This window comes from Pseudodesulfovibrio alkaliphilus (assembly GCF_009729555.1).
GTDB lineage: Bacteria > Desulfobacterota > Desulfovibrionia > Desulfovibrionales > Desulfovibrionaceae > Pseudodesulfovibrio > Pseudodesulfovibrio alkaliphilus.
The window spans coordinates 1-41,540 of sequence record NZ_WODC01000012.1 but is presented as its reverse complement, the minus strand read 5'-3'; the positions used below and the strand labels follow the sequence as shown (position 1 = coordinate 41,540).

The 41,540-nt window shown below is 62.9% G+C and carries 46 protein-coding genes, 3 tRNA genes and 1 riboswitch; of the genes, 38 read left to right on the top strand and 11 right to left on the bottom strand.

The features are described 5' to 3' along the window. Nucleotides 1-469: 469 nt before the first annotated feature. From GKC30_RS14215 to GKC30_RS14200, 4 genes are all read right to left on the bottom strand, one after another. On the bottom strand, nt 470-757 hold the full coding sequence (locus GKC30_RS14215) for a type II toxin-antitoxin system RelE/ParE family toxin (protein ID WP_155935635.1): 288 nt from the start codon (nt 755-757) through the stop codon (nt 470-472). After that, a complete protein-coding gene (locus GKC30_RS14210) occupies nt 758-988 on the bottom strand; it encodes a type II toxin-antitoxin system ParD family antitoxin (protein ID WP_155935634.1) in 231 nt (76 codons plus the stop codon). A 61-nt stretch (nt 989-1,049) separates the two neighbouring features. Then, nucleotides 1,050-1,862: a hypothetical protein gene (locus GKC30_RS14205; protein WP_155935633.1), complete on the bottom strand. Its 813-nt coding sequence runs from the start codon at nt 1,860-1,862 to the stop codon at nt 1,050-1,052. A 352-nt stretch (nt 1,863-2,214) separates the two neighbouring features. Further along, nucleotides 2,215-2,290: transfer RNA gene (locus GKC30_RS14200), tRNA-Ala, on the bottom strand. A 143-nt stretch (nt 2,291-2,433) separates the two neighbouring features. On the opposite strand from GKC30_RS14200, the gene GKC30_RS14195 reads away from it, so the two are divergent. The 9 genes from GKC30_RS14195 (at nt 2,434) to GKC30_RS14155 (ending at nt 11,081) form a co-directional block, all read left to right on the top strand. Next, nucleotides 2,434-3,432 carry an ABC transporter permease gene (locus tag GKC30_RS14195; RefSeq protein ID WP_155935632.1) on the top strand — a complete coding sequence of 333 codons (999 nt, stop codon included), beginning with the start codon at nt 2,434-2,436 and terminating at the stop codon, nt 3,430-3,432. Beyond that, nucleotides 3,432-4,292 carry an ABC transporter permease gene (locus GKC30_RS14190; RefSeq protein WP_155935643.1) on the top strand — a complete coding sequence of 287 codons (861 nt, stop codon included), beginning with the start codon at nt 3,432-3,434 and terminating at the stop codon, nt 4,290-4,292. The genes GKC30_RS14195 and GKC30_RS14190 overlap by 1 nt, the downstream gene beginning before the upstream one ends. Then, a complete protein-coding gene (locus GKC30_RS14185) occupies nt 4,289-4,780 on the top strand; it encodes a GNAT family N-acetyltransferase (RefSeq protein ID WP_155935631.1) in 492 nt (163 codons plus the stop codon). Before GKC30_RS14190 ends, GKC30_RS14185 begins: the two co-directional genes overlap by 4 nt. Beyond that, entirely contained in the window at nt 4,777-5,919 is a 1,143-nt protein-coding gene (locus GKC30_RS14180) for an alginate lyase family protein (protein ID WP_155935630.1), read from the top strand. Before GKC30_RS14185 ends, GKC30_RS14180 begins: the two co-directional genes overlap by 4 nt. Nucleotides 5,920-6,083: 164 nt before the next feature. Then, entirely contained in the window at nt 6,084-7,700 is a 1,617-nt protein-coding gene (locus tag GKC30_RS14175; RefSeq protein WP_155935629.1) for a DNA repair protein RecN, read from the top strand. Between the two features lie 174 nt (nt 7,701-7,874). Beyond that, nucleotides 7,875-8,642, top strand: coding sequence for a substrate-binding periplasmic protein (locus GKC30_RS14170; protein ID WP_367614154.1), 768 nt, complete (start codon nt 7,875-7,877; stop codon nt 8,640-8,642). Nucleotides 8,643-8,776: 134 nt separating this feature from the next. Next, on the top strand, nt 8,777-9,370 hold the full coding sequence (locus GKC30_RS14165; protein WP_155935628.1) for a MarC family protein: 594 nt from the start codon (nt 8,777-8,779) through the stop codon (nt 9,368-9,370). Between the two features lie 88 nt (nt 9,371-9,458). Then, on the top strand, nt 9,459-10,238 hold the full coding sequence (locus GKC30_RS14160) for a substrate-binding periplasmic protein (RefSeq protein WP_196772908.1): 780 nt from the start codon (nt 9,459-9,461) through the stop codon (nt 10,236-10,238). 54 nt (nt 10,239-10,292) lie between these two features. After that, nucleotides 10,293-11,081: an acyl-[acyl-carrier-protein] thioesterase gene (locus tag GKC30_RS14155; protein WP_155935626.1), complete on the top strand. Its 789-nt coding sequence runs from the start codon at nt 10,293-10,295 to the stop codon at nt 11,079-11,081. 53 nt (nt 11,082-11,134) lie between these two features. On the opposite strand, the gene GKC30_RS14150 is transcribed toward GKC30_RS14155, so the two are convergent. After that, nucleotides 11,135-12,199: an HD-GYP domain-containing protein gene (locus GKC30_RS14150; RefSeq protein ID WP_155935625.1), complete on the bottom strand. Its 1,065-nt coding sequence runs from the start codon at nt 12,197-12,199 to the stop codon at nt 11,135-11,137. 160 nt (nt 12,200-12,359) lie between these two features. Between GKC30_RS14150 and GKC30_RS14145 the strand changes: the two genes are divergently transcribed. The 13 genes from GKC30_RS14145 (at nt 12,360) to GKC30_RS14090 (ending at nt 21,465) form a co-directional block, all read left to right on the top strand. Further along, complete coding sequence (locus GKC30_RS14145; protein WP_155935624.1) at nt 12,360-12,881, top strand: nitroreductase family protein; 522 nt, start codon at nt 12,360-12,362, stop codon at nt 12,879-12,881. Beyond that, complete coding sequence (locus GKC30_RS14140) at nt 12,878-13,501, top strand: MBL fold metallo-hydrolase (protein ID WP_155935623.1); 624 nt, start codon at nt 12,878-12,880, stop codon at nt 13,499-13,501. Before GKC30_RS14145 ends, GKC30_RS14140 begins: the two co-directional genes overlap by 4 nt. Before the next feature lie 46 nt (nt 13,502-13,547). Further along, nucleotides 13,548-13,772 carry a hypothetical protein gene (locus GKC30_RS14135; RefSeq protein WP_367614153.1) on the top strand — a complete coding sequence of 75 codons (225 nt, stop codon included), beginning with the start codon at nt 13,548-13,550 and terminating at the stop codon, nt 13,770-13,772. Beyond that, nucleotides 13,769-14,374: a flavodoxin family protein gene (locus GKC30_RS14130; protein WP_155935622.1), complete on the top strand. Its 606-nt coding sequence runs from the start codon at nt 13,769-13,771 to the stop codon at nt 14,372-14,374. The genes GKC30_RS14135 and GKC30_RS14130 overlap by 4 nt, the downstream gene beginning before the upstream one ends. Before the next feature lie 6 nt (nt 14,375-14,380). Next, nucleotides 14,381-15,160 (top strand): ComFC family protein, encoded by a 780-nt coding sequence (locus GKC30_RS14125; RefSeq protein ID WP_155935621.1) that lies wholly within the window; start codon nt 14,381-14,383, stop codon nt 15,158-15,160. 124 nt (nt 15,161-15,284) lie between these two features. Next, nucleotides 15,285-15,596, top strand: a complete 312-nt coding sequence (rplU, locus tag GKC30_RS14120; protein WP_155935620.1) for a 50S ribosomal protein L21 — start codon at nt 15,285-15,287, stop codon at nt 15,594-15,596. Nucleotides 15,597-15,615: 19 nt separating this feature from the next. After that, the gene (gene rpmA, locus GKC30_RS14115) at nt 15,616-15,885 is read left to right on the top strand and encodes a 50S ribosomal protein L27 (protein ID WP_155935619.1); all 270 of its coding nucleotides are present in this window, start codon (nt 15,616-15,618) and stop codon (nt 15,883-15,885) included. A gap of 121 nt (nt 15,886-16,006) precedes the next feature. Beyond that, the gene (gene obgE / locus GKC30_RS14110) at nt 16,007-17,074 is read left to right on the top strand and encodes a GTPase ObgE (protein ID WP_155935618.1); all 1,068 of its coding nucleotides are present in this window, start codon (nt 16,007-16,009) and stop codon (nt 17,072-17,074) included. A gap of 98 nt (nt 17,075-17,172) precedes the next feature. Further along, on the top strand, nt 17,173-18,336 hold the full coding sequence (gene proB, locus GKC30_RS14105; RefSeq protein ID WP_155935617.1) for a glutamate 5-kinase: 1,164 nt from the start codon (nt 17,173-17,175) through the stop codon (nt 18,334-18,336). Nucleotides 18,337-18,347: 11 nt separating this feature from the next. Further along, nucleotides 18,348-19,505: an MFS transporter gene (locus GKC30_RS14100; protein ID WP_196772907.1), complete on the top strand. Its 1,158-nt coding sequence runs from the start codon at nt 18,348-18,350 to the stop codon at nt 19,503-19,505. 9 nt (nt 19,506-19,514) lie between these two features. Then, a complete protein-coding gene (locus tag GKC30_RS14095; protein WP_155935616.1) occupies nt 19,515-20,465 on the top strand; it encodes an Lcl C-terminal domain-containing protein in 951 nt (316 codons plus the stop codon). Between the two features lie 181 nt (nt 20,466-20,646). Next, entirely contained in the window at nt 20,647-20,790 is a 144-nt protein-coding gene (locus tag GKC30_RS14925) for a hypothetical protein (RefSeq protein ID WP_196772906.1), read from the top strand. Between the two features lie 393 nt (nt 20,791-21,183). Next, the gene (locus GKC30_RS14090) at nt 21,184-21,465 is read left to right on the top strand and encodes a hypothetical protein (protein WP_155935615.1); all 282 of its coding nucleotides are present in this window, start codon (nt 21,184-21,186) and stop codon (nt 21,463-21,465) included. A 211-nt stretch (nt 21,466-21,676) separates the two neighbouring features. Here the strand turns inward: GKC30_RS14090 and ribB are convergent, their stop codons facing one another. Next, a complete protein-coding gene (ribB, locus tag GKC30_RS14085) occupies nt 21,677-22,330 on the bottom strand; it encodes a 3,4-dihydroxy-2-butanone-4-phosphate synthase (RefSeq protein WP_155935614.1) in 654 nt (217 codons plus the stop codon). A gap of 118 nt (nt 22,331-22,448) precedes the next feature. Beyond that, nucleotides 22,449-22,597: riboswitch (FMN riboswitch) on the bottom strand. A 43-nt stretch (nt 22,598-22,640) separates the two neighbouring features. Beyond that, nucleotides 22,641-24,530, bottom strand: a complete 1,890-nt coding sequence (locus GKC30_RS14080; protein WP_155935613.1) for a sensor histidine kinase — start codon at nt 24,528-24,530, stop codon at nt 22,641-22,643. A gap of 213 nt (nt 24,531-24,743) precedes the next feature. Here GKC30_RS14080 and GKC30_RS14075 point away from each other — a divergent pair, with 213 nt between their 5' ends. The 8 genes from GKC30_RS14075 (at nt 24,744) to GKC30_RS14920 (ending at nt 30,873) form a co-directional block, all read left to right on the top strand. Continuing rightward, the gene (locus GKC30_RS14075; protein WP_155935639.1) at nt 24,744-25,088 is read left to right on the top strand and encodes a hydrogenase maturation nickel metallochaperone HypA; all 345 of its coding nucleotides are present in this window, start codon (nt 24,744-24,746) and stop codon (nt 25,086-25,088) included. A gap of 55 nt (nt 25,089-25,143) precedes the next feature. Further along, entirely contained in the window at nt 25,144-25,812 is a 669-nt protein-coding gene (hypB, locus tag GKC30_RS14070; RefSeq protein WP_155935612.1) for a hydrogenase nickel incorporation protein HypB, read from the top strand. A gap of 122 nt (nt 25,813-25,934) precedes the next feature. Next, nucleotides 25,935-27,260, top strand: a complete 1,326-nt coding sequence (locus GKC30_RS14065) for a sigma-54 interaction domain-containing protein (RefSeq protein WP_155935611.1) — start codon at nt 25,935-25,937, stop codon at nt 27,258-27,260. Nucleotides 27,261-27,567: 307 nt separating this feature from the next. Next, the gene (locus tag GKC30_RS15060; RefSeq protein ID WP_231117208.1) at nt 27,568-27,795 is read left to right on the top strand and encodes a NifB/NifX family molybdenum-iron cluster-binding protein; all 228 of its coding nucleotides are present in this window, start codon (nt 27,568-27,570) and stop codon (nt 27,793-27,795) included. A 102-nt stretch (nt 27,796-27,897) separates the two neighbouring features. After that, nucleotides 27,898-28,758 carry an Mrp/NBP35 family ATP-binding protein gene (locus tag GKC30_RS14055; protein ID WP_155935609.1) on the top strand — a complete coding sequence of 287 codons (861 nt, stop codon included), beginning with the start codon at nt 27,898-27,900 and terminating at the stop codon, nt 28,756-28,758. A gap of 83 nt (nt 28,759-28,841) precedes the next feature. Then, nucleotides 28,842-30,068 carry a DUF697 domain-containing protein gene (locus GKC30_RS14050; RefSeq protein ID WP_231117207.1) on the top strand — a complete coding sequence of 409 codons (1,227 nt, stop codon included), beginning with the start codon at nt 28,842-28,844 and terminating at the stop codon, nt 30,066-30,068. A gap of 272 nt (nt 30,069-30,340) precedes the next feature. Then, on the top strand, nt 30,341-30,604 hold the full coding sequence (gene rbp, locus GKC30_RS14045) for an RNA-binding regulator (RefSeq protein WP_155935608.1): 264 nt from the start codon (nt 30,341-30,343) through the stop codon (nt 30,602-30,604). A gap of 95 nt (nt 30,605-30,699) precedes the next feature. Next, nucleotides 30,700-30,873: a hypothetical protein gene (locus GKC30_RS14920; RefSeq protein WP_196772905.1), complete on the top strand. Its 174-nt coding sequence runs from the start codon at nt 30,700-30,702 to the stop codon at nt 30,871-30,873. Nucleotides 30,874-31,319: 446 nt separating this feature from the next. On the opposite strand, the gene GKC30_RS14040 is transcribed toward GKC30_RS14920, so the two are convergent. Next, nucleotides 31,320-32,510 carry a pyridoxal phosphate-dependent aminotransferase gene (locus GKC30_RS14040; protein WP_155935607.1) on the bottom strand — a complete coding sequence of 397 codons (1,191 nt, stop codon included), beginning with the start codon at nt 32,508-32,510 and terminating at the stop codon, nt 31,320-31,322. A 205-nt stretch (nt 32,511-32,715) separates the two neighbouring features. Here GKC30_RS14040 and argB point away from each other — a divergent pair, with 205 nt between their 5' ends. The 3 genes from argB to GKC30_RS14025 all read left to right on the top strand — a co-directional run bounded on the left by argB (nt 32,716) and on the right by GKC30_RS14025 (nt 35,338). Beyond that, a complete protein-coding gene (gene argB, locus GKC30_RS14035; RefSeq protein WP_155935637.1) occupies nt 32,716-33,591 on the top strand; it encodes an acetylglutamate kinase in 876 nt (291 codons plus the stop codon). A gap of 13 nt (nt 33,592-33,604) precedes the next feature. Beyond that, a complete protein-coding gene (locus GKC30_RS14030; RefSeq protein ID WP_155935606.1) occupies nt 33,605-34,006 on the top strand; it encodes a bacteriohemerythrin in 402 nt (133 codons plus the stop codon). A gap of 69 nt (nt 34,007-34,075) precedes the next feature. Further along, nucleotides 34,076-35,338: a molybdopterin molybdotransferase MoeA gene (locus tag GKC30_RS14025; RefSeq protein WP_231117206.1), complete on the top strand. Its 1,263-nt coding sequence runs from the start codon at nt 34,076-34,078 to the stop codon at nt 35,336-35,338. A 24-nt stretch (nt 35,339-35,362) separates the two neighbouring features. On the opposite strand, the gene GKC30_RS14020 is transcribed toward GKC30_RS14025, so the two are convergent. The 3 genes from GKC30_RS14020 to GKC30_RS14010 form a co-directional block, all read right to left on the bottom strand. Continuing rightward, complete coding sequence (locus tag GKC30_RS14020) at nt 35,363-36,340, bottom strand: NADase-type glycan-binding domain-containing protein (protein WP_155935605.1); 978 nt, start codon at nt 36,338-36,340, stop codon at nt 35,363-35,365. 105 nt (nt 36,341-36,445) lie between these two features. Continuing rightward, a complete protein-coding gene (gene ahcY / locus GKC30_RS14015) occupies nt 36,446-37,876 on the bottom strand; it encodes an adenosylhomocysteinase (protein WP_155935604.1) in 1,431 nt (476 codons plus the stop codon). Nucleotides 37,877-37,901: 25 nt separating this feature from the next. Further along, on the bottom strand, nt 37,902-38,813 hold the full coding sequence (locus GKC30_RS14010) for an ArsR/SmtB family transcription factor (protein WP_155935603.1): 912 nt from the start codon (nt 38,811-38,813) through the stop codon (nt 37,902-37,904). 346 nt (nt 38,814-39,159) lie between these two features. On the opposite strand from GKC30_RS14010, the gene GKC30_RS14005 reads away from it, so the two are divergent. The 5 genes from GKC30_RS14005 to GKC30_RS13985 all read left to right on the top strand — a co-directional run bounded on the left by GKC30_RS14005 (nt 39,160) and on the right by GKC30_RS13985 (nt 41,172). After that, nucleotides 39,160-40,050, top strand: a complete 891-nt coding sequence (locus tag GKC30_RS14005) for a universal stress protein (RefSeq protein WP_155935602.1) — start codon at nt 39,160-39,162, stop codon at nt 40,048-40,050. A gap of 29 nt (nt 40,051-40,079) precedes the next feature. Next, nucleotides 40,080-40,565: a DciA family protein gene (locus GKC30_RS14000; RefSeq protein WP_155935601.1), complete on the top strand. Its 486-nt coding sequence runs from the start codon at nt 40,080-40,082 to the stop codon at nt 40,563-40,565. A gap of 36 nt (nt 40,566-40,601) precedes the next feature. Next, entirely contained in the window at nt 40,602-40,952 is a 351-nt protein-coding gene (locus GKC30_RS13995) for a hypothetical protein (RefSeq protein ID WP_155935600.1), read from the top strand. Between the two features lie 60 nt (nt 40,953-41,012). Next, nucleotides 41,013-41,087: transfer RNA gene (locus GKC30_RS13990), tRNA-Gln, on the top strand. A gap of 7 nt (nt 41,088-41,094) precedes the next feature. Next, nucleotides 41,095-41,172: transfer RNA gene (locus tag GKC30_RS13985), tRNA-Glu, on the top strand. The last annotated feature ends 368 nt before the right edge of the window (nt 41,173-41,540 follow it).

Genomic DNA, 41,540 nt, shown 5'->3' with positions numbered 1-41,540 from the left:
ATAATCACCCAACCGAGGTCCTTTCTGCCGAATAGCCATGCCTTCCTCCTTTGAATGAAGAAAGAATAGCATAATAAATCAAATACTTAAAGAGAAAAAGTGTGGTTGTTGCCGTGCAGAGGTCTCGAAAATGAGCCACGCAGGTTTTCTCAACTTACGTGGCTCATTTTCTCAAGTTAGGTGTCAGCTTACAAACAGCTCGTCGGAAGCGGCGGACACATAGCGGACATATTCCTGAAATCAGCCAAAAACCACGAAAAAAGGTTCCAAGTATTTACTTGAAACCCTTAACTTTCTTGTGGTGAAGCTGGAGGGAATCGAACCCACGACCTCTTGAATGCCACACATGAAGACAGGCGCGTAAGCATTGAAATATCTTGACTTTTTATTTTGAAATCAACAGAAAATCGGTGATTTGAGGGTGGTGTTAAAGGGGTTTGGTTGACCGGATGGTTGACCAAATTTTGGGTTAGCATTGCCGTTCCACATCCATACTCTGGTGCAGGATTCTGACGATGGTCACTATCTCGTCTTCAACGCGATAGAAGACCAGATGCTTTCCAACCGGATGACTGAAATATCCTTCTCTGATGTGATCGCAATTCCTGCCGATGCCGATATTCTCTGCGATCACATGGAAAGATTGATCCAGCCGCGATAGATATTCCTTCCGCTGCTCGATACCCCAAGTCGTTTGCGTGTACCTGGCGATATTCTTGAGATCGGCATACGCCTTATTGGTAAGCTGAAATCGCATCTAGCCGTCCAACTCGGCAGACAGCTTTTCCAATGAATAGTCGGCAATACCACTCTTCTCGCCTTCGCTGAGTGCGAGTTGCAGTGCTTTGACTCTGGCTTCGCGCTCCTCAAGAAGACGTAACCCAGCGCGAATAGCTTCGCTGGCGGAGTTAAATCTCCCTTCTTTGACTTGGTTGCTGATAAAGTTTTCAAAATGCGGTCCGAGCGTGACGCTGGTGTTTTTTTGCATTTGGTCCTCCCATTGCGACTTAAGAGGATTATAATATTTATTGGTACCAGAGACAAGAGGATTAGATGTTCAGCTTGTAAGAGAGTTCAATCTGCATATTTTGCAAATCAATAATGTCGTGCAGTTCCAGAATTTTATTAAATTTTGATTGATATTCCTTCCTCTCTTTGATCGGAAGAGCTAACAAATGAGAATAATAAACTATTTTCTCATGTCCATTAAATGCAGCGAGAAAAAGAGATAAGAGGCAAGCGACCCTAGTACTACCATACGTTTGAGCATATTCCTCGGGACTTGGGCCAGTATAGAATATAGCTCCATTTGTGTTCCAGCATTTCGAAAAGGCTAACACATTAGTATCAAAAATATTTTCCCAATACCTTTGGATAATATGCAAATCTGTATATTCTCCGAACTCTATTCTCAGTCTTTCCTTGATTTGAGTTGAGAAAGTATCAAGTAGTTCAATCAATTCTATTGCATCGTCTCTGTTAAAAACATATCGGCCATCGACATATTCTACTTTTACATTCCCGAGCGTTTCATACCTGCATAAATCATGATGCACTAAACTGTTTCTCAATTTTCTGTAGTCATTAATCCTTTCAAGCATACTTTTAATTTCACCTTTGCAATCTATCTCAAGAGGTCGCAAAAGGGCTTTAATTTTCTCATCCAACGGCTTGTTTTTCAACTCTTCTATATAAGTATATTTCAAAAACTCTGTTACGAAAAAATCATTAAACTCAGTACCTCGTAAATATGAAGGAAGGACTTTTTTTCTAAATAGTTTTTGTTGGCAAATATTCCCGAAATCAAAAGAGACAAGTTCAACAAGAGTATCTACGACTGCAGTTTCAAACGCTGCGAACACATAAGGCAGTAGGACCTCCGGGTAGACTTCCCTACATTGGTCTATGCGCTTTTCGAGACAATCCCAATGCCGCACCAACGCGCGCAAAAATTTTGGTTCCATATTTACCTCATACTTTTAGAACATTCTCAATTCTATACCACGTTGCCAATTCAAGTTCAAAACCTCATTGTCAAAACTCTCTAGAATATGGCGTTCCGCTCTCTCACCTCAACCACAGTTCATACACGTCTTTAATCAGCGATCTCAAACACTTAGTCAACAAAATGGTTGACCACCTGATTGACCAACCATAGAAAAAGGACCATCCAGCCTAAGCAGCTAAACGGTCCTTTTACTTAAGAAAAATGTGTGGTGGAGCTGGAGGGAATCGAACCCACGACCTCTTGAATGCCATTCAAGCGCTCTCCCAACTGAGCTACAGCCCCACGGCGTTGGGTAATTAGCCAAGAGGCCGGGCGATGTCAACCGATAAAGAGCGGAAGGGGTACGGATTTTTGTGGTCGGTGTTCATTGATTCGCCCTTCGTCTTGCAGTACACAAGGGACACCGGGGGGAACAAGGACATCCAATGGCCCAGATACTCAAACGAATCCTCTTGAAACTCATATGGGTGGCCGTGGTCTTTCTTGGCATCACGGTCATCAGCTTCTGGGTCATACACCTCGCGCCCGGCTCGCCAACGGACCTGCAAACCACCCTCAACCCCGAGGCGGGCATGGAGGCCCGGGCCCAGCTCGAAAAGCTCTACGGCCTGGACCGGCCCCTGCACATTCAATACGCCAGCTGGCTTTCGCGGCTGGTCCGGCTCGACTTCGGCCAGTCCATGTCCGGCGACCACCGCCCCGTGTGGGACAAGATAAAGGAACGGCTTCCCCTGACCTTCGGCATGAACGTGGCCTCCCTGGTCCTGACCCTGCTGATCGCCGTGCCCATCGGCGTGGCCTCGGCGTGGTGGCGGGGCGGCGCTTTTGACCGGGTTTCCACGGTGGTGGTCTTCATCGGCTTTGCCATGCCCGGCTTCTGGCTGGCACTGCTGCTCATGCTCTGGCTCGGCATCGCCTGGCCCATCCTGCCCATCTCCGGGCTCACCTCCCTTGGTCATGAGCACATGACCGGACCGCAAAAGGTCTGGGACGTGGTCAGGCATCTCATTCTGCCGGTGTTCATTTACACCTCGGGCTCCTGGGCAGGCATGTCCCGCTTCATGCGTTCCTCCATGCTCGAGGTGCTGCACCAGGACTACATCATGACCGCCCGGGCCAAGGGGCTGCCCAGCCGCGTGGTGCTCTTCAAGCACGCGCTCAGGAACGCGCTCATGCCGGTGATCACCATCCTCGGCCTGTCGGTGCCCGCGCTGATCGGCGGCTCGGTGATCATCGAGTCCATCTTCGCGCTGCCGGGGCTGGGCCAGCTCTTCTATCAGGCGGTCATGGCCCGCGACTATCCGCTGATCATGGGCAGCCTCGTGCTGGGCGCGGTGCTGACCCTGGCGGGCAACCTCCTGGCCGACGTGGGCTACAGCCTGGCCGACCCGCGTGTTCGCCTCGGCGGAGGGCGCGAGCGATGATGTGGTTTGGCCGAAAAAAAATACGACGCCCCCTCAGACGCCCATCGCCCTGGTCGCGCCACGCCCTGCTTGCCGCAGGCAGTCTCATCGTGGGATTGATGTCGATCGGCGCCCTGCTGGCCCCGTGGCTGGCGCCTTACGACCCGAACCTGATCAATGTGGACGCCCTGCTCAGGGCTCCCTGCGCCGAACACCTGATGGGCACCGACGCCCTGGGCCGCGACGTGTTCTCGCGCATTCTCTTCGGCGGACGGGTCTCGCTGTGGGTGGGCTTCGTGGCCGTTGGCATCGCCACCTCCATTGGGCTCGTCCTCGGCCTGATGGCCGGATATTTCGGACGGCTGGCCGATGAGATCATCATGCGCGGGGTGGATGTCATGCTCTGCTTCCCGTCGTTTTTCCTGATCCTGGCGGTCATCGCCTTTCTGGAACCGAGCCTGACCAACATCATGGTGGTCATCGGCCTGACGGGATGGATGGGCGTGGCCAGACTGGTACGGGCCGAGACCCTGAGCATCCGCGAGCGCGACTACGTTCTGGCTGCCCGCGCTGCCGGGGCCGGGTCGGGCCGCATCATCGCCCGCCACATCCTGCCCAATGCCCTGGCCCCGGTGCTGGTCTCGGCCACACTGGGCGTGGCCGGGGCCATTCTGACGGAATCCTCCCTCTCCTTTCTCGGCCTGGGCGTCCAGCCGCCCGACGCCTCCTGGGGCAACATGCTCCTCGAGGGCAAAGAGGTGCTGGGCATCGCGTGGTGGCTGTCGGTCTTTCCCGGTCTGGCCATCCTCGTCACGGTCCTGGGCTACAACCTGCTTGGCGAATCCCTGCGGGATTTGCTTGACCCGAGGCTGAAACAATGAGCATCACCCCGCACACCCGCGCCGCGACCCAGGACGATGTCTTCGCCATGGAGCAGATCATGCGCGACGCCTTTGCACAAAGCTACGCCACCTTCATGCCCGAGCAGTACGTGCGCGAATGGTACGACGCCAACACGGCCTCGCGCACGGTGCGTATCGGCCTGAGCCGGGCCGGGGTGGCCGAGATCATGGGCCGCATTGTCGGCTTTGTCATGTACACGGACAACACCATCACCGAGCTTTGGGTGGACCCGGCCTATCAGGGCCAGGGGGCGGGCCGCGCCCTGATCCATTGGATCGAGGAGGCGTTCCGGGCCATGGGATTCCCCACCATCACCCTCTACTGCTACGAGGCCAACGGCCCGGCGCTGGAATTCTATGCCCGGATGCGCTTTCGCCGGGCATCGAGCTTCGACTCGCGCGATGTGCCCGGCGGGCCGGTCAGGGTCTATACCATGCTCAAGATGGTCTCCCGCCTCAAGAGATGAAAGGAAATGGGGCGAAACGGGCCGCGACCGGCCGGTTGACTGGGCTGGTCTTTCTGGTCGTAATCCTGGCAGCGATCCTGGCCGTCCCTGACCCGGCGCGGGCGAATGGCCCGTCCGCCGGGGGTCTTCCCGCGGCCCTGGTCTTCTCGCCCCAGGTGCTGGACCGGACCTCGGCCCGGCTCGCGGCTGACGACCCCGCGCTGGCCTCTGCCCTGGACGGTCTGATCCGCGAGGCGGACGCGGCCATGGCCGCCCCGGCGGATTCCGTGGTTCTCAAACCCGAACCGCCGCCGGGCGGCGGGCTGCACGATTACTGGTCCCTTGACCCCGGATTCGCCGACATGGCCGACCCGTGCGCCGAGACCTTCGACAGGATGCGGATGCGCCGCATGGCCCGCCACGTCCTGACCCTGGCCCTGGCCTGGAAGTTGACCGGCAACGCGGAATACGCAGGCAAGGGTACGGCCCTGCTGTGGGCCTGGTGCTGCGACTCCCAGACCCGCGCCCGGCCGCACCTCGACCGCGCCCGGACCCGGCCCGGCTCGATTATTGGCACCCCTGCCGGCATCATGGAAGGCCGGGACTTGATCGCCGCCGCCGAGGCCGCCTGTCTGCTGGCCACATCACCGGCCTGGAGCGGGCCGGTAGACAGGGAGGTCAGGGGCTGGTTCGCCGACTATCTCCACTGGCTGCGCCGCAGCGAATCAGGACGACTGGCGGCGGCTGACCAGGGTGACCTTGGCCTGTGGCACGCGGCCCAGGTGACCGCCTTCGCCCGCTTGACCGGCAACGACGCTCTGGCCAGGGCCACGGCAGAGGCAATGCGCGGCCGCATGGCGCCACCACTCCGAAGCGGCATGGAATTGCGGGCCATGCTCATCCTGGCCGCCGTGGCCGAGGGAACAGGCGTTGACCTGTGGCACACCAGCGGACTGCGCGGCATCCTGGAAGCCCTGACCGCCGGACCAACGGCCACCCCGGACGGCGACACGGACTGCGTCCCGGACTGTGCCGACCGGCTGCTTCCCCCTGACGATGCCCCCCTTTTCCACCGGGCCGCGCTGGTGTACAAGGAGCCCCGGTATCTTGATCTGGCCGGAGCCGGGGCCGACCACGTCCGGGCCGCACTGGCCCATTGAGAACGCCCAGCCAAGACGGCGTGGGCCGCAGGAGAAGACTTCGGGCCGCATTTTGCCCGGGACTTTTCGGCGAACTATGATACCATGCGTCATGACGCGGCCGTCAGCCAGCCCCTCGGCGCGGCGTCGGTCAAGGGACTGCGACTTGCCGGAGGCACAGCATCATGCTCGAATTGCTACGCATCAAGGATCTGGCGCTCATCGAGGACATGGAGCTCGAATTCTCGCCCGGACTCAACACCCTTACCGGCGAGACCGGCGCGGGCAAGTCGTTCATCATGCGCGCCGTGGATTTTCTTCTGGGAGAGCGCATGGACGCCGCCCTGGTCCGGCCGGGCAAGGAAAAGGCATCGGTGGAGGCCCTCTTCGTCCTGCCCGAGGGCGAGACGGTCATCCGGCGCGAACTCTCGGCAGAGACCGGCCGCAGCAGGGTCTACATCAACGACCAGCTCTCGTCCCAACCCACCATCCGCGACATGCGCCAATCCCTGGTCATCCATACCAGCCAGCACGGCCAGCAAAAGCTGCTTTCCCCGGCATACCAGGCCGAGGTGCTCGACTCCTTCCTGCCCGACCCCTCGCTGCTCACTGCGCGCAATGACGCCCTGGCGGTGCTCAACGACGTGCTCGAACGCAAGGCCCGGCTCATGGCCCGCTACGAGACTGTCGAAAAACAACGCGAATTCCTTGAATTTCAGAAAAAGGAAATCGACAGGGTCAAACCCCGCCCCGGCGAGGAGGACGACCTTGAGGAACGCAAGAAAATCCTCAAGGACCGCGAGCGGGCGGGCGAGTGTCTGCAAAACGCCCTGAACATCCTCCACGGCGAAGTGGGTCTGCTCGACGCCATGACCCTGCTCACCCGCGAAATGGAGATCATCGCCCGGCTCTTCCCCGGCTTTGAGGACGACCGCGAGGCCATTGAAGAGCTGCGCATGATGCTGCACGATCTCGACTCGCGGCTGAGGCGCGGCCCCGAGGGCCAGGACCTGGACGACGACCACATGAGCCTTGACGATATCGAGGCGCGATTGTTCGAACTGGCCCGGCTCAAGCGCAAGCTCAAACGGGGTCTGAACGAGATCGTGGACCTGAAGAGCGAGATCGACGAGAACCTCTCCTTTCTTGATGCTTGCGCCCTCGACCTCAAGGCCCTCAAGGCCGAAGAGGACGCGGCCGCCAAGGCCCTCAAGGCAACCCTGACCACACTGGGCCGGGCGCGGCAGAAGGCCGCTGGCTCGCTGTGCCAGCGCATTGTGACGGAACTCAAGGACCTGGGCTTCTCGGAGCATGTCAAGGTCCACTACGAATTTGATGCCCGCGAAATATACCCTGGCTGCGAGGATCTGCGCGGCAGACTCATGTGGGTGCCCAACCCCGGCCAGCCGGCCCAACCCCTGGACAAGATCGCCTCGGGGGGCGAGCTGTCGCGCTTCCTGCTCGCCCTGGTGACCATGAACGGCGAGAACGCCAACGACCACGACGCGCTGCCCACTCTCATCTTCGACGAAGTGGACGCAGGCATCGGCGGCCTGACCCTCAACGCTGTCGGAGCACGGCTGCGCACTCTGGCCGACAGGCAGCAAACCCTGCTCATCACCCACTGGCCCCAACTGGCAGGCAGGGCTGACCGACACTTCCTCATCCAAAAAGATGTGGTGGACGGCGCCACCTACACCCGCTGCGACCGCCTCGACGGCCAGCGCATCCGGGCAGAGCTCTCGCGTATGGCGGGCGGCGGCGAGCAGGGCGACGCCCTGGCCGAAAAGCTCTGCCGGTGAAAGATTGCTGCATATTCATACATTCAATTAATATAGACACCTGTGAGCACGTGGCGGCCCATCAGCCCGCCAAGGAAGCCGACCGCCGCGCTGACACGCCGATTCCACTGGACTTTTCCACACCGGCTACCATACTATCAACACACTTGTAACGGTTTCCTCCAGGAGAATGCCGTGGACAGACTTTCCCCCGCCCAGGTCTGCCGGGGTACCCATCTATGCTTTGCCCTGGTCTGCCTCTGGTTGGCCCTGCCGGTCGCGGCAGCGGCTGGACAGGTGAAGATGCAGGCCATTGTCTACCCGCCGCTGGTCTATGCCAACGGCGACAGACTGTGGGGCGTGGTGCCCGAGGTCGTCCGTGAGATCCAGCACCTCGCGGGCGACGACAGCGAGCTTGAGGAGGTGCCCTGGCTGCGGGCCTTCGAGCGGGCAAAGACCGAGCCCATGCACGCCCTTTTCGCCATTGTCCGCATCCCGGAGCGGGAGCCGCTGTTCAAGTGGGTCGGTCCGGTATTCGAGGAGGGGGACTATTTCTTCAAGCGCAAGGGAAGCCCTCTTGAAATCAAGACCCTTGAGGATGCCATGGCCGTGGAGCGCATCGCGGCCCGCAAGGACGGCTACACCCACAAGGCCATGGCGGCCAGGGGGTTCACCAACCTCGACATCGGCCCGAGCTATGATTCGAGCTACCTCAAGCTGCACCAGGGCCGCGTGGACCTCGTGCTCATGGGCGAGCGCACCTACCGCTACATGGTCAGTCATGCGGGCCTCGACCCCGACGACTTCGAGCGCACCGAGTATCTCTTCAACGAGTCGAGCGCCTGGCTCGCCTTCTCCCTTGATGTCCCCGATGAAATGGTGGCGCAATGGCAGCAGGCCCTTGACACCATCAAGGCCAACGGCGTGTACGACGCCATCATGGAACGCAATTTCGCCCACTAGCCAAGTCCGCCCCGGACGAGTACACTCGTTGCGGAGCAGAGAAGGAGCGGGCCCCCCGCCCCAACCCCGATCCGGCCGGGCGCACGAGTTGCCCGAGCCGCAAACCGATTTGTTGCGCGTGGCGCGGAGTATTCATGGGTAACCTTTTTGTTTCGCTCTATATCAAACTCTTCTTTTTGCTGACACCGTTTTTCGTGCTCACGGTCTTTCTGTCGCTGACCGAAGGCATGGAGAAAATGCAGCAGCGCAGTGTGGCGATCAGAACATCCGTGGCCGTGCTGATCATCTCCCTGATCCTGTATTTCGCGGGCAATCCCATCTTCTCCACCCTGGGCATCACCATGGACGGATTCCGCGTGGGCGCAGGCAGTCTGCTTTTCCTTTCGGCCGTGTCCCTGGTCTCGGGCAAGCGTACGCGGCCCGAGCCGGAAGAGAACACGGACATGGCCGTGGTGCCTCTGGCCATACCCATCACCGTGGGTCCGGCCACCATCGGCACCCTGCTCATCCTCGGCGCCGAGCTGGGCGGTCCCACGGAACAGGCATTGGGCGCGGCCGCCCTGGTCTGCGCCTGTCTGACCGTGACCGCACTCCTCTTCTCGGCCACGGCCATCCATCGGCTCATCGGCCCCATGGGGCTGGCCGTGCTCACACGCATTACCGGGCTGGTCCTCTCGGCCATGGCCGCCCAGATCGTATTCACCGGGATCAGGAACTTCCTGACCTGACCCGTGAGCCTTTCGGCCCGCGCCGGTTGCAATGCAGGACGCCACCCCCTATAGTGCGTCAAACCGCCACATCCAAGACAGGTGCCCCATGAGCAAGATTACCCGCAGACAAGCCCTGGCCCTGCTCGGCTCCACCGCAGCCGCCGTCGCCCTGACCCCCTCGCTGGCCCTCGCCGACCGCCAGGGACTGACCTGCTGCTGGGACCGGCACTTCCCACCCTTTTCCATGGAACTCGACGGGACCATGACCGGCATCCTTGTGGACTGCATGGACAAGCTGCTGGGCGAGCGCATGGGCTATGCCCTCACGCATAGCGGCCTGGACTGGCCCTCGGCCCAGGCCATGGTCGAACGCGGCCAAGGCGATGTCCTGTGCACAAACCCCACCCCCCAGCGCCAGGGATATGTCCTGTTCGCCGAGACCCCCGTGGTGGAGAGCCTGCCCTCCATCTTCTGCTCCGCAGACAACCCCCGGCTGGCCGAAATCAACGCCGTCGCGGACCTTGATGGGTTACGCCCCTTCCGGCAGGTGGATTACGCGGGTAACGGATGGGCGACCCGGACCTTTCCGCCGGACCACCCGATCGACTATGTGGACTCCCTGTCCACGGCCCTGTCCATGGTCGCCTCCGGCGAGGCGGACATCTTTGTGGGCAACAGTCTGGCCGCGCTGCACACCCTGCGCGAAGCCGGGCTCAAGGCAAAGGTGCGCGTCCGGCAACTGCCGGTTGGCGAACCGTCGAGCTTCCATTTCGGCCTCAGAGCCGCCCACCCGGACGCCCCGGCCATTCTCGAGCGGTTCTCGGCCGTCCAGGACCAAGCCATGGACGAGGGCGTCATCCGCGAAATAATTCTCGGCTACCTCTGATATACGCCGAACACGGCATAACCCGTCCGACCGGGACATACGCGAGCATTTTTCATGACTTCCGACTCTCTCCTCGTTCTCGATCGCGTTTATGATGTACGCTCCTACGAACCGCGCCAGGATGGGCGCGTTCCTGTCACGGCCGTGTGCAACCAGCTCCAGGACATCGCCTCGCGCCACGCCGACGGCCTGGGTTTTGGCTACCACGACCTGGAGACCAGCGGACACTACTGGCTGCTGGCCCGGCTGCATGTGATGATGGAACGGATGCCCGGCTACGGCGATAGCGTCCGGGTTCGCACCTGGCCGTCGGGCAACGAACGGCTGGTGGCCACCCGCGATTTCCTGATCCTCGACCCGAACGGAGAGGACGCGGGGCCGGGCGCGGTACTGGGCCGGGCCACCTCGGCCTGGGTGACCATGAACGCCCGCACCCATCGGCCGGACCCGCCGCACGAGGTGCTGCACGCACGCTTCATCCCCGAGGTAGAACGCGCCCTCGCCTTTCCGACCAGGGCCGTGACCCGGCTGTCGTCCGGGGAGCACGAGCAGACCCTGGCCGCCCGACGGGCGGACCTGGACATCAACGGCCACGTCAACAACGTACGCTATGCGGAGTTCTGCCTTGAGGCAGTGCCGCAAGCCTGGGAGGAGACCCGCTTCTGCACAGGCCTCGACATCCAGTTTCGCAGCGAATCCTTTGTCGGCGATGCCTATGTCTCGGTCTGCGCCGAGGCCGACCCGGACAACGGGACGCCCACCCTGCTCCACCGCCTGACCCGCATTGCCGACGACCGCGAGATCGTGCGTATGCGCTCCTGGTGGCGGCCCCGCAACGCCTGAACGCGCCCGGCCAGGAGAAGGGGAAAACGCCCCTCTCGCCCTTCTTGAGCCCTTTACCTCCCTGTCCGGGGCATGGCGCAGCCGGGCACCCCGCTGTCCAGAAGCGCGGCCAGCAGGCCGGTCAGCCTCCTGTCGTAGCGCCTGGACTCGTGGACCAGGGTGGCGACCGCCTCGTCGGGGCTCCCGGCCCCCCGGTGGGGACGGCTCCCGATCATGGCCGCAAAGGTATCGGCCACCGCGCACAGCCGTCCGGGCAACGAGATGGCCTCCCCCCGCAACCCGCGGGGATAGCCCGAGCCGTCGAGCCGTTCGTGATGCTCCTCCAGACACTGACGGACAACGGGGTCTCGCACCTTGAGCCGCTCAATCATGCGCAGCCCGGCCTCGATGTGTCGCTCTATGGACTCGCGGTCGCGGCGCAGCAGATAGCGCTCCTTGTCGGTGATGAACCGGGGCACGCTGGTCATGCCCAGGTCATGCAATGCCAGCCCCAGGGCCATGGCCGAAAGGGCGGTACGCTCCGCCCCACCCGACCCGCCAGCCCCGGCCGGTGCCGAAGACGTGAGCATCACGAACAGGCCGATGCCGATGAACAGGGTGTTCACCGCGTGCACGGCCGGATCGTGATCCCGGTGCAGGGCCCGGGTCAGGACCGCCACCCGGCAGGGATCCGCCCAGAGGTATTCGGCCAGAATGGCAATGTCCCCGCGCAGCCGGTCCAGCTCCTCGCGCCGAGGCTGGTCAAGAAACCGGGCCACCTTGTCGCGCAGGGCCAGGGAAAATATTTCGGCCACCTCGCACGGGTTCAGGCCGTCCTCCACCAGCACCAGTCCGAGCTTGCGGCTCAGATGCCGGGCATAGACATGGTAATCCTCGCGCAGCAGAAAAAGGCGGCCCTCGGCGGCCAGCCCGGCCACGCGGGCCTGGGCCTCGGCGCCAAGGCGTCTGCCCGCGCCATGCAGCAGCCCCACCCGACCCAGGGCTTCATCATGCAGGTATATGTCCACGGGCGGCCGGAACCTGGGAAATATCTCAAGGATGTTCGGGCTGATCTGAAGATAGGTCTCGGACAGGGGCTGGCCCGGAGGCGGGGCGGAAGAGGTCTCTGGCTGGGGCATGGCGTGTCCGGTCCTGGTCGGTGGTTTTTCTCACCATACCGCGCTTCAACCTCCATGGAAAGACCGTGGGGAGAAGACGCGCCGCAGACAAAGGAGTCCGCGCCCCCTTGCCCGTCGCAGCAGGGTAGGCTACACACGGTGATTCAAGGAGCACACGCACATGAGCCGGACAGACAATCCAGTGATCCGCGCCCTGCTTGAGCGGCGCAGCATCCGCAAGTTCACCGGGCAACCCGTGGACCGCCAGGACATCCTGGCCATCCTCGAGGCCGGGCGCTGGGCTCCCAGCGGCCTGAACAACCAGCCCTGGCGATTTCTCGTGATCAACGTCGACGACCCCCGGCGCACCCCCCTGGCCGAGTGCACCAAGTACGCGCACATCATCCGCGCCTCGACCGTCTGCATCGCCGTGACCCTGGAAAAAGACGCCATGTACAGCGAGATGAAGGACCACCAGGGGGCTGGCGCCTGCATCCAGAACATGCTCGTCGCGGCCCACGCCCTTGGGCTCGGCGCGGTCTGGATCGGCCAGATCGTCAACGATCAGGCGGCCGCGCTGGCCGCCCTGGGGCTCGACCCGGACAGCCATGAACTGCAGGCGGTCATCGCCCTCGGCCACCCGGACCAAGAGGGCGGCTCCACCCGCAAACCGCTATCGGAACTGCTTTTGGAGGAGATATGACGGAAATCAAAAGCTTTGCCCTCGGCCCCCTGCAGACCAACTGTTTTGTGCTGGTCAACGGCTCCCAGGCCGTGGCAGTGGACCCGGGCGGCGACCCGGCCCCGGTGCTGGCCTTTCTCAGGGACAAGGGGCTGACCCTGACCCATATTCTCAACACCCACCTGCATTTCGACCACACCTACGGCAACAAGCCCCTGGCAGAGGCCACGGGCGCACCCGTGCTGCACGGAGCGGACGACGCCTATCTGCTGGAGACCGAACTGGGCCTTGGCGGCCTCTTCGGACTGCCCCCGGTGGAACGCTACGAGGCGCAGACCATTGAGCCGGGCGAAGCCGTGTTCGCCGGGCTGGCCTGCACCGTGCTGGCCACTCCGGGCCACTCCCGCGGCAGCCTGACCTTCCACTTTCCCGAGGCAGGTGCCGCCTTCGTGGGCGACCTGATCTTCTACCGATCCATTGGCAGGACAGACTTCGAGGGAGGGGATCTCGACGTGCTCAAGCGCTCGGTAACCCGGTGCATCTTCACCCTGCCTCCCGAGACCCGGCTGCTGTCGGGCCACGGCCCCGAGACCACCGTGGGCGACGAAATGAATCACAATCCTTTTTTTGCGGGGTTCTAGCATGAGCAAGACCGTCAGCATCGACATCCGCGACAAGTGTTGAGGGGTGGGACTGGAGGTAGGTTGGTACCTCCGTTTCGCCAGGACGGACCGGATCGAGGCTCTGGTCGCCCCCAGGGGGGTGGCCCAGGTGCGCCACGAGATGCACAGCCATCCGGGCTGGTCCCTTGAAGTCGAGGAACGCGGCGATCACGCCCTGACGCGCATGACCCGCATCAAACCCGTCTATTCCGGCGTGGACGCACCCGCCGACCAAGGAACCGAATCATGACCGACAGAGCCGTGGTCTTCGCATGCAGCCACCGCCGGGGCGGCAACACCGACCGGGCCGCCTCCTGGCTTGCGGACGGGGTTCGCGAGGCGGGCGGACAGGCGGACATCATCCATGTTCGCGAGCACGAGGTGCGCCCCTGTCTTGCCTGCGGCTACTGCGACGAACCGGGCGAACGTCGCGGCCGCGACCTCTGCGTCCTCGGCCCTGGCGACGCGGCCTGGGATCTCTTCGAGGCGCTGCTGACGGCCAGGGCCGTGCTCTTTGCCTCACCCATCTACTTCTACCATCTGCCCTCCATGCTCAAGACCTGGATCGACCGGGGCCAGCAGTTCTGGGCCGCCCGGGCAGACGGCGCACAATGGCTGGCCGCCCTGCCCGAGCGCACCGCACGGGCCGTTTTCGTGGCCGGACGGCCTCGGGGCGAGAAGCTCTTCGAAGGCGCTGCCGTGACCTTGCGCTACTTCCTGCACAACTTCGCCATGCCCCTTAAGGAGCCGCTGACATTTCGCGGCCTGGACGGGCCCGACGATCTAGCTGACCGCGCCGACAGAAACGCCATCATCGACCTGGGCCGCCGCGCCTGGGAAGAAGCCTCCTAAGACGCGATGCGCTCCCTGGCGGCTCGCTTCGCCCGCCTTGCACGGGCGCTGGGTGTGGCAGGAGCGCGTTGCCCGGTCTGCTCGGCGCTGACCCCCGCCGGGGAGAATCCGCTGTGCCCGACCTGCGCCCAGGCGTTGCGTCCGCGCCTTGGGGGATGTTGCGCCCGCTGCGGCGACATGTTCGGCGACCAAACGGACGACACCGTGGACCCCCTGGCTGAACCGGCCACGGTCTGCGCCGAGTGCCGCCTCGACCCGCCGCCCTGGGACCGGCTGCACTTCCACGGCCCCTATTCCGCCGCCCTGCGCGACCTGATCATTGACTTCAAGTTCCATGGCGGTCTGCACCGCACCCGGTTGCTGGTCTCCCTGGCCGCCGAGGCATATCGGCGCGGCACCGCCGCCGTGGCGCCGGACATGGCGCTACCCGACCTGATCGTTCCCGTGCCGCTCCATCCCCGAAGGGTGCGGGAGCGCGGCTACAATCAGAGCCTCGAACTGGCGCGGGGTCTGGGCCGCGCCCTGGGCAGACCCGTGGCTGCCAACGCCCTGGGCAGGGTTCGCCACACCGCGCCCCAGTCGAGCCTGGACATGGCCCAGCGGCGCGAGAATATCCGCGACGCTTTTGTCGCCGCCGAAATGGTGCGCGGCAAAGCCCTCCTGCTGGTGGACGACGTGTACACCACTGGCGCGACGCTGACAGAATGCGCCCGGACCTTGCGCCGGGCCGGGGCCGCCGGGATGGACGCCCTGGTGCTGGCTCGGGCAGGCCGCGAACCGCGCTGAAAGCGCCGGGACCATGCGTCGGCAGCCGGAAAACGAAAAAATCGCAAAAAACAACGCACAGGGCTTGACTTCACCGCCCTGTTGCGGCTAGCTTGCCTCCTCTTACGAATTGGAGGTTCCAACTATGTTCGCTATCATCGAGACCGGCGGGAAACAATACCGCGTTGAAGAAGGTCTTGAATTCAATGTGGATCTGCTCAAGGCCGAAGCCGGTGACAATCTGAGCATCGATTCGGTTCTCCTGGTAGACAAGGACGGCGAGACCAAAATCGGCGAACCTTTCGTTCAGGGCGCCAAGGTCGAGTGTGAGGTTCTGGGACACATCCGCGGCAAGAAGATCGTGGTCTTCCACAAGCGCCCCAAGAAGGACGCCCGCAAGACCCAGGGTCATCGCCAGGACTACACCCAAATCAAAGTCAAATCCATCACGGCCTAGCGCCTGAGGGGAGGATACCATGGCTCATAAAAAAGCTGGCGGCAGTTCCAGAAACGGACGCGACAGCGCCGGGCAAAGGCGCGGCGTGAAGCGCTTTGGCGGGCAGGAAGTCCTGGCCGGCAACATCCTCGTGCGTCAGTTGGGCACCAAGTTCCACCCCGGCGACGGTGTGGGCATGGGCAGGGACTACACCCTGTTCGCCCTGGTGGACGGGGTGGTCAAGTTTGAAAAGTACACGCGCCAACGGGTGGTCAAAACCCGTGTGCACGTGATCCCTGCGGAAGCGTAGCTCCGGGGAAACCGACACATCCGGGCAGGGGACGTCATGGGCGCCCCCTGCCCGTTTTTTGCGTTGTCGCCCGTTTTCGCGCCCGATTCGGGCTCGCTGGGCGGCGCGGCCGGGAGGTTCCATGCGATTTGTTGACGAAGCGACCATCCTGGTGCGGTCAGGCAAGGGCGGCAACGGCTGCGCCAGTCTGCACCGCGAGGCCAACATGCCCAAGGGCGGCCCGGACGGCGGCGACGGCGGCCGGGGCGGCGACGTGATCTTTCGCGGCACCAACCGGCTGATGACCCTCTACGACTTCCGTCTGCACCGCCACTATTTCGCCAAGAACGGTCAGCCCGGCATGGGCCGCGACCGCTACGGCAAGGCAGCGCCGTCCCTCTATGTGGACCTGCCCGTGGGCACCCTGGTCTACGAGATCGTGGAGGATGAGGACGGCAACACCAGCGAGCGGCTCGTCGCCGACCTGGTGGAGGACGGTACCGAGGTGGTCATCTGCAAAGGCGGCGACGGCGGCCGGGGCAACCTCCACTTCAAGTCCTCGGTCAACCGCACCCCGCGCTACGCCGAACCCGGATGGCCCGGCGAGGAAAAACAGCTTCGCCTCGAGCTGAAGATTCTGGCCGACGTGGGTCTGCTCGGGCTGCCCAATGCTGGCAAGTCCACCTTCATCTCCCGGATCTCTGCCGCCCGGCCCAAGATCGCCGCCTATCCCTTCACCACCCTCTTTCCCAACCTCGGGGTGGTGGAAAACGACGCCTTCGAGCGCATGGTCATCGCCGACATCCCCGGCCTCATTGAAGGTGCCAGCGCCGGGCACGGCCTGGGAATCACCTTCTTGCGCCACGTGGAGCGCACCCGCTTTCTGGTTCACCTTCTCTCGGTGGAGGACATGTCCCACGACGACCCGGCCGACGGATACGCCATGCTCAACCAGGAACTGCGCGAATACAGCCCGGAACTGGCCGCCAGGACCCAGATCAGGGTCATCAACAAGATCGACACCCTGACCCCGGACCAATTGGCCGATCTGCGCGACAAGGCCAAGGCATCGGACCAACCGATATTCCTCATCTCCGCCCGGACCGGCGAAGGCGTGGACGCCCTGCTGGACGAAATGTGGCGCATCCTGCGCACTCTCGATTCGGCGGACGGATCGTCGGCCACCCCAGGCCCCGAAGAGAACGACTGAACGGGAGGCCCGGCTTCGGCCTCCGCCCGCACGGCGGCTTCGGCCTCGTTGCCCTCGCCCCTTGCCACCCGGCCGGGAGATGCTGTACCGTGCGCCCCATGACACAGACACCCGTGGATAGAAAAGCCCTGCTCGCCCATGTCAGGCGGGTGGTCATCAAGGTGGGCAGCGCCGTGCTGACTACCGGCGACGGACTCAACGCAACAGCCCTCCACCGCCTGGCCGCGCAAATCTCCGGCCTGGGCAACCGAGGGCTCGACGTGGTCCTGGTCTCGTCAGGGGCGGTGGCCGCGGGTCGCCAGCGTATCCGCGAACGCACCGCCAGGAAAAACGGCAAGACCTTTGCCGACCTGCCCTCGCGCCAGGCCGCCTCGGCCATCGGGCAGGGCCGCCTGATGCACGACTATGACGAAGCGTTTGCCGCCCACGGCAAGATCACGGCCCAGGTGCTGCTGACCCGCAGCGGACTGAAAAACCGAGAGCGCTTCCTCAATGCCCGCAACACCATGGAACGTCTCCTGGAATGGGGCGTGGTCCCCATCGTCAACGAAAACGACACTGTCTCGGTCAAGGAACTGGAGTTCGGCGACAACGACACCCTCGGAGCCATGTGTCTCGGGCTGATCGGCGCTGACCTGTTCATCAACCTGACCAGCGCGGACGGCGTCTTCGACAAGAACCCAGAGACCAACCCGGACGCCCGGCCCATGCCCTGCATCGAAACCATCGCCGCACTGGACATAGAGGCCATGTGCGACGGCAAGACCAGCGTGGGAACCGGCGGCATGTATTCCAAGCTGAGGGCGGCCCGTCGGGCGGCCCAGCTGGGCGTGCCCACTGTCATCGTTTCGGGCCGGGGCGAATTCGACCTTGCGGCCGTGCTCGACGGCGAGGAACGCGGCACCCTGGTCCTGCCCGAGGACCGGGCAGTCTCCAGCAAGAAATTCTGGCTCGCCTACCACGACGACCCTTCCGGGGCCATCGTGGTGGACAAGGGCGCCGCCAACGCCCTGGCGACCAAGGGCAAGTCCCTGTTGCCCATCGGCATCCGCTCGGTACAGGGGTGCTTCGAGCGCGGGGCGCTGGTGTTCATCGAGAACCTGGACGGCGACCGCCTGGGCGTGGGACTGACCAATTTTTCCTCGACCGAACTGGACAGGATCAAGGGACTGCGCACGGACCAATTGGCCAAAACCATCGGTCCCGTCACCTTTGACGAGGCCGTGCATCGCGACAACATGCTGCTCGACGCCGCCATCTGACCAGGACCGTTTTGCGACGCCTCTATCTCGACAAGAACCTCCAGCTCGTTTTCGGCGTCACGCTGATGGCGATCCTGGGTGTCTCAAGCATCATTCCGGCCCTGCCGGACATGATCACCGGACTGGACATCACCCCATCCCGCATCGGGCTGGTCATCGCCGCCTTCACCCTGCCCGGAGCGCTCCTGGCTCCCCTGGTGGGCATCCTGGCCGACAGGCTGGGGCGCAAGGCCGTGCTGGTGCCCTCACTCTTTCTTTTCGGCATCTTCGGCTTTGCCTGCTTCTTCGCCAGGAACATCGAACAGTTGCTGATGCTGCGTCTGCTCCAGGGCATTGGCGCAGCCCCCCTTGGGGTGCTCTACGGCACCATCATCGGCGACCTGTATCAGGGACCGGAGCGGGGACGCGCCATGGGTTACAACGCCTCGGTCCTCTCCATGGGCACGGCGGGCTTCCCGGCCCTGGGCGGTGCGCTGGCCATGCTCGGCTGGCAGTATCCCTTCATCCTGCCCCTGCTGGCCATTCCTCTCGGGCTGGTGGTCCTGCGCCATCTCGACGCCCCCGAACCCAGGAGCGGTGGCAGCTTTCGGGACTATCTTGCCGGGGCCTGGGAGCGCATCCGCACCCGGCAGGTGCTCGCCCTGTTCGCCACCACCCTGATGACCTTCATGGTCCTTTACGGGCCCATCGTCACCTATCTGCCGGTGCTTCTGCACCAATCCCATCAGGCCACGGCCATGACCATCGGGATGGTCTTTCTGGTGGCCTCGGGCTTTTCCGGCATAGCCTCGTTCCTGCTCGGCCCGCTGGCGGAGCGGTTCGGCCAGCGCAGACTGCTCATGGCCTCGGCCGTGCTCTACGCCCTGTCCATGATCCTGACCCCCAGCGCACCGGGCCTGTGGCATGTCCTTCCGCCTGTGGTCTGTTTCGGTCTGGCCCAGGGCCTGAACATCCCCACGGTCATGACCATGCTGGCCACCATCGCGCCCATGGAGCAACGCGGCGCGTTCATGGCCGCCAACGGCCTGCTGCTTCGGCTGGCCCAGACCCTGGCCCCCCTTGTCATGGGCGGACTCTACGCCCTTTTCGGCATGGCCGGGGTGTTCGCCGGGGGGCTGGCTTGCGCGGCCGTCATTCTGTTCCTGGCGATTTTCTGGGTTCAGGAGTAGCATCAGGGCATGATCTGCCCGCCCCTGCCCACCGGACAAACCTTCTGCGCTGACGCCACGGGCGCGACCATTCCGTGCCGCGGCACCGGACAGGACGCCGAATTCTTCGCCCGCCGCGCCCCAGGACCGGAGCGATTCACGGCCAACCAGGACACGGCCACGGACACCTTGACCGGCCTGACCTGGCTGCGCGATGCCAATGCGCCGGGTTTCCCCCTCTCCTGGCAGGAAGGCCACGACTTCATCGGGGCCATGAACCGACGCGGCCACGCCGGACATCGGGACTGGCGCATGCCCGATCGACGTGAACTCTTCAGCCTTGTCTGCTTCGATCAAGCCAACCCGGCACTGTCCGCAGGCCACCCCTTCATCAACGTCTTCGACGGCTGGTACTGGTCCGCGACGCCCTCGGCCATGCACCCGTCTCAGGCGTGGCATGTCCAGCTCTCGGGCGGGCGCATGTTCTGGGGCAGCCGCACCGGCTACGAAATGGTCTGGCCCGTCCGCGGCGCAAGCCAAGCCCTGCCAAAAACCGGGGCGGGCGACACGGTCAACGTCCCCTGGCCCGAGCCTCGCCTTGCCCGGCAAGGCTCTGTGGTGCGCGACGCGCTCACGGGACTGACCTGGACCGCCAGCGCCGATCTGGCAAACGGCCCCACGGACTGGACAACCGCCCTTGCGGCCCTTGCCCGGCTGAACCGCGACAAGGTCGGCGACATCGTCCAGTGGCGTCTGCCGACCATCCGCGAACTGGAATCCCTGGTGGACGCCTCGCGCCATTCCCCGGCCCTGCCCGCCGGACACCCCTTTGACCGTCCTTCCGAGGCGTACTGGTCGTCCACCAGCAGCGCCTTTGAGCGCGACTGGGCCATGTGCCTCTACCTGCACAAGGGGGCCGTGGGCGTGGCCCACAAGGGCGACCGGGGGTTTCATGTCTGGGCCGTGTCCGCTCCCGTTTGACGCCCGACCCGGCAGCCCGATCTGGAAGCCCGATCTGAAAGGTTGACCTGACCACTCCAATGGAATATGCGAAAACGGATCGCCAGGACGAACAGCGCGTTGCGCCCCGGTTTTTTTGTGGCCCCGGCTAATCCTCTGCCCGGTACCTGCCGATAAGAGCGGCAAGCAAGGAAGGTCAACCATGTCTCTGCGAGCACACCTGCAACACAAATTCAATCCGCTCCATGTCTACTGTCGTCTGCGCTGCCTGGGCGTGGGCCACGCCCAGGCCCGCGCCGTGTGCTCCTGTTACGAGAGAATGCTCTACCGGCTCGTGCTGGCCTGATCCCGCTTCGCGACCCGAATCATGCGGGCCGCCCATCCTCACGGGATGGGCGGCCCGCGTTGCGTTGGCGGCGATATCTTCTTCGCGATCAGCCATTATTCGCTGAAATGCTTTGCATCCATCCGGCTAGGCAGGCAAGCTTTTCGATGCCCCTGGGCCCATACACCAAGGGATGCGCCACGACCACGGCAGCCAGTACGTCTCGAATCGGTTACGGAGTGCAAGGCGCGTTCGGGAAAAGGGGATACGCAGAGGTCGCTCATGTCTTTACCGCAAAGCACACCCCTCGCGTTTAGGGAGCTTTATCAAAACAGACTAAGGCTCAACGCTTGACAGCGCAGATATACGCGAATAGTTAGTCGTCATTCCCGCACAAGGAAAAGGAGGAGCTACATGTTGACGGTGTATTTCAATTTTGTTGCGTTTGCATTTGTTGCTTTATCATTTGCCCTTTCCCTTTTACTGCATCTTAAAAAAACAGAGAGAATGAAAAAAGCAACAAACTTAACTTTCATGCTTGTTTTTTCAACAACAATGCTTTGTTTAGTCTACACATTAACAGATTTATCCAACCTTGACACACTTGGAAAATTGTTGTCATTTATCCTATTATCGAACGCCTACGCTGGCACGCTAAAAACAACTGAATTGATTTTTTCCGGAATAAAAAAATAGCATACAACGGGCAGAAACGACACCCAAGACGAAATCTGCCTTTGAGGCCTCCGCGCATTTCTTGCTCACGACCACTCTTGCGCTTCTGTTGCGAGAGAATGCTCTACCGACTCGTGCTGGCCTGAACCGACTTCGCGACCACAATCATGCGGGCCGCCCATCCTCACAGGATGGGCGGCCCGCTTCACGTTCATGGCCGGATAGTGCGCCGTCAGGCGGCTGCCTGCTCCCGGGCGCGGCGGTAGGCGACGATGTCGTCCACGGCGCAGACAGGGAAACCGTGGCGGTCGGCAAAAGACACGACCTCTGGCAGGCGGGCCATGGTGCCGTCAGCATTGGTCAACTCGCAGAGCACGCCGCAGGGGGCGAGCCCGGCCAGCCTTGTCAGGTCCACGGTGGCTTCGGTATGGCCGGCCCGCTCCAGCACCCCGCCGGGCCGGGCGCGCAGCGGGAAGACGTGGCCGGGGCTGACCAGGTCGGACGGCACCGCCCCGTCGGCCACCGCGGCCCGGATCGTGGTCGTACGGTCCGAGGCCGAGACCCCGGTGGTCACGCCGCGCGCGGCCTCGATGGACACCGTGAAGGCGGTCTGGTGGCGGCTGCCGTTTTTTTCCACCATCATGGGTAAGTTCAGGTCGCGGACCTTTCCTTCGGTCAGGCACAGGCAGACAATGCCGCTGCATTCGCGGATGAGCAGGGCCATCTGTGCCTCGGTCAGGGTCTGGGCGGCGAAGATGAGATCGCCTTCATTCTCCCGGTCTTCATTATCAACGACCAGGATGCCTCGGCCGTCGCGCAAGGCGGCCAGGGCGTTTTCGACGCGTTCGGCAGGCGAGCCGAACCGGGCAAGCAGGGACTGATTCATCGGGCAACTCCTTGCAAGAGTCGAGGTGAATCAGGGCGCATGGATAGACAGCCCCCCACGCGGACACGCAGGGGCAGACGCGAAACCGAAACCGTGTTCCGGGTTTCGCTGCGGGCTGCCTCATTCTCTTTCATCCGGACTGTCACCGTCGGCCCCGGAGTCGCACCGGGTCTGCTGACCTCCTCCACCCGGAGGAGCGCTCGCGGGCTTTCCGGTCAAGGCCGGATCACCGCCGGTGGGGACTTTCACCCCGCCCTGAGAACAAGCCCTGCCAGCAAAGCGCGGATTGCGCCCGGTGTCAAGACCGGCCTCACGATGCCACCACCAGGGAACCAGGCAGAGAAAAGGTGAAGACGCTGCCCCGGCCGGGTTCGGACTCAACCCGGATGGAGCCGCCATAATGCTCGGCGATCTCCTTGCAGATGGCCAGCCCCAGGCCGGTGCCCACGGGCCGCGAGGACGGCGCCTGGGCGCGGGAGGACTGGAAGAAGACCTCGAAGATACGCTCCCGGTCATCGGGATGGATGCCGATGCCCGTGTCCTCCACCGAAAATTCCACGCCATCTCCCGTTGTCCGGGCGGAAACCCGGATGTGTCCGGCTTCGGTGTGCTTGACGGCGTTACCAAGGAGATTGATCAGTACCTGGAGAATCCGATCGCGGCTGACGTGCAGCACGGGCAGGCCCGCAGGCGCATCCGCCACCAGTTCAAGGTTCGGATTCCCTGCCAGTTGGCCCGAGATGGCGGCCACGGCGTCGCGCACCAGTTCGTCTGTGCGTACGTCGCACTCCTGCCAGTCCATGCGTCCCGCCGTGATCTTGCTGAAGTCGAGCAGATCGTTGATCAGGCGGCTCAACCGTTCAGCCTCGGTCCTGACGATCCGAAAATTCTGGAGGTGCTTGGCGATGCGTTCCGACGGCTGGTCGCATGCCTCAAGGCTCGGCCCGAAAGACTCCCGGAAGGTCCGCTCCATGAGCTTGACGAAGCCGAGTATGGAGGTGAGCGGAGTACGCAGCTCATGAGACGTGGAGGAAAGAAAGTGCGACTTGGCCTGATCGAGCCACTTCAGTTCCCGGTTGGCCTCCTCAAGCTCGGTGGTGCGCTCGGCCACGCGCCGCTCCAGGTCGTCGTGGGCCGCTTGCAGCGCCTGCCTGCTCTCGACTATCTGGGCCAGCATGGCGTTGATGTCCCTGGCCAACTCGGCGATCTCGTCGCGCCCGTCGATGTGGACCCCGCCCGCGCCGGTCATATCCAACGCACGGACTTGGCTATTGAGACTTTCCACCCGCGAGAGCACCTTGCGCCGCAACAAATAGAACACCAGCAGGCCAAAGGCGACCAGCGCCGAGGCCAGGATCATGAAATTGAGGTGAGCCACCTCCCGGCCCTTCTTGGAAATGGCTCGGTCGCACACGGCCTGGACCACCAGTCCGGGGAGGCCCTGGATGTCCCGCACCAGGGCGTAGGCGTCCATGATCCCGGCATCGCGGGGCAGCACAGCTGTCCCCTCGTCCGACAACAGCCCCGCGGCCAGTGCGCCGTCCATGTCCGGCGCAAGGCGGCCGCCCTCCAGGGGATGAAACACCACCTCCAACTCAAGCCTTTGGGAGAGGGCCTGCCGCACGGCGTCACCGAGCCTCCTGGCCATGAGCATCTGTCCTGTGGAAGGACCGCCTCCCTGGGAGTCGAGGATTTCGCGGCGAACGAAGAACACGGCCCCCTCGGGCCGAAGCAGCAGGCCGCCGCGCCCTGTCTCCTCCACGCCGGGCGAGGCGGCGGGCAGATCGGATTGATGTATCGCCGCCACCAGATCAGCCAGGAGCGCACCGTCATCCCTCCCGTCCTGGTCAAGGGCGCGACCGAAAACGATCCTCCCCTGCGCATCGGTGATCACCACCGCGCACAGGGCCTGATTGCTGAAGGTCTCGGCGGGCAGATTGGATTCGATATACTCGGGATTGCCGTTGCTGGCGAAGTGATAGGTGTCGTCCCAGGACGCCCAGTCCCAGACAAAGGAGTCCAGGGCCTGGATCTCGCGCAGAACGCCGTTTCTGACCCGTCTGGCCTCGGCTGCGGCCAAACCGCGCTCCAGGGAGTCGAACCCGTCCTTGACCACCGAGTTGGCGACCCACGCCTCAATGGCGAGAAACACCAGGGTCACGATGGCGATGGAAATGAAGGTGATCCGTCTGAGCCGCATGGTGCCTCACGCAGGATTTGGGGATGGGCAGCGCTTCCGGCCGGTTGCGCATTGTGTCAGCCTAGCCTGTTTTCAGGGGGTGCGCAATGTCCGCACAGGAGGGCCCTTTGCGCAACCAGCCATTTCCTCCCGGAAAAGTCATGTTTGATCAAGATGTTCCTGGCCTCTTGCTCCTATCGTATTTATGGGGTAAGCGATCTCTCCATGCATGAAATGTCCATCGTCGAATCCATCCTCGGCATCCTGCGCGAAGAGATGATCAAGCATGACGGCCACCGGCTCAAGAAGGTGGTGATCAAAAACGGCGCCCTGGCCGGAGTGGTCACCGAGTCCCTCGTCTTTGCCTGGGACGCGCTCACGCCCGGCGGCGAGTTCGACGGCTCCAGACTCGAAGTGATCGAGGTGCCCATCCGGGTGGCCTGCGGCGAATGCGGCGAGGAATTCAGCCCCGACCATTCACGGTGCATGCCCTGCCCCAAGTGCGAGGCGCTGCTTGGCCACACCGTGCTGCAAGGCAAGGAAATGCTCATCGACTCCATTGAGATCGACGACGAGTAGCGGCCGCAAGCCGCAGTTTTTTCACCGCTCCGGCGCAACGACAAAGAGGTGGCTCATGTCCAAGGAAGTAACCATCGTCCGCAACGTGCTCGAAGCCAACGACCGGCTCGCCGAAGAGCTGCGCGCCACCTTCAGGGCCAAGAAGATTCTCTGTCTGAACCTGATGAGCTCGCCCGGCGCGGGCAAGACCACGGTACTTGAACGCACCCTGACCGACCTGAAGGACGAGTTCCGCATGGCCGTGGTCGAGGGCGACCTGCAGACCGACAACGACGCCCGGCGCGTGGCCGCCACAGGCGCCCAGGCAGTGCAGATCAACACCGAGGGCGGCTGTCATCTGGATTCGGGCATGGTGCTTGACGCCATCAAGGCCCTGGACATGGACGCAGTGGACATCCTCTTTGTGGAGAATGTGGGCAACCTCGTATGCCCGGCCGAGTTCGAGGTGGGCGAGGACCACAAGGTCACGCTCCTGTCCGTGGCCGAGGGGGACGACAAGCCCGAGAAGTACCCCCTCATGTTCCACATCTCCTCGGTCATGCTGCTCAACAAGGTGGACCTCCTGCCCTATGTGGATTTCGACCTGGACAAGGCTTCCGGACACGCCCGCACCCTGAACAAGGACATTGAGGTCATCGCCATGTCCGCCCGAACCGGCGAGAACATGGACGCCTGGTACGACTGGCTGCGCCGGAAACGGGCCGAAAAACTCGCAGGCAAATAGACCGCATCCCGTTACAATGGCTTGCCCCCCCCGGCCTTGCGCCGGAGGGGGTTTCTCGTCCCGGCGGCAAAAGGCCGCCACGCCCCATTGGCATAACCCGCGCCAGGGGGTATGGTCCCCCCATGTCCTTTCCCCGCAACCTGCCCCTTGAAGAGGTCTTCGCCTCCATCGCGGACGGGCTCTTCACCGTGGACGCCGACTGGAACGTGACCTACTTCAACGAGTCGGCCCAGCGCATCACCGGCATCCCGGCCGCCGAGGCCCTGGGCCGCAAATGCTGGGACGTGCTGCGCTCCAGCCTGTGCGACGGCCAGTGCGCCATGGCCCACTGCATCCGCCGGGGAGACCGCGTGGTCAACAAATCCATCTTCATCGTCCGGGGCGACGGCACCCGGGTGCCGGTCTCCATCTCGGCCTCGGCCCTGCGGAACGCGGACGGCGAGGTGGTGGGCGGCGTGGAGACCTTTCGCGACCTGACCGAAATCCACGTCATGCGCCGCAAGGTTGAGGCCCTCTATCGGTTCGAGGACATCGTGGGCCGCAGCCCGGCGCTGGAAAAACTCTTCGGCATCCTCCCCCAGGTCAGCGCCAGCCAGGCCACCACTCTCCTCCTTGGCCCCTCGGGCACGGGCAAGGAACTCTTTGCCCGCGCCATCCACTCGCTCAGTCCGCGCAAGGGCGGCCCCTTTGTGGCCGTCAACTGCGGCGCCCTGCCCGACACCCTGCTCGAATCCGAACTCTTCGGCTACAAGGCCGGGGCCTTTACCGACGCCCGCACCGACAAGCCCGGCCGCATCGCCCTGGCCGAAGGCGGCACCGTGTTTCTCGACGAGATCGGGGACCTGCCGGGCAACCTCCAGGTCAAGCTGCTGCGCTTTCTGCAGGAAAAGACCTATGAACCCCTGGGCGGGTTGGCTCCTGTCAAGGCGGATGTGCGCGTTGTCGCGGCCACCAACCGCGACCTGACCGCCCGAGTGGCCGAGGGCGCCTTCCGTCAGGACCTCTACTACCGCCTCAATGTGGTCACTCTGCGCCTGCCGCCCCTCTCGGAACGGCGCGAGGACATTCCGCTGCTGACCGACCACTTCGTGAACGAGTTCAACGCGATCCAGGGCAAACACGTTCGCGGCCTGAGCGAAGACGCGCTGCACCTGCTCATGCGTCACGACTATCCGGGAAACGTCCGCGAACTGGAGAACATCCTCGAATACGCCTTCATCCTCTGCGCCAAGGGATTCATCCAGGTGGAGCATCTGCCCGAATACCTGCACCCGGGCGACCGCCCAGTCTCGGACAACGGCCTGGGCGGCAGCATGGAGGAAATCAAGCGCCGCGCCGCCCACCGCGCCCTGGAGCGCAACAATGGACGCAAGATGGCCGCCTGCCGCGAACTGGGCATTTCCAAGGACACCCTGCGCCGCCTCCTGGCTGACGACACCCATCCTTAGGGCGAATAATTAGCCCTTGCGCCTTGTTTTGGCGTTTTTTTCGCCCTGTTTTTTCTTCTTTTTTAGATAAAGCTTGAAATTATAGACTTTTTCTGATGGCACGCTTGATGCTTAAAGCAAGGCATGTCGGAATGGTCCTGGCGAAGTGCAACGCATGCGGCATGAAACCGGAACGCTACTTTGTTTGGCGTGCTACAAGGACCGCCTGGCATCCGTCTGCGAAAACGCGGACGAGTACAAGCTGTTTGAAATGCGTGACGATTCGATTTACCCCGCAGGCCGCCTATCCCTTCCCTCAAAGGACCCTATGGACAGGACATCCGCCATATTGGCCTGCGGGGTATCCCTTTTGCTGTGCGGCGCCATCTGCGCCGACACCCGCGCCCTGCTCGAACAGGGCGGGGTGCATGTCATTCCCTGGCTCACGGGAGGCATCCATGAAGTCATGGACGCCCTGGGGCGCGGGGGCCTCTCGCGGCTGGTCATGCCCGGTGCGCCCGAGTGCCCCGCCGCGCCGGACACGGGCCATGTTTGACTTTTTCCTGACTGCGGGTATTTCTTTGGCGTGCACCGGGCCTGACACCCGGAACCATCAACACCATCAGGCGGCCCTGGGCCGTTTTCTCGGGAGAAGATCATGAGCGAATGCAGCGGGTGCGCCTCGGCCGCGCCGGACGGCAGCTGTTCCAGCAGCACAGGGTGCGACAAGGGCGAGGAAAAGCTTCAGAAGACCTTGGGCCGCATCAAACACAAGATCGTGGTCATGTCCGGCAAGGGCGGGGTGGGCAAGTCCACCGTGGCCGCCAACATTGCGGTGGCCCTGTCCCTGGCGGGCAAGAAAGTCGGGCTGCTCGACGTGGATGTCCACGGGCCGAGCATTCCGCGCCTGCTCTCCCTCAAGGGTCAAAAGCCCCACATGGGCGACCAGATCATGGAGCCCGTGTCCTGGAGCCGGAATCTATCCGTCATGTCGCTGGGCTTCCTGCTTGAGGACGACCGTCAGGCCGTCATCTGGCGCGGGCCGGTCAAGATGGGCCTGATCAAGCAGTTCGTCGAGGATGTCATGTGGGGCGACCTCGACTTCCTTGTTGTGGACTGTCCTCCCGGCACGGGCGACGAGCCCCTTTCCACTCTCCAGACCCTTGGCCCCACGGCCATCGCGGTCATCGTCACCACCCCTCAGGGCGTAGCCGTAGACGATGTGCGCCGCTCGGTTTCCTTTGTGGGCGAACTTGGCAACCGCGTCCTCGGCATAGTCGAGAACATGTCCGGCTTCGCCTGCCCGGACTGCGGCGCAGTCCACAACATCTTCAATGCCGGGGGCGGCGAGGCCCTGGCCAAAGAGGCGGGCGTCCGCTTCCTGGGCCGCATTCCCCTTGACCCCGAGGTGACCGCCTCGGGCGACGAGGGCTACCCATTCATGAAGATCCACCGCGACACGGCCACGGGCAAGGCCATGCAGCAGGTCATCGAACCCCTGCTCGCCTTCCCGGAATAAACCTGCCATCAGTCAAGGCCGGGATGCTCATCCCGGCCTTTTCCCGTCTTTGCACCGGCCCGCAAACAGGGTATTGATCGGCCATGCCCCGATACATGAAGAACCTCCTCGCCCTGACCGGGGTGATCATCGTGGCCTGGTTCCTGGTTTTCCTGCACGACTGCGTGGCCGGGCTGGCCGCCTTTGCCGGGCGCTTCGACCCGGCCTTTGAACCTTGGGCCTACTGGGCGCTGCTCGCCCCGGTCCTGGTCTCGCTTGGCTGGGCGCTCAGGGCAGCCTTTCTGCGGCCAAGACCCCTGCTCGTCCATGCGGACCCGACCCCCGCGGAGATGGCCGGGTTCCGCAGGGCCATGGTCCAGCGGCTGACGCGCAACAAGACGCTGCGCGAGGCGGGCATCAACGTGGAGTCGGACGCCGACCTCGAGGCAGGGCTGTCCTTCCTGCGCCAACGGGCCGATGCCGAAATCAGGACCACGGCCCGACAGGTGTTCATCAGCACTGCCCTGGCCCAAAACGGCCGCCTCGACTCGCTGGTGGTCCTCTTTCTCATCTCCCGGCTCACATGGCGGCTTTCGCGCCTGTACAACCAGCGGCCGCACTATCGCGAAACGATCAACCTCTATGCCAACATAGCAGCCACCTCACTGCTGGCCGGTTCCGTGGACGAACTGGGCGTGGACGAATACGTACGCGAACTCATGGGGCCGCTGGTGGGCGGCTCGGCTATCGGGGCCGTTCCGGGCGCCCAGGCCGTGGCCGGGGTCATCACCGCCTCGGTCCTCAGCGGCACCACCAACTGCCTGCTGGCCCTGCGCTGCGGCATCGTGGCCCGCAACTATCTCGACCTGAGCCTTGAGGCCCGGGGGGCCATGCGCCGCTCGGCCACCCTGGAGGCATCGCGGGTGTTCATGACCTTGAGCGCGGATACGGTCCTCTACGTCACCCGTGTGCTGGTCAAGGGCTCCACCAGCGCCATGCGGGCCGGTTCGGCTCGCGTCTTTCGCAACATGGGCGATGCTGCCGCCGGAACAGTCGAATCCATGGGCAACGGGGCCAGGGGCCTCCGCCGCTCCGTGGCCAGGCTCGGTCAAAGGCTCGGCCAAACGGCCAAGAGCGCAGTCAACACTATCAAAAGAGCAGCGGCTCCGGGCAAACACCAGACCCCCGAGAGCAATGACACCGATCCCAAGCCATCGCGCCAGAAAAACCGCACCGCCTCTAGGGGCAGTCGGACCGGAGGCCCGCTTTCTTCGCTGATTTCCCGGTTCGGACGCCGGAACAAACCAGGGAACGGAAACACGCCCCCCTGAACGCCTGCTGACGCGACTCTGCACAACATATCCGTCTTGCAGAAAAAAAACAGAAAACCAATCACACCCCCTTGATTTTTGTTTTTCCGTGGCTTACGGTTTAGCATATTATACCAGCGGCACCCGTGGAGGCGCGGTCTGAATGTTGTCCGACGCTGGTTTGAATCGAAACAGGCATATCAAGAAGCAGCGTGCATCTTGTTCGCTGCTTCCTTAAGTTTGGTGCACGGGAACCAAGCGCAGTCATTCATTTTTTCAGGAGACTTTTTTCCATGTCCAAGAACATCTATGTCGGCAATCTGCCCTGGTCCGCCACCGAAGAAGACGTTCGTGCCGCTTTCGGCGCCTACGGCGAGGTGACTTCTGTCAAACTCATCGAGGATCGCGAGACTGGCCGTCCGCGTGGCTTCGGCTTTGTCGAAATGGACGACGCCGGCGCCCTGGAGGCCATCGAGAACCTGGACGGCAAGGACTTTGGCGGCCGCAACATCAAGGTCAACGAAGCCAAGCCCCGTGCGGAGCGCCCCCGTTGGTAGCCCCCATTTTCAGGCTATAGCACGGCCTGCGGCGCCCGCCTCTCCCAGGGGAGGCGGGCGCTTTTGCTTTCATCCCGTTTCACCCAGGAGGTCTTTTGGTCAAGCGCAACTACTCCTTTGAAAAAAGACAGAAGGAACTGGCAAAGAAGAAGAAAAAGGCGGAAAAGCTCCAGCGCAAACAGGAACGCAAGGACGGCGACCCTCAGGAGCATGACGAGGACGAGGACCACCAGGAAACCGGCCACAGCCCCCAGGACCAGGATGGCTGACCCCGCAGTCCGCCGCCCGGCCTTGCCGGGCGAGGGGCCCGGACCCGATTCCAGGGGCCGGGCCTTTTTCGCGTTTTGGAGGGGAGAATCGCCCGGCCGCCGCGCCAACGAGAAAGGCCCCCTTGCGGAGGCCTGGATTTTTCTCGGTGCAAAAAAGGAAGTTACTTTCAACCTAGCAACGGGTGTGCCACAATACGACAACCTCGAAGAAAAAGTTTAAATATCTTCATTTCAAACACTTACACGAACGTCTTTTCTCTCTGCCCTGGCCTTTTTCCCTGAGGAGCAGTTCAAAAATTTCGATTTGCCGGGCCAGACCGCCCTGGAGGGCAAAATATTTGAACTCCGGGCAGGGCCTTCCATCTCCGCCATGTCGGCCACGCCACGAAAAACGCCCCCGCGGGAAAGTGCGGGGGCGAGGAGTCTCAAGGGAGTCCGGGCCGGGGTCAGGAAGCCCGGGCCACGGCGCGGACAAAGGCGTCGGCCGAGCGGGCGATGACCTCTTCGCCCACGCAGAAGGCAAGGCGGAAATAACCGGGATAGCCGAAGCCGGTGCCGGGCACGGCCAGGATTTTCTCCTCCTGGAGGGTGGCGCAAAAGGCCACATCATCACCTCCGGGGGCCTCGGGGAAGAAGTAGAAGGCGCCACGCGGCATGGTGTAGCGCAGGCCAGCGGCGTCGAGCACACGGGCCATGGCCTTGCGCCGGGCATCGTACACGGCCACGTCCACAGAGCTGCCCAGCGCCCTGCCGAGCAGCCGCTGGGCCAGGGCCGGGGCATTGACAAAGCCGAGGATACGGTTGGCCATGATCACGGAGGCAACGAGGGCCTCGCGGCCCTCCATGGCCGGATTGATCAGGGCGTAGCCGATTCGCTCGCCGGCCATGCTCAGGTTCTTGGAAAAAGAGGAGCAGACCACGGTGTGGGGATAGACGGGCAGGACGCTTGGCACCTCGACGCCGTCAAAGGTCAGAAAACGATAGGGCTCGTCGGAGAGGATGAAGATGGGCCTGTCCCTCTCCCGGCTGTGGCGGGCGAGAATGGCGGCCAGCCCTTCGAGTTCGTCGCGGGAATAGACCGCGCCAGTGGGGTTGTTGGGCGAGTTGATGAGCACCACCCGCGTTCTGGGGGTGATGGCCGCGTCGATGGCCTCAAGATCGAGCTCAAAGGAGAGCGGCTTGGAGGGCACGGTGATAAGGCTGGCCCCGTGGTTTTCGGCGTAGAACCCGTATTCGACGAAAAACGGTGCCGGAGCCAGAACCTGGTCGCCGGGGTCCAGCACGGCCCGGAAAAAGGCGTTGAGCGCACCGGCCGCACCGCAGGTGATGACCAGACTGTCGGCGGGAACAGACACTCCCTGCTCGCGGGAGACCTCCAAGGCCAGCTTCTCGCGTACGTCCGGGTAGCCGAAGTTGGGCATGTAGCCGAGGAAAAAGGGCTGGTCCGCCTGGGCGGCCAGGTCTGCCAGGGCCTCCTTGATGGCCGGGGGCGGCGGCAGGTCCGGGTTGCCCAGACTGAAGTCATGGACCGCATCCTCGCCGAATTCCTTCTTGAGCCGGATGCCTTCCTCAAACATCTTGCGAATCCAGGACGAACGCTCGGCGTATTTGGCCATCTGGGACGATATGAGCTGCATGAAAATCTCCTTGTGCGGCTTGGTTAGGCGGTCAGTGTAGGCCAAAGCGTCAGGCCCTGCAACCGGGGCCGGACTCGACGGATCCAGATGCGACGGATATTGACAGGCTCGCGCCGTTGGGGGACAATTCGCGATCATCCCCGGGCCACCGGGTCTTTTTTACAGGAGCCAACCAGTGAAGAAAGAGTCCGTCAGCCAGCGGGACATGAAGCGCTTCCAGCTTCAGGCCAGATCCATCATCGAAACCCTGCCGTTCATCTCCGAATTCTACGGCAAAACCATCGTCATCAAGTACGGCGGCAACGCCATGATCGACGAAAACCTCAAACGCGCCTTTGCCCTCAACATCATCCTGCTCAAGTACATCGGCATCAACCCGGTGGTGGTGCATGGCGGGGGACCGCAGATCGGCAGGATGCTCAAGGCGTTGAACATCGAGTCCCATTTCCGCGAGGGATACCGGGTCACGGACGACGCCACCATGGACGTGGTGGAAATGGTGCTGGTGGGCAAGGTCAACAAGGAAATCGTCAACCTGATCAACCTGCACGGCGGCCAAGCCGTGGGACTTTCGGGCAAGGACGGCAAGCTGATCATGGCCGAGCCCAAGGAGCTGACCGTGGAAAAGAAGGACGCCCCGCCCGAAATCATCGACCTCGGCAAGGTGGGCGAGGTGCGCGAGGTGAACACCACGTTGATCACATCGCTCCTGGCCGACGGCTTCATCCCGGTCATTGCCCCGGTGGGCGTTGACGACCACGGCGCCACCTACAACATCAACGCCGATTCCGTGGCCGGAGCCGTGGCCGCCGCCCTGAAGGCCAAGCGGCTGCACCTGCTCACCGATGTGCCCGGCCTGCTCGACGCAGACGGTGGCCTGATCTCGTCGCTGACCGTGCGCGAGGCATTCGAGGCCATCGATTCCGGGGTGGTCTCCGGCGGCATGATCCCCAAGATCACCTGCTGCATCGAGGCAGTGGCCGAGGTGGAGAAGGCCGCCATCCTCGACGGCCGGGTCGAGAACTGCATCCTGCTTGAGCTTTTCACCCGATCCGGCATCGGCACCGAAGTGGTCAAGTGAGCGGAGGACGCACATGCACTATCCTGATTGGACCACGGTCTTGGACATCGGCGACCCGGTCATTGACGAGCAGCACAAACACCTCTTCGCCATCGCCAACGACCTCATGACCGCCATCGGCCGGGACCAAGGCAAGGCCATTCTCAAGGATGTCTTCGAACGCCTCAAGGCATACACCCGCTACCACTTCAAGGAAGAAGAAACATACATGGAGCGGATCGGCTACCCCGACCGGGACGCCCATGCGGCAGAGCACGTTCTGCTGATGATGCGGGTCAAAACCCTGTGGCGTCTCATTGAGAACGGAGAGATCATCACCCCCCAGGGGGTCTCCCTGTTCGTCAACGACTGGATCGTCGAGCACATCATGCACAAGGACGCGCTTGTCGGGGAGTATGCAAAGGCCCGCCGATAATCGGTGCCGATCCGGCATCAAAAGCCCTGCCGCTTGCCATCGGCCCGCCCGGCCTGTAGCGTGGTGCCCATGTCCACGCCCACGCACCCCTTGCCTCACGGCTTCTTCACCATCATCAGCCGCGCCCGTTTCGAGGAACTGCTGCGGGAATTTCCCGCCCTTGACGCCGATCAGTGCGACCTGTCCGAGGCCGATGGCCGCATCCTGGCCCAGGATCTGATAGCCGGGCATGACTGGCCCCTGCTCGACCGCTCGTGCATGGACGGCTTCGCGGTCAGCGCCCGCGACGTGTTCGGGGCCAGCGAATCCAACCCCGCCTACCTTGAATGCGCGGCCACCCTGACCATCGACGCGATGCCGCAAACAGCCCTCGATCCCGGCCAGTGCGCCAGGATTCCCACGGGCGGCCTGCTGCCCCGTGGCGCAGACGCGGTGGTCATGGTCGAACATACAGGCGAGATGGACGGGACCACCATTGAGATGCGAAAAAGCGTGGCCCCCGGCGAAAACGTGATGCAACGCGGCGAGGATGCGAGCCAGGGCCAGCCCGCCCTGACCGCGGGAACGGTCATGCGGCCGCAGGAGATAGGGCTTGCTGCCGCCCTGGGGTTTCAGGAGATGGCCCTGGTCCGGCGGCCGCGTGTGGCCATCCTGTCCACCGGAGACGAGGTGGTGGGCGTTCGCCAGACTCCCAGGCCCGGACAGGTGCGGGACGTGAACAGCCACACCCTGGCCGCTTTGACCGCACGGGCCGGAGGTCTCCCCCGCCACTACGGGGTGATCCCGGATGATTTGGAAAGCCTGACCCAGGCCCTGAACCGGGCCGTGACCGACAACGACGCGGTCCTGCTCTCCGGCGGCAGCTCCATAGGCGTACGCGATCTCTCTGTGCAGGCCATTGAAGCCCTTGACGACGCTGCCGTGCTGGCCCACGGAGTGGCCCTGAGCCCGGGAAAACCCACCATCCTGGGCCGAGCCTCGGGCAGACCCATCCTCGGCCTGCCGGGTCAGGTGACCTCATCCCTGGTTGTCATGCACGTCCTGGTGCTGCCGCTGCTGCGCCACCTCCAGGGCGACGGTGCCGCCTTTTACCCGTCCAGGCGCCCCATGGTCCGGGCCGAGCTGGCACGCAACGTGGCCTCCAGGCCCGGCCGCGAAGACTATGTACGCATCCGGCTCGAACCGCGCCAGGATGCTCTGCCGCTGGCCCATCCGGTGCTCGGCAAGTCGGGCCTGTTGCGGACCATGCTCCAGGCCCACGGCCTGACCGCCATCCCGGCCGACTCCGAGGGGCTGGACCAAGGCCGGATGATTGATGTCTGGATAGTGTAAGCAACCGGAAGAACTGATGTCTGATTAAAATCCTTCCTGCCCGTCCAACTCGACGATCCGCCATCCATCAGGGTCTTCCACCACCACAAAGACCGAGTCCTCCTCCAGATTCCTGTCCAGATGCGCCACCTTGACCCGGTAGGCGCCAAAGACGCGCACCTCGGCGAACTTACCCTCGTTTCTGACCATTTCGAACCCCAGGCCCGAGGTGTCCACCTCGGCGGAACGCAACGCCTTGAATGTGCCGCGCTGGCGCTGCATTTCCCGGAATATTTCGAACTGAAAGTCGTTGCGGTCGCGCACATCGGCGGCGAAGAGTTCCGCAAAGTCAGGCGAGAGCGTGGTCTGCCTGACGTAGAATTCCCGAAGCAGGGCCATCAGGGGCTCGGGCACGGCGGCCGAGGGGTCTGTGGGCGGCGGCGCCATCAGCCGGGCCGGGTCGGGTCCGTCGAGCGCCGAATCCCCGCCGGGAGGGGCCGTGAGCGAAAGATACAGCTTGATCTCGGACACGGCCAGCTTGACCTTGGCCGTCAGCTCGCCCTTGGGAAACACGTCGTCCACCACGATGCGCAGCGACTTGTAGGGCCTGCCGCTGCACCGCACCATCTGCTCGCCGGGTTCGTCGCGCAGCCAAAAGCGCGTCTCGGTCCCGTCGGGATAGACCACCCGGCCCGAGCGGATACGTCGGAACTGGTGGAACCGCCCCTCGCCCTGGTGGCCGTTGAAAATCCCCAGCCGCGCGACCCGCGTGGGCACCCCGAAGGACAATTCTATCCACTGGCCGACACCCGGCCCCACGCCGCCGCCGACCCAGGCAGTGGACGGGTCGTTGTCCAGCAGGTTCTCCGGCGCATGGGGCAGGCCGAAATCCACCTTGACGCTGGACACCCTGACCGTCACCTCAAAGGCATGGGCCGAAGCGTGCCAGAGCGAAGCCAGCAGAGCCAGGACCGGCAAGGCCATCGCAAAACAGGCGGTTACGGCTGATGGGGTGTTGCGCATGGCTCTCCTCATACCACATCCCTGCCCGGTCCGCCTCCACGAAATGTCCGCATGACCCGGCAGATGACGAAGAAGGGGGCCGAAGCCCCCTGTTTCGCCGCAATGCTAGTAACGGTAATGGTCGGGCTTGTACGGGCCCTCGATATCCACGCCGATGTACTCGGCCTGCTTCCTGGTCAGCTTTTCGAGCTTGACGCCCAGGCGTTCCAGATGCAGCCGGGCCACTTCCTCGTCCAGTTTCTTGGGCAGGATCATGACCCTGGGGTCGTAGTCGTTCCCGGCCAGATCAAGCTGGGCCAGCACCTGATTGGTGAAGGAGTTGGACATGACAAAACTCGGATGGCCGGTGGCGCAACCCAGGTTGACCAGCCGCCCCTCGGCCAGGACGATGAGGGACTTGCCCGAGGGCAGGGTCCACTTGTCCACCTGGGGTTTGACGGTTTTCTTGACCGCCTTGGGATTCTTCTCCAGGTGGGCCATTTCGATCTCGGAGTCGAAATGGCCGATGTTGCAGAGGATGGCCTCGTCCTTCATGGCATCCATGTGCTCGCCGGTAACGACATGGTAATTGCCGGTGCAGGTGACGAAGATGTCCCCTCTGGGCGCCGCATCGGCCATGGTGGTGACTTCGTAGCCCTCCATGGCGGCCTGCAGGGCGCAGATGGGGTCGATCTCCGTGACCAGCACGCGGGCGCCGAAGCCGCGCATGGACTGGGCGCACCCCTTGCCCACATCGCCGTAGCCCACCACGACAACCACCTTGCCGGCCACCATCACGTCAGTGGCCCGCTTGATGCCGTCTGCCAGGGACTCCCGGCAGCCGTAGAGGTTGTCGAACTTGGACTTGGTCACCGAGTCGTTGACGTTGATGGCCGGGAAGAGCAGCTCGCCCGTGCGCTGCATCTCGTAAAGCCGATGCACGCCGGTAGTGGTTTCCTCGGACACGCCGCGAATCTTTTTGGCCATGGCCGTCCATTTGCCGGGGCTGGTGATCAGCCCCGCCTTGAGGCGGTCCATGATGATCTGAAACTCGTCCACATCGTATTCTTTGTCGCACAGGCCGGGGTCGGCCTCCACCTTGACGCCCTGGTGGACCATGAGGGTGGCGTCGCCGCCATCGTCCACAATGAGGTCCGGGCCTGAGCCGTCGGGCCAGGTCAGGGCCTGCTCGGTGCACCACCAGTATTCCTCAAGGGTCTCGCCCTTCCAGGCGAAGACCTTGGCCATGCCCGACTGGGCGATGGCCGCGGCAGCGTGGTCCTGGGTCGAGAAGATGTTGCAGGACGCCCAACGGATGTCCGCGCCCAGCTCATACAGGCACTTGATGAGCATGGCGGTCTGGATGGTCATGTGCAGCGAGCCCATGACCTTGAAGCCCGAGAGGGGCTTATCCCTGCCGTGCTTCTCGATCAGGGCCATGAGGCCGGGCATTTCGCGCTCGGAGAGCTGCATCTCCATGAGGCCCCAACCGGCCAGGGACATGTCGGCGACCTTGTTTTCGCAGGCGGGGTCCACGGGCTTGATGTTCTTGGTCATTGAATTCCTCCAAAGGGGTTGGTTGCTATTTTTTCTCGGCCTCGTACACGACGACCACAAGGCCCATGTTGACACTGAAACGGGTGACACCGACCACATCAAAACGCGCCTGATCGAGCCAGTCGAGCATCTTCTGGCTGGGTATGCCCAGCCTGCGGTCGCCGTATTCGCTCCGCATCAGCTCGTTGCCGTGGCGCTCGAACTCGGCGATGAGCAGTCTGCCGCCGGTCTTGAGCACGCGCCCGGCCTCGCGGATGGCGTCCAGCGGCCGGGGCAGGTGGTGAAGCACCAGGGACATGACCGCGCAATCCGTCTCCCAGTCGCGCAGAGGCAGATGGGTCAGTTCTCCTATGCGCAGACTCATGCTGGCGTCGCCCGAAAAACGCTCCTCGGCCAGCTCCAGCATCCGGGGCGAATTGTCCACGCCGATGACCACGTCCGCGCTGGCGGCCAGAATCTCCAGCATGTCGCCCGGGCCGCAGCCCAGGTCCGCGGCGCAGGCACACCGCGGCAGCCGGGCCTGAATCTCGCTCCCCAGGTCCAGCTCGCCCAGCACCTCGGCGGTCATCCGGTCCCATTCCGGGGCGATGTCGTCAAAAAACTGGCGAGTGGCTGCGGTGCGCTCCCGGATGACCTTGACCGCCACGTTGCGGTCGCGCCTGAGGACGTTTTCGCCCGCCATGAGCGGGGCCACGCCGTCCAGGAACTCGCGCCCGTTGCCCCCCTCGCTGGCCCGGTAAAAGGCCCACAGGCCGTCGCGCCGCACCTCCACCAGCCCGGAATCGGACAATATCTTCAAATGACGCGATATGCGCGACTGCCCCATGCCCATGACCTGCACGACCTCGCCCACGTTCAACTCGTATTCGAGCAGAACATTGACCAGTCTGGCCCGGGTCTCATCAGACAACGCTTTGCAATATTTTATTATTTCCATATTTCGCCTTATATCAGGATATCTTGATATACGGAATGATCGTTACCTAGCCCAAGAACCGGGCAGCGTCAAGCACAATCCCTTGGCGGCGATAATCCGGTTGTTGTCAGGGGCGTGAACGGGTATAGGCAGAAAGACGGGAAGCGGGCCTTGCGATAAAGGGCCAGTCCGGCGAGGGCCGGGACGCCAGGCCCAAAGAGCGGGGCAAAGCCTCCGGGAGGCTGGGTTTGTACTTGCCCGCTTCGCCGAAAGTACGATAGTCATTAATAATACCCAGGTCACCCGTTGCACCGCACGGACTCACTCGCCCCGGAACGACCCCAGGTCGCCCAGACAAGGAGACGCCATGTTCAAGAAGATACTGCTGGCCGCCACCCCGCAGATAGGCATCGGGACCGCCCCCCGGGCCGCCTTTGACCTTGCCCGCAGACACGGCTCCGATCTTGTGCTGTACCACGCCCTGCCCATCTGCTGCGATCCCTGGTCCTCTTTCGAGGAGGTGATCCCCACCGAACAGCTTGTGGAATCGGCCCGGCGCAAGATCGCCGAGCTCTATGCCGACGACCTCAAGGACATCCCCAACCACACCATCCGGGTGGTCACTGGCGCTGCGCAGGAGCATCTGCTCAAGATCATTCACACTGAAGGCGTGGATCTGGTGGTCATGGGCCACCACCGCTCGGGCATGGTCCGGCCGGACCGCATGTGGGGAGTGGTGGACACCACCATCCGCAAGGTCTGCGCCAATGTCTTCTGCCCGGTCATGGTTGTCACCGACGAAGACCCCAAGGTCTCGGATGTCAAACGCATCGTCATGGCCACGGACTTCTCGACCCCCTCGGACTCGGCCCTGTGCTATGCCATCCAGGTGGCCCGGACCTACGACGCCCATCTTGACATCTTCCATGTCATCGACATCGGCCAGAATTGTCCCAATCCCGAGTACTACATGCAGGACATGAACGTGTTCATCGACCGGATCAAGGACCGCATGGAGCGACGTTACAGCAAAGCGCTGACGGGCATCAGCCACTCCTTCGAATGCTGGGAGGGCGTACCCTATGCCGAGATCATCAAACACGCCCGCTGGAACCGGGCGGACCTCGTGATCATGGCCCAGTACTCGTCGAGCGAGGAGTTGACCAAATCCTTCATAGGCTCCACGGTGATCCAGGTGGCCCTATCGCCCGGCTGCCCTTCGCTCATCGTCAACTACCGCGCCCGGGTCTGCATGTAGGGCCGGACGGCGGCAGGGATCACGCAGCAATGGCCTTTCTGAGACACCACAGCCGAAGCGGGCGGCGCAACAAGGTCGTCCGCATCGGAAGCGCCCTGCCGGACTTTCTCGGCAGGATCGACACCAGCGGCGGAATGGCCCTTGTCCGGCTCTGGCGCGAATGGGACCGGCTCATGGGCGACATGGCCCCGCTGGCCCGCCCGCTGGGACATCGCGGCTCCCGCCTGATCCTCGCCGCCGAAGACCCGATGGTCATGCAGGAAGCGCAGTTTCTCGGCCCCCTGCTGCTTGGCAAGATAAACGGGTTTTTGGGCAAAGAAGTCTTTGACAAAGTGACATTTGAACTGCTAAACGGCAGAGTTCCTTTGGACGGGGACTTTCCCGAGCAGGAGATCACCCGACCGAAAAAGCTGAAAAAGCCTGAAAATCTGGGCGGATTGGATACTGCGCTGCCTTCGGATTCGGCCATAGGCCAATGCTACAGGGCCTATCAGCGCATGTTTGCCGACAAGTGAGAAATTGCGCCCCCGGGGGCATTCAAGGAGTGTATCATGAGCGAAGAGACCAAAGAAATCGCCTTTGACGAGCTTGGCCTGACCAAGCCCCTCGAAAAGATGACCGCCAAGGAGCTGCGCGCCCTGTGCATGAACAAGCTGCCCATGGTCGTCGGCGCTTCCGGCAAAAGCAAGGAAGACCTGGTTGCCGAGATCAAGACCGTGTTCGGCATCGTGGAGGAGGAGGCCATATCCCCCTACAAGAAGCAGATCCACGAGACCAAGCGGATCATCCGCAGCCTGCGCACCGAGAAAGACGGACTCACCGACCGCACCCAGCGCGACCGTGTACGCCGCAAGATCAACAAGCTGAAGAAGCGCACCCGCCAGCTCGCCAGAGCTGTTTAAGGTAATCGCAAAAAGAGGTTGACATGAGGGGAGCCAACCCTTAAATCAACTTCTCGCTGCTGGGCTGTCGTTCAATTGGCAGGACGACGGGTTCTGGCTCCGTTAATCAAGGTTCGAGTCCTTGCAGCCCAGCCACAAATGCGTCCCCATCGTCTAGCCTGGTCCAGGACGACGGCCTTTCACGCCGTTAACAGGGGTTCAAATCCCCTTGGGGACGCCAAGCAGAATCAACGGGTTACAGCAATCGCTGTAACCCGTTTTTCGTTTGCGTGGCTCGTCCGCGTGGCTCGAGCGCCACGTCAGCATCAACCTGTTCATGGCGGCTGCGGCGTTCAACTTCAAGAAGTGGCTGCGGGCGATGCAACATTTTTGGGCTCAAATGCTGCTCTGGATGTTTTCCTGGATCAGATGCAGGCAGGGGCATGGCGGCCTCATGGCTGCAAAAGGGCTTTTTCAGGACTGAGTCATGACCCCCGGCAAAGCCGGGGGCTTGAGTTTGTGAGCCGCTCAAAGCGGCTTTAAGAACCGCCTAAAGGCGGAATTTCAGTTGTTCGATTCGCTTATCTTCCTGCTCTTGTTTGCGAATGT

Bases quoted from the DNA above. Each gene is read 5' to 3' on its own strand.
- GKC30_RS14215 (WP_155935635.1), bottom strand. From the start codon at position 757: ATGCGATTTCAGCTTACCAATAAGGCGTATGCCGATCTCAAGAATATC.
- GKC30_RS14210 (WP_155935634.1), bottom strand. From the start codon at position 988: ATGCAAAAAAACACCAGCGTCACGCTCGGACCGCATTTTGAAAACTTT.
- GKC30_RS14195 (WP_155935632.1), top strand. From the start codon at position 2,434: ATGGCCCAGATACTCAAACGAATCCTCTTGAAACTCATATGGGTGGCC.
- GKC30_RS14190 (WP_155935643.1), top strand. From the start codon at position 3,432: ATGTGGTTTGGCCGAAAAAAAATACGACGCCCCCTCAGACGCCCATCG.
- GKC30_RS14185 (WP_155935631.1), top strand. From the start codon at position 4,289: ATGAGCATCACCCCGCACACCCGCGCCGCGACCCAGGACGATGTCTTC.
- GKC30_RS14180 (WP_155935630.1), top strand. From the start codon at position 4,777: ATGAAAGGAAATGGGGCGAAACGGGCCGCGACCGGCCGGTTGACTGGG.
- GKC30_RS14175 (WP_155935629.1), top strand. From the start codon at position 6,084: ATGCTCGAATTGCTACGCATCAAGGATCTGGCGCTCATCGAGGACATG.
- GKC30_RS14165 (WP_155935628.1), top strand. From the start codon at position 8,777: ATGGGTAACCTTTTTGTTTCGCTCTATATCAAACTCTTCTTTTTGCTG.
- GKC30_RS14160 (WP_196772908.1), top strand. From the start codon at position 9,459: ATGAGCAAGATTACCCGCAGACAAGCCCTGGCCCTGCTCGGCTCCACC.
- GKC30_RS14155 (WP_155935626.1), top strand. From the start codon at position 10,293: ATGACTTCCGACTCTCTCCTCGTTCTCGATCGCGTTTATGATGTACGC.
- GKC30_RS14150 (WP_155935625.1), bottom strand. From the start codon at position 12,199: ATGCCCCAGCCAGAGACCTCTTCCGCCCCGCCTCCGGGCCAGCCCCTG.
- GKC30_RS14145 (WP_155935624.1), top strand. From the start codon at position 12,360: ATGAGCCGGACAGACAATCCAGTGATCCGCGCCCTGCTTGAGCGGCGC.
- GKC30_RS14140 (WP_155935623.1), top strand. From the start codon at position 12,878: ATGACGGAAATCAAAAGCTTTGCCCTCGGCCCCCTGCAGACCAACTGT.
- GKC30_RS14130 (WP_155935622.1), top strand. From the start codon at position 13,769: ATGACCGACAGAGCCGTGGTCTTCGCATGCAGCCACCGCCGGGGCGGC.
- GKC30_RS14125 (WP_155935621.1), top strand. From the start codon at position 14,381: ATGCGCTCCCTGGCGGCTCGCTTCGCCCGCCTTGCACGGGCGCTGGGT.
- rplU (WP_155935620.1), top strand. From the start codon at position 15,285: ATGTTCGCTATCATCGAGACCGGCGGGAAACAATACCGCGTTGAAGAA.
- rpmA (WP_155935619.1), top strand. From the start codon at position 15,616: ATGGCTCATAAAAAAGCTGGCGGCAGTTCCAGAAACGGACGCGACAGC.
- obgE (WP_155935618.1), top strand. From the start codon at position 16,007: ATGCGATTTGTTGACGAAGCGACCATCCTGGTGCGGTCAGGCAAGGGC.
- proB (WP_155935617.1), top strand. From the start codon at position 17,173: ATGACACAGACACCCGTGGATAGAAAAGCCCTGCTCGCCCATGTCAGG.
- GKC30_RS14095 (WP_155935616.1), top strand. From the start codon at position 19,515: ATGATCTGCCCGCCCCTGCCCACCGGACAAACCTTCTGCGCTGACGCC.
- GKC30_RS14925 (WP_196772906.1), top strand. From the start codon at position 20,647: ATGTCTCTGCGAGCACACCTGCAACACAAATTCAATCCGCTCCATGTC.
- GKC30_RS14090 (WP_155935615.1), top strand. From the start codon at position 21,184: ATGTTGACGGTGTATTTCAATTTTGTTGCGTTTGCATTTGTTGCTTTA.
- ribB (WP_155935614.1), bottom strand. From the start codon at position 22,330: ATGAATCAGTCCCTGCTTGCCCGGTTCGGCTCGCCTGCCGAACGCGTC.
- GKC30_RS14080 (WP_155935613.1), bottom strand. From the start codon at position 24,530: ATGCGGCTCAGACGGATCACCTTCATTTCCATCGCCATCGTGACCCTG.
- GKC30_RS14075 (WP_155935639.1), top strand. From the start codon at position 24,744: ATGTCCATCGTCGAATCCATCCTCGGCATCCTGCGCGAAGAGATGATC.
- hypB (WP_155935612.1), top strand. From the start codon at position 25,144: ATGTCCAAGGAAGTAACCATCGTCCGCAACGTGCTCGAAGCCAACGAC.
- GKC30_RS14065 (WP_155935611.1), top strand. From the start codon at position 25,935: ATGTCCTTTCCCCGCAACCTGCCCCTTGAAGAGGTCTTCGCCTCCATC.
- GKC30_RS15060 (WP_231117208.1), top strand. From the start codon at position 27,568: ATGGACAGGACATCCGCCATATTGGCCTGCGGGGTATCCCTTTTGCTG.
- GKC30_RS14055 (WP_155935609.1), top strand. From the start codon at position 27,898: ATGAGCGAATGCAGCGGGTGCGCCTCGGCCGCGCCGGACGGCAGCTGT.
- GKC30_RS14050 (WP_231117207.1), top strand. From the start codon at position 28,842: ATGCCCCGATACATGAAGAACCTCCTCGCCCTGACCGGGGTGATCATC.
- rbp (WP_155935608.1), top strand. From the start codon at position 30,341: ATGTCCAAGAACATCTATGTCGGCAATCTGCCCTGGTCCGCCACCGAA.
- GKC30_RS14040 (WP_155935607.1), bottom strand. From the start codon at position 32,510: ATGCAGCTCATATCGTCCCAGATGGCCAAATACGCCGAGCGTTCGTCC.
- argB (WP_155935637.1), top strand. From the start codon at position 32,716: ATGAAGCGCTTCCAGCTTCAGGCCAGATCCATCATCGAAACCCTGCCG.
- GKC30_RS14030 (WP_155935606.1), top strand. From the start codon at position 33,605: ATGCACTATCCTGATTGGACCACGGTCTTGGACATCGGCGACCCGGTC.
- GKC30_RS14025 (WP_231117206.1), top strand. From the start codon at position 34,076: ATGTCCACGCCCACGCACCCCTTGCCTCACGGCTTCTTCACCATCATC.
- GKC30_RS14020 (WP_155935605.1), bottom strand. From the start codon at position 36,340: ATGCGCAACACCCCATCAGCCGTAACCGCCTGTTTTGCGATGGCCTTG.
- ahcY (WP_155935604.1), bottom strand. From the start codon at position 37,876: ATGACCAAGAACATCAAGCCCGTGGACCCCGCCTGCGAAAACAAGGTC.
- GKC30_RS14010 (WP_155935603.1), bottom strand. From the start codon at position 38,813: ATGGAAATAATAAAATATTGCAAAGCGTTGTCTGATGAGACCCGGGCC.
- GKC30_RS14005 (WP_155935602.1), top strand. From the start codon at position 39,160: ATGTTCAAGAAGATACTGCTGGCCGCCACCCCGCAGATAGGCATCGGG.
- GKC30_RS14000 (WP_155935601.1), top strand. From the start codon at position 40,080: ATGGCCTTTCTGAGACACCACAGCCGAAGCGGGCGGCGCAACAAGGTC.
- GKC30_RS13995 (WP_155935600.1), top strand. From the start codon at position 40,602: ATGAGCGAAGAGACCAAAGAAATCGCCTTTGACGAGCTTGGCCTGACC.